Raw genomic sequence first — 57,671 nt, 5'->3', positions numbered from 1 at the left:
ACTCACAACAACTCCACTAGAATTTTCGACATTAACAGTAGCAACCCAAGTATTTAGATCTGTTCTTACAAAATCAATAAACATTCTATATCTATTCCCATACGAATCAAAGATATCCACACTAGTTTTGTGAGTGTACTTCTCTCTATCTAAAAGACTGGACTGTGGTGTTAGTACTGGTGTTCTACCATCCAAATTAGACCTATACTTGACCACAGTCGTAGCCGCTGCTGGACTTTTTGCTCCTCTAGGAATAACAAGATCTTCAATTTGACCTGAAGGATTTATTATTATCTCACCAGTTTCTAATTTTTGTGCCTTCCAACCTTGAACTTTAAAACCACTTGAGTTAACCAAAGTACCATTTTTATCTATATAAAAATTACCAGCCCTTGAGTAGAAAAGTTGATCACCCTTTTTAAGAACAAAAAATCCCTCACCCGCTATAGAAAGATCAGTATTTATACCAGTTGTCTGTATGCTACCTTGAGTCATGATCTTGTCTATGCTAGCAACTGTCATACCAAGTCCTATTTGCTTTGAATTTATACCACCCCTCTCATCAGTAGGTTTAGCTGATGCTTCTACCATTTGTGAGATTATATCTTGAAACGTAACTCTCTCTCTCTTAAAACCATAAGTATTAACATTTGAAATGTTATTACCCAAAACATCCATCCTAACCTGATGGTTAACCAACCCAGATACACCAGAATACAAAGACCTCATCATAATGCCTATCTCCTACATTACAATTATTATTTCGGAAAGTCCTATAATGACTTAAGGATAAAACAACAAAAATTAATCACTACACTAAACCCAAAAATCTCATTCCATAATCAAACAACTTGATTCTTTTATCAAAAGATAATTAATCCACTGTTGGAACATTTTTTAAATTTCACCAATTTCTAAAATTATTGAAAAATAGTACTATCTCAGTTTAGTATAACTAATATGAAAAGAATTCCTTTTTTTGTAGTAATACTAGTTTTGATGATACTTACGTTCTTTAGTAAACAAGCATATTCTGAAAATTACATAATAGTAATCGATACTTCGCTAAGTATGAACAGAAAGGTCATTGATGGAGTAAGAGTATATGATGTAGCTTTGAGATCTTTATCAAACTTCATATTTTCCCTAAAAAATGGTGATATTGTATATATTGTTGACTTTAATGAAATAGTAAATATACGTCCTCCTATTGAAATAAAAGATGAATACAACAAAGAAGTTATTTACAAAGTGATGAGCGGTACACAACCCTATGGTAAATGGACCTTCACATACAAGATGCTAGAAGAAGTAGCAAATCTCATAAAAGTCAGCAATATGTCATCCCAAAATACAAAAGTCATAATAATATCAGACGGTATCGATGATCCACCTATAAAAACAAAAAAATACATAGTTGACTTGGAAAAATTATCAACATTATTTGAACCACAACAACTAGTGTATTTCATATCCCTCGAGAAACTTATTTCCAAAACACCTCAAAAAAAAGAATCACAACTATCAAAAGCACTCAAAGAAGTAGAACAAGTAAAATTTATCGAAGTAGATCTAACAAACCACACCGAAACTTTGATAACAGAAACAGTTTTAGGAAAGAATGTTACATTATACCTTATAATACCAATATTACTTATATTACTACTACTACTCCTTCTCACTATGCCAAAAATATACATAGTAAACAAATCTAAAAAAGTATCAAACATCAGTGTACTAAAATGTTCATCAGATAAATTCAAGAAGGATATCACTATAAAAGGATACAAAATCGTCATATCTTCTTCTAAAGGTAAGGTAACGCTACCTAACTGGACATATAATGGATATATTACAATAAGAGCAACTAGAAAAGGTTATAGAATCTTCTTTTCTAAAAAAGATAATGTCACAATACCTAATGGAACCTTCCTTTTCAAAGGAATGAGATTTGCAGCAGGTAACTATATATTTGAAGTTGATTAAATTCGGAGGATAAAATGGGGTTGAAAGTAATAATACCTGTTGCAGGTAAGGGAACCAGATTAAGGCCACATACTCTACTAATACCAAAAACTCTCATAAACGTAGCAGATAGAAAGATTATAGACTACATAATGTATATGACTAGTAATGTTGAAGTTGAAGAGTACATATTCGTAATAGGGTATCTAGGCGAACAAATAGAAGAATATGTCAAAAAAGCATATCCGAAAATAAGAAAGACATTTGTAATCCAAGAAAATCCAAAAGGTTTAGCTCATGCTATAAGCATAACAAAAGATTTCATATCACCAAAAGACAAATTGCTCATAATACTAGGAGATCTAATATTTTTCACAGATGTTAAAAAAGTACTTCAACAAACTCCCCAAGGAGAACATAGCATAGGAGTCGTTAATGTTGAAGATCCACACAAATATGGTGTTGTAGTATTAGGAAGAGATGGTAAATATATAAAAGAAATGGTAGAAAAACCTTCAAAACCTATTTCAAATCTAGCAATATCAGGCATATACTACTTTACCGAAGCAGAACCTTTACTAAATGCAATAGATTATATTATCGAAAACGATATAAGAACAAAAAATGAATACCAACTAACAGATGCAATGATGGATATGATAAAAAGGGGACACAAAATAAGTATATTTGAGACTTCAGAAGTATATGACTGTGGTAGCAAAGAAAAACTCATCGAAGCAAACAATAAACTTCTAACAAAGTTTCACAATGAAAGCACAATAGGTATAAATGTAAAAAACTCCATAGTAATACCACCTGTTTATATAAGTCCAAACGCCTTAGTTGAAGATTCTGTAATAGGACCTTTTGTATCAATCCACGAAGGTGCTACCGTAAAAAATTCAATAATAAGAGAAAGTATAGTAGAAGAAAGAGCAAAAGTCGAAGGTATGATAATAGAAAGAAGCTTAATAGGACAGGATAGCATAGTCGAAGAAAGTTTCAGAGAGCTTAATATAGGTCCCCATTCAGAGTATAAGAAAAAAGGTTTCTAACTCACTATGGGGAAAATAAGAATACTCGACGAAGATACTATATCTAAAATATCAGCTGGCGAAGTAATTGACAGCCCTTATTCAGTAGTAAGAGAACTAGTTGACAACTCAATTGATGCAGGAAGTACTAGAATAATAGTAAACGTGTTAGAAGGAGGTAAAAAGCTCATAGAAGTATTAGATGATGGTGAAGGAATGGATAAAGAAGACCTAGAAAAATGTTACCTAAGACACTCAACAAGTAAAATAGAAAAGTTTGACAACATATATAGCATTACAACAATGGGATTTAGGGGAGAAGCACTAGCAAGCATAGCAGAAGTTTCAGAACTAGAAATAATATCAAAAAGAAGAGAAACAAACGAAGGGTACAAACTTTCAGTCAAAGGAGGCAAATTTGAATCACTCATACCACACCCATCAAAAGACGGTACTACTGTAAAAGTAAAAAACCTATTTTTCAACATGCCGCCAAGAAGAGAATTCTTGAAAAGCACTACCACAGAATTTAAAAACATTTTGGATATTTTCATAAAGAAAGCAATTCCGTTACCACAAATAAACTTTGAACTATATCATAACCTAAAAAAAGAACTCATCTTACCCAAAACAAATTCATACTTAGAAAGAATAATGTCCATCTTCCCAGAAATAAAACAACTTACTTACATCAAAAAAACTTTCGAAGACATGGAAATTGAAATACTATTCTCAAAACCTTCAGTTACAAGACAAACTAGAAACTTACAACACATATATGTTAATAGCAGATTCGTTGAATCAAAAACATTTTTAACAGCCGTCTCAAATGCCTACTCAAATTTAGTTCCAAAAGGTAATTTTCCAATAGTATTCTGTTTTGTAAAAGTAGATCCGTCGCTTATCGATGTTAACATACATCCTGCCAAAAAAGAAATAAAATTCAAAAACGAAGGTAAACTATTTCACTACATAATATCTACAATAAAAGAAGGATTATCTGAATCCAATCAAACACTAGATATTGAAGAATCTCTTAAATTCAACCCTATAGAACAAAGTATCAAATCCTCACTGGAAAGTTTTCTAAAATCAAAGGAAAAAGAATATGAAATCCAAAAAATCAAAGAATCAAAAAACCAAGGTAATACGCTTTTAACAACACTTACTCCGATTACAACCCCAGAAAATACGTACCCACCTACTTCTATCAACAAATCAGAAATCAATCAACTCCAAACCAGAATTTCACAAAAATATAGATTCATCGGAATTGCTTTTAAAACCTACCTAATATTCGAAGAATTAGGCACAGACAGATTATTAATCCTAGATCAGCACGCCTCAGATGAAAGACTTACATTTTCAAAACTATACAAACAGATAATCGAAAATAAATCTCTATCAAAACAAATCTTAATATCACCAATAACGATAGAAGTATCATCTATATGTACAAACATAGTAAAAGAGAAAATCAAAACTTTTGAAAAACTAGGGTTTGAAATAAAAATTCAAGATAAACTTTACATATATACTGTACCTTCATTCTTTAGTAAAAACATAGATCCAACTAGTAGCATAATCGAAATTTGCGAAAAACTACAAGAAGGAATAGAACCTAGCCTAGAAAATATCTTAGAGATACTATCAATTATTTCTTGCAGAAGTTCAATAAAAGCAGGTGATATAATATCCCCAATTGAGGCATACAAGCTACTAGAAGATGTTATGTCAATAGAAGATAAATATTCTTGCCCACACGGAAGACCAACTATGGTTTACATATCTAAAAAGACACTAGAAAAGATATTCTCAAGAAAATAAACTAACATCAACAAAACAACCTTACGGAAACAATCAGAACAACTCCGTTCTAACTTCAACATTTTGCATTCAAACTCAAACATAGCTCAACAAACAGAGTAATTGACATAAACATTAAAATATCTCATCAGTTTTTATCTTGAAAACAATTAGAAAACTAAATATTCTATTCTAAAATGAAATTATATTATTCACTCTATAGGGAAATACAATTCTTCGAAGAAGAAAACAATAAATCAATCTATAACCTAGGCGAAACATATAGATTATGAAAACTAATATTGATTTCAAAAAAAATTTAATTATATTCTAAGAAAATGGAGGTCTTTTATGATAAATCTTACAGAGAAAGCAGCAAGTGTACTGAAGAAAATATTTGAAGATAATAACATAACTAATGGTTTTCTAAGATTCATAGTAATGGCAAACGGTTGTGGATGCTCAGGACAAAAATATGGACTTTACATTGATGACAAAAAACAGAATGATGACTTAGTTTTTGAAAGCAATGGATTGACAATAGTAGTAGATCCTATAAGCTACGAAGAAGCAAAGGGATCCACAATCGATTATGTAAAAGACGAAATATTTGGAGAAGGGTTTAAAGTTATAAATCCTAATGATAGTTGTGGATGTGATACCGGTAGCTGCAAACAAAACTAGTTAGCTAACACTACTATAACTGGGTTTCTACCACCCAAAATCTTTGTATAAGAAGATACAATTTTATTATTACTATTTCTAAATTGAGCTTTAACAACTATTGAATATTTTCCATTAGGCAATAATTTGTTATCAAGGTTTTTACCTCTCCAATATACAGTAAGCTGACTTCTACCGTCTACTACGCTTATCTTTCTACCAATTCCTATTAAATTCTTTTTTACTAAAAACACTTTATAATTACTAACATTCTTGTAAGGTATAACATAAACGCTATAATCAACATACCAAATATTTTTATTACCCACGTAAACTACAGATGTTATTTTACCAGGATTGTTAAAGTCAACAAATTTTCTGTTCTTTGAAAAGTAAGAGAAAAATAACTTAAGATCCATTCTAGGTTTTTTAGAATCATTCCCTGGTTTACGACTTAATTTTTGAGTTTTTACATTTACAGGTTTCGGTATAAATTCCTGTTTAACTTCCTCAGTAACCACTTCTCGAGGCATAACCTTTTCTTCTACAATGATGTTTTTATCAACATTCGTCTTCTTTGTTTTTGTTCCAAAAAATTCATCAGTATCAGGAGGTAGAGACATTTGATTTGTATTAGTTTCCAACATCTTCTGCTCCTCTTGCAAAAACTTAGGAACACCAATATCTTTAAGCTCTGTTTCTTTCTGCTCTACTTCTGATATTATCTGAGAAGTATTATTTTCCTCCTGTCTGCAGGATAAAACAATAAGAAAAAGCGGTATCAGTAATAATAAAAGAAACCTCATAAAAGAAATATCGTTTAGTATTAAATACTTCTAAAGTGAAAGGGCCTCAAGCCCTTCACCGACAATTTATTGATTAAAAGAACTAACAGCGTTATCGACGGAATCGTATATATCAAAAAACCCCGTTAACTTCGTAAGTTCAAAAACTTTCCTTACAGAAGCATAAACATTAGCGAGCTTAAGCCCCCCACCTACTTTCTTAAGATTTGAAAGACTTGATATTAAGACACCTATACCAGAGGAATCAATATAACTAACCTTATCAAGGTTAACAACAATATTAACCTTCCCTTTTTCAATTTCCTGTCTTACAAGCTCCTTTATCTGGGGAGCATTATAAAGATCAATTTCACCATTAACATCAAAAACAACAACATCTCCTATTTCTCTCCTCGAAATTTCCATAACAAACCTCCAAATCAAGACAAATATATATTACACTCAAAGTATAAAAAACCAAATCATAACTTTCAATAAACTACTACTTATTTTCTAACGACTAACCTAAAAGCAATAAACTTTCACCTAAAACTTAAACACATTTTCCTCGACTTCGTTACACATACAATTTATCGGTTTTATGGATGAACTTACTTTATTGTCATGAAGATGCATTTCTAAAATACACTATTACTTTATCGCCGTAACCATAAGATCGAAAAGTCTCAAAGTGAAATCTGTAAAAATTCTTATGAGTATTGGCCCCAATATCAGTATAAGTATCCCAACCGCTATGAATTTAGGTACAAATGTAAGAGTTTGCTCTTGTATAGAAGTAGTTGCTTGGAATATACTTATTACAAGCCCAACTAATAGCGATACAATAAGAAACGGCAGCGAAAGAACTGCCGTTTGAACTAAAGTTTCATTAAGAAGCCTTATAATCAAACCCATTTCATCCATAAACTATCTTCCACCAAATCCTGACAACATTATACTTTCTGTAAAGAATCTCTGGTTAAAGATGTATATTATAATTACGGGTACGAGTGCTATAAGAGATGCAGCCATTACAAGCTCCCACTGAGACCCATAAGCTGTCTGGAATGCTGTTAATCCGACAGGTATGGTTTTTATCTCCTCAGAGTTCAAAACTACAAGAGGCCATAAGAAATCATTCCATTGGAACAGAAATGTGAAAGTACCTAATGTAGCTAAAGCACCTTTTGACAACGGTAAGATAACATGCCAAAGTATCTGCAATCTACTAGCACCATCAATAAAAGCAGCTTCTTCTAAATCATAAGGTATAGATACAAAAAATTGTCTAAGCAAAAATGTACCAAACGCTGAGAACAAAGCAGGTAATATAACCGCAGTTAGAGTATTCACAAGTCCCAATGCCTTAAACAGTATATAAACAGGTATCATTGTAACTGTAAAAGGTATCATAAGGGTACCTAGGTAGAGTAAGAATATAGCATCCCTACCAAACCATCTAAGTCTAGCAAACGCATAAGCAGCTAAAGTACAAGTAACAAGCTGTCCAAAAGTAGTCACCGTAGCAACCAGTAAACTATTTCTATAATACTTATCAAAAGGAACTGATATCCATGCTTTAACAAAATTAGCCCACCAAGCTCTAACTTCAGTATATCCTTCTTTATACCCACCTACCACAAAATTGTTGTTTTTGTCAACATAAATATACCCAAACCTTTGGGGAATAAACCTCTTATCATATATATCCTCAGGATCCTTTAATGATGTCGATATAGTCCATAGAAAAGGAAGAACCATTGTCAAAGCACCTATTGACAAAATTATGTACGCAAAAAAGTTTCTTATTCTTTCTTTCCTTTTTCTTTCTTCAACTAAACTTTGACCATAAAAAGCCTCTCTAGTGGCCATACAAAACCTCCTTTAAATTCTTACCAAGAAGAAGAGGTAGATTCTCTACCCATTCTCCACTGAATGATAGTAAATATCATCATGACAAAGAAAAGAAATACAGAAAGCGCAGCAGCATACCCCATTTGGAACCACTGGAATGCATTATTATAGATGTAGTAGACTATTGTTTTAGTAGCACCGGCAGGACCACCACCTGTTAGAACATATTGAGAACCAAAAGCTTGAAAACCATTTATAACACCTATTATTACTATGAAGAAGTTAGTAGGTGCAAGCATAGGCCAGGTTATGTAGGCAAACTTCTGCAACTCATTAGCACCATCTATATCAGCAGCTTCATATAGGAACGATGGTATCTGCTGTAAAGAAGCAAGATATACTAACATAGTATAACCAACATTCTTCCAAACATCCATTACTATTATAGCAACTTTAGCCCAATTACCATCTCCTAGCCAGCTAGGTGGATTTATAACACCTATACTTTTTAACAACTCATTAAGTAACCCTTGATCATTATATATCCATCTCCACAACATAGCAACCGCAACTAGATTCGATATGTAGGGTAAGAAATAAAGCGTTCTAAAGAATGTTATACCCTTGAGTTTCTGATTTAGAGCAAGTGCCAAAATTATGGCAAATGCCATACCAAGAGGTATCTGTAACATAAATATAAGAGTATTTATAAAATACCTCCAGAAATCCTTATCTCTAGTAAATAACCTCTCAAAATTATCAAGTCCTATAAACTGTATACCAGTCTTACCTCCTACTAAAGAAGTATCAATATAACCTCTAACATCCTTTACAGGTAAATCATTCTTGGGAATAAGTATAGTCCCTTCTTGAAGATTATATTCATCCCCTGTCTTCAAAGAAGATATTTTAACAGGGTACTCAGAGTTTGTTGCTCCCTTAAGGATAGTAACAGATTCTTCAGTTATTCCAACAAAAGTAATACTCTTTGAATAATTCGCCTTGATAGATATACTGGACGCCTCAACTTCTAGACCTTCTTTGTAGACACCACTCACAACTTTACTAAACTTACCGTAAACCTCAAATGAAGCTCCAACAGATACTTCAAATTCACTTTCATTAACAAAACTTACAATAACATTGGTTGTTATAGGTTCTCCATTCTCATCTGTATATTTAACAATAAACTCAACTAAAAATTCACTATTAGCAGGAAAATTAAAAGTAAACTCCTCTTTACCTCTAACAGACATAGGTAATACGGTTGTCTCACCTAATTTAGGTAGTTTATAAACAGATGATTGCAGTATAGATTGATCAATTCTAGCAGAAAACTTCTTAGTAACTTCAACGTCTGACTCTATAATGGTACCTTTAGGTATATATATATCCTCTCGAGCAGGCGAAGTTGTAATAAAATAGATTTCTCCTTTTGCCTTAGAGGGGTAACTTATACCATCCCACTTTGCTAAAGCAAGAAAAAATACCGCAACTACAGGAAACGCAGTTATAAGCAAAAAACCAAAAAAGTTAGGTGTTAGAAAAGCAAAAGCAGTAAGAAATTCTTTTATGGCTTTCTCCCTTTTTATCCTTCTAGCAAGCTTATCCATATTACTCCTCCAGATTGTTTATTATAAATTAAAAATGTTTGGGTATAGATTTTCAAGATTTTTAGAAACTAATATATCAAAACACTAACCAAACTCAGTTTGATAGAACTGATATCCTAGCGTCTACTAATCTACCTTCTACAAAAATATTGGTAAAAAGGCCTAAAGTAATTTTATCAAAACTAAACCTATCAATAACATTAAATCCTGATATTTTCTTAAACTTTACAAAGTTTCTTTTAGAAATTGAAGCACTATCAAACTGCATGTGTTTCTTTAAAGAAATATTTGTAAACGAGAGGTTATATAATACCAAAAAATCAGACAATTTTGACAAATCCTTATCACTGATAAAAAACATAAAAAGCGGAATATCAAAAAAATTCATATAATTTGTTGAAATTGAAATCACATAAGTCGTATCGTCAGCATTCATAAACATATCTAAACGAAATCCTTCACGATTATTATTTGTTAAAAAGCCAAATATTTCTCTATCGCCAAACTCTAACGAGAACTCCTGCTCTAAGACATTTGTAGTGTTTCCCAAAGAGTACTTTGAAGTAACAGTTGATGTAATTTGATACCTTGCAGGAACTCCCTTGAGAGTTTTCGTCAAAACTTCAGAAGTTAAATATCTAGGATATTCATCGTAATTGTACCTAACAGAAGTAAGATATCTGTATTTACCATCAACCAACACACTATAATCCAACGACAAAATGATATAGTTAGTACCAAAAGTACTATTCAAAACTAAAAGACAGATTATCAGAGATAGAATTGATCTACCCATGTATATACTTTCGTCTAATAAGCCAAATACTTGAGTTTAAAAAACTGCAATTTGATTCTCGGAAAGTTATACATAGACAATTAATCCATGAGAAACTTATTAGTTATTTTTGTATTTTTTGTCTTAACATCCACTCAACTGTCTTGGGCACAGAACATAGAGAAAACACTAAACGATATACGAAACATAAATGATAAATTACAGGCCAACACCCTAGTAAGCAACACAATACTATCTTTAGAATTACCAATAGTAAAGGATAATCAAATAACATTTCTATATTTTCAGGCAAGAGGTAAATCACCAGAAGAAGTTGAAATTATATTATACCTTGACAACAAACTTGTAACCAATACCATGGAAAGAGTTGGTGTAAGTGATTTGTTTGTATTCAAAACAAATTTTGGCAATTCTGATTTCGTAGACTATACGTTTAGGGTAAAATTTTCAGATATTTCCAAAAGATTTTTTAACGATCCCCAGAATAGAAAAGTATCATTTAGAGGTAATTTGATCATGAGCAAAGTCACAAGTAATAGCTACTCGGGTAGCTACATTTTAACTTACGACATTGAGCCACAAACAAAGATCTCAAGAATAGAGAAGAGAAAGTTATGGATATACTTACCACCAGGGTATGACACCTCAAAATCCTTCTATCCAGTACTTTATATGCATGATGGGCAAAACTTATGGGATGGAGAAGTATTACCTTTCGGAGGTTGGAAAGTAAACACGATACTAGATACCCTCATCAGAAGTAACAAAGTAGAACCTGTAATAGTTGTAGGAATAGCAAATTCAGGAGAAAGGCCAAAAGAATATGTAGGTTTTTCAACACTTTATGGATTACAAACTAATGAAGATGGTATAAAGCTAATTGAAGAAAACAGTAAAAAATCTCTTGCATATATGGATTTTGTTGTAAACGAAGTTATGCCTTTCGTCGAAAAAAACTTCAGGGTTAAAAAAGGACGGGAAAACACAGGAATAGCAGGAGCAAGTTTTGGAGCAGGGGTATCCTTACATATAGCTTTTAACAATCCATCAAAGTTTGGCCTTATTGGATCATTATCTGGAGGACACTATTCTACAAACTCTCAGCAGTTTAGAGAAAAACCATATAAAGTGTTTGATTACATAATTGACAAAGAACTTCCTGAAAAACCAAACTTTAAAATATTTCTATCTTGTGGAACAACAGACATAGATGCAATTTTTTTAGTCGAAACTAGAAAAATGTACGAAAAACTGAAAGAGAAAGAATGGGTTGATGGTAAAAACCTGTACTACCTAATATCTACAAATAAAGGACATAATGAACGAACCTGGGCAGAACAATTACCAGAGATGCTCATATTCTTCTTTGGTAAATAACACTATGATATTCTTTGGTATCAACTCTACTATCGAAGCACTTAATTCAAAACATTCAAGAAACATCAAAGAAATAATAGTAGAAGACGTTAAAAGGAGTCCTAGAATCCAAAGAATTATTGAAATTTCTTCAAGATTAGGTATAAAAATACGATCCGTTAACAAAAACGTCCTAAAAAACATAGCAAAAACTTCATCCCATCAAGGAATCGCTTTCGATCTCAGGAACTTTCAATATACCGATATTGAAGAAGCTATAAAAAAAAGAAATAATATAGTATTATGCGACTCTATAACAGATCCTAACAATCTAGGTAGCATAATGAGGAACGCTATTCTCTTTGGTTTTAACACAATTGTAATAACAAAAGATAGAAGTATTGACATAACACCTACTGTTGCGAAAGTTTCATCAGGTGCATTATTTCATTTAGATATTGTCAAAATTGTAAACCTCGGAAGAACAATTGAACTACTGAAAGAAGAAGGATACTACATAATAGGACTTGACGTAAACGGACAAAAAGAAATCTCAGAACTAGTTACAAAAGGATTAGTCGGCTTGGTTTTAGGAGCAGAAGGAAAAGGATTAAGAGAACTCATAAAGAAAAAGTGTAATGCTCTATGCAGAATAGAAACAACCAATAAAATTGACTCGCTAAACGTCGCTGTAGCATCTGGAATTGCTATGTATGAATTATTCAAAAGAACAACTATCTAGAACATGTCAGGAAGAATGTTTTAGTAAGAAATATCTAAAAGCATCGGTTATTGCTTGGAAACTAGCATCTATTATATTTTCAGAAACACCTATAGTAGTGAAAGTAGTGTTATCATATTTAAACTCCGTCAAAACCCTTATTTTAGCAGCAGATCCTTCTTTTGGATTTATTATCCTAACCTTATAGTCTATAAGCATAAGATTGTTGATATTTGGATAGAATTTTACAAGACCCTTTCTTAATGCTCTATCAAGAGCATTGACAGGTCCATCCCCTTCATCTGCTGTTATTTCAAGATTATCTTTAACCCTTATTTTGACAAGTGCATCATTTATAAAGTTATCGCCATTCTTCAAAACGTTAACAGTAAAACTAACACATTCAAAAAATTCAACTCTGCTACCTATTGTATCTCTAACGAGCAATTCAAAAGATGCCTCTGAACTTTCAAAACTATACCCCTGACTTTCAAGGTTTTTAACCTTCTCCAAAACTAATTTTAACATTCCATCATCGTCCGCTATGTGTTTTAGATCTTCTATATTTTTTATTTTTGTTAATACATTACTTCTACCTGCCTGCTCTGATATAAGTATTCTTCTTACATTACCAACTAACTCTGGATCAATATGCTCATAGGTCCTAGGATCCTTTTGAACAGCATTTACATGAACCCCACCCTTATGGGCAAAAGCACTAGCTCCCACAAAAGGTTGTCTTTCGTTTGGCGGTAGATTAACTAGATCATAAACAAACATTGATATATCTCTTAACTTCTTCAATTTCTCTTTATCGACTTTATTCAATTTCTTACCCATCTTGAGTATCAAAGATGGTATTATTGAGATAAGATTAGCATTACCACATCTCTCTCCAAATCCATTTATAGTACCTTGCACCAATACTACTCCACTTTCAACGGCCTGCAGAGAATTCGCAACTCCTAACTCACTATCATTATGCGCGTGTATGCCTAAAGGTGTCTTTATAACCTCTCTAACAGATTTAATAATCTCTCTAATCTCTGAAGGCAAAGTACCTCCATTGGTATCAGCCAGAGATATATTATCAGCTCCTGCTTTTTCAGCCATCATCAAAGTCTTAAGGGCATAATCAGGGTTATCCTTAAAACCATCAAAGAAATGTTCCGCATCGTATATAACTTCTTTACCACTATCTTTTAAATACGCTATAGTGTCGTATATCATTTCTAAGTTTTGCTCAAGACTTATGTTAAAAACTTTATAAACATGTAAATCCCAAGATTTTCCAAATATAGTTACAACTGGAGTCTGCGAATTTATGAGCTCTCTTACATTAGTATCTTCTTTAACAGAATTCTTAGCATGTCTTGTACTCCCAAAAGCACATATTTTAGCATTTTTCAGTTCAAGCTTTCTAACCTCTTCAAAAAATGTTCTATCTTTCGGATTAGACGCAGGCCATCCTCCCTCTATATAATCAACACCAAAATCATCCAATACCTTCGTAAGAGTAAGCATATCCATAACAGAAAAATCAACACTCTCTCCTTGCCTACCATCTCTCATTGTCGTATCGTAGATGTATATTACCTTATCTTCCATAAGTCCTCCTAGGATATATTATTTTAAATAAAGAAAAACAAAAAGTAAAACTGAGATCTATACCCAAAATCCAAAAAATAAATTCACATCATCCTAAACGTTTGGAATAAAATTAAACCCTAAATCTGAGCAAATATTCAAATTGACATTTCAGATTTAATTAATTCTAAAACTTAACAGACAATATATTTTGGTTAGAAAAAAGTTTAATTCCACAAATAATTCAACTTAACTAGAAAAACTACCTTTGTACCTTATCAACACACTTATAAGCATCATAAAGGAATCTTTCAAAAGCAACCTAAACCTTTGGAAGGTTAATATTAAGCAAATAAGACATTATTCTTACTCCAACAATAACCCCTATACTAATCCAAACAATAAATATGAAAGGTATAGTAGAAAATTTTACAAGTAATACAAACAATACAAGTCCTAGTATACTTGCTGTTGCATATATCTCTTTTTCCAACACAAACGGTATTTCCTTCACTAAAACATCTCTAAGTATTCCACCACCTATACCTGTTATCAAACCAACTATAATAACGCCTACCTCTGGAAGATTAGAAGTCATACCTTTTTCTGCACCTATTACACTAAATACCCCCAAACCAATAGCATCAAGATAAACCAATATACTTCTATACCTCTCAACAACATTTCTAAAAACTATTACGGAAACCATTCCAAGCAGTATAAACACAGTATAGTTAAGGTCATAGAAATAGAAGGGGATTTTGTTTATAATTATATCCCTTATTGTACCACCCCCAACTGCTGTAAGAAAACTAACAACAAAAATGCCAAACAAATCCAGTTTTTTTTCAATACCCCTTATAGCACCCGTTGCAGAAAAAACAAAAGTTCCAAAAAGATCAAAAAAATACAAAGTGTTCATATTTATTTTACCTTATTTAAGTAAGACCACTTTATGTAGGAGCTTATAAACTCATCTATTTCTCCATCCAAAACTGCTGATGTATTTGATGTTTCAACTCCAGTCCTATGATCCTTTACAGAATTATACGGATGAAGTATATAACTTCTTATTTGATTACCCCATGATATATTCTTTTTTTCACCAGATACTTCTTCTTGCCTTTCCTTTATCTCTTTTTCTCTCAACTCATAAAGCTTTGACTTTAGTATCTTAAGAGCAATTTCTTTGTTTTGTAACTGAGATCTTTCACTTTGTATTGAAACAACTATACCTGTAGGAATATGGGTTATTCTTACTGCAGATTCTGTTTTGTTAACATGTTGACCACCTTTACCACTTGCTCTAAATGTTTCTATTTTCAACTCTGAAGGATCTATTACAATTTTAGTATCATCCTTTAACTCTGGTATCACATGAACAGAAGCAAAAGAAGTATGTCTCCTTTTCGAAGCATCAAACGGTGATATTCTAACAAGTCTGTGTATCCCTGTTTCTGATTTAAGATAACCAAAAGCATATTCTCCCTTGACGTATATAGTAACATCTTTTATTCCCGCCACATCATCTGGCAAAAAATCAACAACCTCAAAACTAAATCCCTTTCTTGTTAAAAACCTCACATACATCCTATAAAGCATTGAAGCCCAATCACAAGACTCAACTCCTCCGGCACCAGGATGTATGTTTAAAAAGCAATTACTATTATCAATGTCTTTATCAAAAAACTTCTCAACTTCATATTCATCAAGTTTTCTCTCAATCAACAGAATACTTTTCTCTATTTCCTTCAAAAGTGACTCATCATTCATATTATCAGCTTCCTTAGAGATATTAAGTATATCCTCAGCTTCCTTCCTTAAGTTAATCCACTTATCAACCTCTCGTTTTAAATTTGTCTGCTCTATCAAAAGATTCGAAGCTGTCTGAATATCATTTTTAGAATAAGCATCAGAGAGTAATGATGATATCTCTTCTATCCTCTCAATCTTTCTATCTATCTTCAATATCTCGATGTTCTTGTTAACTCTATCCACTACCTCCTTAGATCTTTCAATCAAACCCATATTCGGAAATTATAAATAACATCCTGAATATCATTCTACCTGAATCTTCAGTAAGAGATCAATAATAGAGTTTGGTCATAGTAATGATTGAAAGAACTACTTCTTTTACCTCTCTTATAACCTTATGTGAAAGATCAAGTAAAAGTTTCTTTGACAGAGTAATTTATATCTTTCCTGCTTGTAATCTTCTGTCTCTACTTTACAAAGCAATAAAAACTTATCCTCATCAATTCCTACTAAACTTTACTAAAAACTTCAGATCTTTTGTTGAAATTTTAAGCAAAAACTTATACAATCAAAACGTATTACAATGGATGGTTTCAAGACTCTAAAATATTTCTCATTAGGGCTATCAATAATAGTAACGTTCTTAATTTTCTACATAATACTAAACTACACTACACAACTAAATACTCTTCAATTTATTATTGTAAACGGTTTATCAATTACAACCTTGTACTTTATCTCCAACTACATATCATCTTTAATTTTCAATACTCTTCTAAATACAATAGTAAACAATAAGTGGAATGAACCTGTTTCAAGATTCCTTACATACCTAGAGCTAACAATATCGAATGATACACTAGTTGAAAATATAAAGACATATCTTGAAGCAGAAGCTGGGTTTTCCGTTATCTTAGAAGACAAAGGCAGAATAGTCTACAAAACTCATTCTAGGTTTCTAGAAGATGAAAAAATACTAAAATCAATAACTTCGATAGACAAAACAGAGGGTATAAAAATTATAACATATAACGAGATAAAAGAAAACGCACCTCGATACGAAATAGCAGTTTCCATAACAAACAATCAAACTACTATCTACATTATTTCAAAATACATTTCACTCATAAACAAAACCCTAATAACAGAAATATACAATAGATTAAGAGACTTCACAAAAAGAAGAGACATAGTCGAAAAAATGTTCGAAGTATCGGCTCTAACACATGAATGGGAATTATTATCTCAAATTCAAAAATTCTTCTTACCCGACAAACTACCACAAATAGATGGACTAGATGTAAGCGTTTTTTTCAAACCTCTTGTAAACGTAAGTGGTGACTATTATTACATACTACCTACCAAAGAAGGAAAAGAGTATTTATTTGTCATAGGTGATGTAGCAGGTAAAGGGCTTAATGCATCATTACTTATGGCAGTGATAATAAACACAATAAAAATAAATAAAGAAAACTCTTTAAAGGATATACTATACGAAGTAGATAAGGTCATAAAGGTACTGAACTTCGAAGGTAAATACACAACAATATTTCTTGGAAAGTATGATATTCACAATAATACATTTGAATTTATAAACTGTGCCATGCCAAAAGCAATACTTGTAAGAGAAAATCAAATTACAACCTTCCCATCAAATGCACCTATAGTAGGTATAATAGAGCTACCAGAGTTTGAAACTACTAAAATTGAGCTAAAGAAAGGAGATTTATTACTAATAACATCTGATGGTCTGACAGAAGCTAGAGACAAGAAAGATGTCGAATACCAAGATACAGATAGATTAAAAGAAATCTTACTAAACTCAAAAGAACTAAAATCAGGTGAAATAGTAAACAGAATTGCTAAAGATGTTGAAGAATTTATCTCCGGTACAAAACAATCTGACGATATAACATACGTTATATTAAAAAAGGAGTAGAGGTATGAGCGAATCATTAGTAGGTTACACAACTTTCATAATTCTCCAAATAATGATATGGTACCTTATTATCAAAACACCAGCTATATTAAAATTCATCAACACAAGGCTAATTTTGTTAATTGTACTCTTTTCTTCATTCATAACTCTATTTGTATCAGTATCCTGGGATACGGCCAAACTCGAGTTATTTGATATAACTAACATATCACTTCGAGTGACGTTTACCTTTATGGTCTTAGACAATCTAGCAATCTTTAGATTAATTTTAACTTTTCCAAAAGAACGCAATCTCCCAATAATTGATATACTACTGGTAATAGTAGCTATAATAGCAATATACTTTACATTCTTCACAAACTTGATATTCATAGGAGCAACACTAAAAGAAGGAGTTCTATTTAGAATTGAAGGAAAGTACTATTCTCTTTCTTCGGTATTAGCTTCTTCATTATTGATGGCATCATCAATAATAGGTATTATCAGAGCTTTCAAAATGAAAGAAAGAATACACAAACTACAAATGATCATGATAGTTATCGGCACTTCCTTATCACTACTAATAGCAGTACTAATTGCCATGATAATACCATTGGTATTTAAGACATTCAAATTCTACTATCTATCCCCATTAACGAGTTTTGTTTTAGCCGGTACTCTCATTTACGCTATAACAAGAACTAAACTCTTCAACATATCTTCAGGAATCTATAATACCGCAGCTATAATCACGCTCACAGTAATAGTTGGAACAATAGGTGGTACACTTTTCAACACATTATCAAAGCAAAACATTATATCCTCAAACATGACTCCTATAATAGAACTAATTTTATTTTCTAGTATCCTACTTGTAAGTAGATATATTGATACACTTATCAGGAAGATCCTAAAGTTTAAATCACACTATTTAGAAACACTGAGAAAAGATCTTTCATCTTTGGAACTAAACAAGTCAGAACACGAAATAGTAAATCATTTAGTCAAATCACTCAAAGAGAATATATCATCATCTAAAATAAATATCTTTATCGAAAACGAAGTAGGAATACTAGAAAACATATTTTCTGAAAACAATATTCTAAAGAACCTCGAAAAAGGTGATAAAGCATTTGATATTTTATCATCTTATAAGAATAAGAATATCTTTTTCCTATCAGAGGTAATTTCTGATCCATTCCTAAAACAACACGAAGATTTAATTCTGAACTTTTTTAAAGATCTAAATGCAGAGGTAATAATACTAGCAAAAGATGGAGAACATATTATAATGGTAATATCACTCGGTGAAAAAGAAAACGGTACACCTTATGATAACTATGACTATCAAACCCTTAATGAAATCTATATAAATTTATTCACCATCGGATATATCCTAAAAAATCAAAGAAAACAAAAGACAACAACAACAGTAAAAAGAGAAATAGAAATGAGTAAATTCATAATAGAAAACCTTGTTTCAAACATAAACAAACCCAATAGAAATATCCTAGACTTGGAATTTCTAACAAAGTCGAGTAGTGGTTTAGGTGGAGATTTTGTTGATATAATAGCACTTTCAAAAGACAAATACTTAATAGTAGTAGGAGATATATCAGGTAAAGGACTAACAGCAAGTATGTCAATGGTTGTTATAAAATCATCCATCCAAACACTTATAAGGAGAAAAATAAATTTCAAAAGTCTTGTCTCGGAACTCAATAAGATAATAAAAGAAAACTTACCTAAAGGTACTTTCTTTAGTGGAGTTTTCATGATAGTCGATATTTCTCAAAAGAGTATGTTCTTTATAAACAATGGAATACCAGTGATCTGGTATTACTCTTCAAAAAACCGTACTGTAGCACAAATACAAGGAGAAGGCAAAGTGCTAGGTTTTGTTAAGGACATATCAAAACTAATTGAAGTAAAAAAAGTATCACTTGAAAAAGGTGACATCATAGCAGTAGCAACAGACGGCTTCACAGAAGCTACATCAATAGATGGCACTCAATTTGATCTATCTGCTGTTGAAAAAATAATAAAACAAAACAGTGAAAAATACTCTAGCGAAATACTTACGAAGATATTTGATACTTGGTATGAGTTCTCAAATAGACAAATAAAAGATGACATTAGTTTACTTATTTTTAGAATGCCATAAAAAAATATATAAGGAGGTATTTTATGGAAAAGAAACTAATTATGGACATATCTGATAAGGGTAACTATTACGTAATAAAGGTCAAAGGTAGTATTAACTCCTACACTTACGATGATTTTCAAAAACAGTTATACGAAAGTATCGAAAAGAAAAGTGTTTGTATAGATTTAAGCGAGGTTGACAATTTATCTTCAGCAGGGCTTGGAACTATAATGTATGCTATTGAAAAAGCTGAAGAGAAAAATTTCAAAGTATACATTCTATCTCCTTCACCAATAGTATTAGAAGCAATAAATTCCACAGGATTCAAAAGTATGTTTAACATAATCTCCTCATTATCAGAAATAAAATGAAATACTATGTTTCTATACCTAACAAGCCAGAATCAATCTATAGCATAAGCGATATAATAAATCACATAAAGCTAAAACCTAAAACTAGAAGAAGAGTAACAATAGTACTAACTGAAATTTTTGAGAACATAAATCACCACTCAAGCGCAAAAAATATAAAGCTAAGTATAAGAAAAAGATCCAATAGAGTATCAATTTTACTCATATTTAATACAAAAAATTTCGAAGTCCTAATACAAAAAATCAAAAATCCCAGAATTTACTTCAGTAACCACGATAAAAGATATAGAGGATTAGGTGTAAGAATGTGTCATAACATATCCTCATCTATTATGTACAAATACAGTAATAGATGCGTAAAGATACTGATATTCATTGATGATTAATATTCCATTCTTATTTCAGTAGAGAATGACTTTCTTAAAACATTATCAACAAATTCAAATTCTTCTTGAATTATGTATGTTCCTTTCTCTACTAATTCATCACTGTTATCTTTCAAGTTACATACTATATTCCTAAACTCAAGAGGCTTACCTCTGGCAATTTTACCATCTTTTGTTAACTTAACATTAGCAATTTCCTTAAACTCTCTTATTATTCGCCCAGTTTTATCAGAGATAATAACTATCCTGTAAGACAAAAGATTATCTATAATCTCCCTAAAAGATGAAATAGTAACCTTATCGGTAGGAGATGTAACAATTTGTTTATCGACAACCAACTATTATGTTTCTAGGATAAGGGCTTATTATTATGTTTTTTCAAGTCTCTCAGATCGATTTTCAGCATCATCAACAGCAACAACTTTTAACTTATATATGTCATCATACATAAGGTGATCCTACTAGAGATTTACCATCCCATTCTATAGTTTTCGACACTTTAGGTAGAGATTTTGCATTTGTTATACCATATCCATAAACAACATTATCACTGTTATCAACTATCCCATAACTCCAATGCTTTATTCCTACGTTGTCAGCTACATTTATCTTTATGTTAATAAACTTATAGTCCTTACTATCTTTTAGTATCATCTTTAGGTATTAGTATTAACGATATAGTCGGAAGTACTTTACCGTTGCACCATACCAAGTTACATCAAATCCTCCTCCAAGACCTGAAAGAATTCCTAAATCTTTTGATAGCAGAGTATCATATCCTAATCCAACTCTCACTATACCATCCCAAAACGTAAGCATCCAAATATACTCAGATCCTACCTTGAAAGAAAAACCACTATCGTAAATAGAATCAAGCTGTACTGTTATAGAAATAAGGATTAAATGACAAATAGTACCCTGAACCAACCCTATATGATGTTATGTCATTTGTAGCACTTGAGTAATATGTAATATCCCACTGATCCTTGTTACCATCACTCTTTATAACAAATGTACCACCAACATTTTGTAAAATACCTCACACTCCAGTTATCATCACCTCCTAGTTCCTCTTACCGTAATTACCTCACCTCCCACATGTTCTTCACAATAACATAGGATCTTTTCTCCACTCCTACATCCATAACGTTAGCATCTACAGCAGAAGAAATTTTCCAAATAACAAGAGTATAGCTCATTGATCACCAAATCTATTATCTATTCTTCTGGCCCATAAAAAGATAAAACTGTTTCCTGTATCTCACCACTTACTAGTACATGTCCCGCACGTATTACCTCTGATACAAAAACCAAACGATACATATATGTTATTCTCATTCCACTCAGAGATTGTTGGCCTCATAGCAAAATCTTGATAGTTACTACTTGTAAGAGCAATTAAAGACACTTCCATATCCGTCGAGTAAATAATATTGCCATAAGTATCAATTTTAGTCAGAAATACCTGCGGTACCCCTTCATATCTACTATCCACCTAAACTACATAAAAGTATACATTATAGTACTCAAAATCTCTCAACTCCAAATTCCATTGATATAAAGAAGCAACATCAGGATAACCAACCTCTAAAACTCCATTAGTTAAATTCGATGAAGTACCACTCATATAAGAACCACTACAAATTCCTCAGTAAATACCAACTTCAAAAACATATCTTACCCCTGAAACCTCCCTCAGACAACAAAATTCTAATACATATTCGGTTGAGCAAGTTTCGTACCAAAATTTCTGCAAGCTAAAAGAACACTAAAAATAGACTTACAAACTAAATTACATAAAATTAATTCCAAGGAAATGTTAAATATTTTACCACAAACTCTAAAAAAATTTTACACTACCCAAAGACTGTTAACAAACATGATAAAAGATCAAACAAAAATATAACCTCTCAAAAAGGCATAAGTATTAAATATACTACAGCAAGTGTAGAAGTTATGATAGTTATAGGAACACCAACCTTCGAATACGTCCAGAAATTTATATTCGCGAATCTTTTTGACTTTTCAAGCACTATTATATTAGCAACAGAACCTATTACTGTAAGGTTACCTGCAAAGGTACTTATAACTGCTAGTAAAACCCAAACCTTATCAGGATTCACGAAATTTGATACCCAAGATTTTGCCAAAACTACATAAGGTACATTTGAAACTATATTAGAACCTATAAGCGTTAGAAACGAAAAAGAAAGATACTGTTTAAGTTCAGTATTACCGAAATATGGTGACAAAAGTGAATACATTAACTCTATAACACCACCTTTTCTAACCCCCTCAACAACCATAAAAAGTCCCGAAAAGAACAGTATTAAGGTCCAATCAACCATCTTAAGAGTCTCATCAGGTCTAAACCTACCTAACATTATTGCCAAAGATCCTATCATCATAGCAACCAAAGGAAGTTTATCGCTTCTAGAAATACCTAAGTAACTTTCTATGGGTAGAAAAAGTAGCATAACGAATAACACAAACAAAACTCCAAGTCTGTATAGTATCCTGACATAGGGTTGAGGGACTCTGTAAATAGGCAGATTGAGATCAAGTTTACTGTTACTTATATCCTTTTTAAACAAAAGCAATATAAAGAAATAGATAACAAACAAACATACGATAACCAGCGGGAAAACATAGAAAAAATATCTTGAGAATTCAAGTCCTGAACTAACTGCTATTATCATATTCTGAGGATTACCTATAAGAGTCATAGCACTACCTACATTTGAAGACATAACCAACCCAAGTAAAAACGGAACAGGATTTAAATTTGACCTTCTAGTTATTGCAATAACAAGTGGTGTCATAAGAAGACACACAGTGTCATTAACAAAAAATGCTGATAAAAAAGCAGACAAAATCATTATAACTAATAGCATAATACTAGGTACTTTAGATTTTTTTATAAACCAAATAGACGTAAATTCAAAAAATCTAGTTCTCTCAAGATAAGCAGAAAATATCATAGTACCAATCAGTAGAAATATCGTATTAGGGTCAATTGAATGAAATGCCTCCTCGAGAGTCATAACACCAAATAAAATCATAAATAAAGAGCCTACTAATACAACAGAAGTACTATCAAGATTAAATATTGTCGTTTGCCTAGCAGATATAACGACGTAAACAAAAATAAATATTAAAAGAGAAATATGAAGTTCAGACATAAGAAGAGTAATTATAAACGAAATTCACAACTAAAATTGAACAAAATTACCATAACTTAAACTCTCTTGACTTAATAGATAAAAGTTAGTATTATAAAACAAATAAGGAGGATTATATGATAAAAGTTGATGTAGAAAAGATAGATACAGGTCTATCAGAAAAAGTCAGAGAGCAAATATCATCATTGCTATTTAAGCTTCTTTCAGACGAGTTTGTGCTATATGTCAAAGCAAGGAATTATCATTGGAATGTAGTAGGTCCCCACTTTAAAGAGTTACACGAATTCTTCCAAAAAATCTACGAAGAGATATTCGAAGAGATTGACGACATAGCAGAAAGAATTAGAGCACTAGGATTAAAAGTTCCAGCATCTCTGAAAAATTTTCTTTCAGAGACAAAATTAGAAGAAAACAACGAGTTTATAACCGACAAACAAATGTTAGAGAATTTACTTAAAGATCATGAAATAATAATCAAAGACATAAGAAAATACATAGAGATTTCATCCTCAAACAAAGACGAAGCAACAACAAACTTCTTAGCAGGTATCTTAGAAAAGAAAGAAAAAATTGCCTGGATGATAAGAGCAACTCTAGAAAAGTAAATTTCTTTTACTATCCTGACTTACCTTCCCTAAAAGATCAACCACCGAAGGTAAGTTGGGAATTCTTAATCTTAAAGTAATAATGCGATCTAGCTTTACATTCCTTAGTGTAAGGTATTCAACTTATATATTAGCAATTTACTAGATGCCAATGTAACAATTTAAAAGCACTCTAAAAATCGTTGTTTACTTTATACATTTAAATTGATTATAATCAATGATACTAGAAAATAGTACTCTAAACAACAATAAATTGGAGGGTAAAAATGATAAGGTTCACAAAAGCAGAAGCATTAGGGAATGATTACATACTAATAGACCTTTTCAATAATGACTACTATAACTTAGTTGACAAGGTGAAAGAATTAGCATCCAGTCTGTGTGATAGACATTTTGGTATAGGAGGAGATGGTATTATATTCATAATTCCTAATAAAGAATACGACTGTGAAATGAGAATATTCAATGCAGACGGTAGTGAAGCAGAAATGTGTGGAAATGGAATAAGACAAGTAGCAAAATACTTCTACGAATACGTAAACAAAAAAAATAAAATTAACGTAATGACTAAGGCAGGACTTAAAACGATAGAAGTAATAGAAAGTAAAGAAACTCTCTTTAGGGTAAACATGGGTAGACCTATTTTAGAAGCAGACAAAGTACCAATCGATAAATCAATAGTAAACAAAAACAAAGTTATAAATGAAGAATTTGATTTTGGATTTGATAAATTCAAGATAAACGTTATTTCCATGGGAAACCCACACTGCGTTATATTTAAAGAAGACATATCCAACTTAGATCTAAGTGAGATAGGACCCAAAATAGAAAATCATCCTTTGTTTCCTAATAGAGTAAATGTTGAATTTGTAAAGATAATAAATAACGAAGAAATTTCAATGAGAGTCTGGGAACGCGGTAGCGGAGAAACTATGGCTTGCGGTACTGGAGCATGTGCATCAGCTGTTGCAACAATCTTAAACAATTACGTAAATTCTAGAAAACTAAGAGTCCATCTCCTCGGTGGATATTTAGATGTTGAACTCGGAGAAGACGGTAATGTATATATGACTGGTGGTGCAAACCTAGTATATAATGGCACGTTTATCAAATTTAAACTTCAATAACCCTTATACTCTGTTTTAGCAAGTCCTGCAGCACCAAGCATACCTGCATTGTTACCAAATCTAGACAAAACAATCTCAATATTCTCTCTTAGAGGCGGTAACATATTTTCAAATGCTACTTTTTTGACAGGATCAAGTAGAAAATCCCCTGCTGTTGATACTCCTCCACCTATAACAACTATTTCTGGATTCAGTATGTTAACAATAGATGCTATTCCTATTCCTATGTAAAAAAAAGCACTCTGCAATATTCCATTACAGAATTCATCTCCTTCTCTTGCTAAATCAAAAACTACCTTAGCATCTATTCTTTCATCAGAAATTGTTGAAAGCTTTGTCTGAATATCTCTTTTCTTATATGAAAGCGCATTCCTTATGATAGCAGTTGCTGAACCATATGCCTCCCAACATCCAAATTTACCACAGTTACATTGCAAACCATTTGGTACAACTACCATATGTCCAACCTCACCAGCATAATTCCTAGCTCCCCTGTATATCTTACCATCAACAACTATTCCACCACCTATACCAGTACCAATAGTTATACCAACTACATATTTTCTACCTCTAGCAACACCAAAAACTATCTCTCCTAAAGCAAAGTTATTGGCATCATTATCAACAAAAGTTGGTTTACCAAATGTTTTCCTAATCTCTTCAACTATGTTAACATTCTTTGCACCACTTATAGCAGGCATATCTTTTATAACACCTCTTTCAAAATCAACAGGACCTGGCACTCCTATACCTATAGCTTTTATCTCTTTATCAGAGATAAGGTTAGTGATAACTTTTTTTATGTTATCCAAAACTCTATTCCACCCTTGATTCGCCTCGGTAGGAATACTCAAGCTTGATACAATCTTTCCATCATCGTCAATTATACCAGCTTTTATGTTAGTTCCGCCTAAATCAACTCCTAAATACATAACATATCCTCCATTATCACTAAGCGTCATAATTCTAAATAATACCACTATCCTTATCCACTTATTTACTATCAGAAAATTTCAAAAAAATTCGAATCTACAGAAAATCACAGGTCTTCAAAAATAGAATTCGTTAAAAATACTAAAATTGTTCACAAATTAAGAAATACCATCTCCTTTGATATTACAACATCAAATTAGCAGCAAGAGTATTAATCATTCTCTAAATTCTAACTCTTATGTCTGCAGCTTAAAATCAAATTCCAAAGATAGTTTTTTATAATGTTAACCCCAACAATCAACCTCCCCTTAGTAACAAAATTATTTTCTGATCATTTTCATTCAAACTAGTAATCACTCCCGTTATTTCTACCTCAAGTACTAAATACCGTAGAAAAAAAAATACAACACCACTAAATTTAGCATTAACCGGTAACGTGTACAACTTATATACTTCATCATCAATATTCGATTCCCTTATTGATGAACCTTCCCAACAAACTCTAATCATTACCGATTGCCTCTTATATCCTATGTAGATTACCAAAACATGTATCAACAACGGTAAATATTAAATATCCTATATAGGTGTATTTATATACACTCCCATAAACTACCTCTTACTTTTGTTTTATCTTTCCAGAAATACTGTAATCTCAGAAAATCATTTATATTCTCTTGAATCCAGATACACAGCTAAGTTATATTTTTAGCATGGAAAAAGCAAACATACTAATAGGGTATTTTCTAATATACGTAGTTTTAACAGCCTATACAATCTTTAATAGTATAAAGTTAAACATAAGGACAAGGTATGGAATTAAAAGCATTATACTATCGCTTATCTTCTTGACTTTGTTAGCAATAACAATACTTGAAGAGATGAAGATTAACAGTGAGGTACTCATAAAAGCACTTTTTACAAATGTGTTTATATTCACATTGATAATTAACATTCTATTAGCAAGATATATCAGAGAAAAAAGATTTTATAAACACAGGACCATAAAAATAATAAAGTTGATTCTCTATACTTCTAACATATTCTCATTAATAACCTTCCTAGCAATAATTTCTACAAATCTTCTAGGACTTATAGACAATAATCATTTCATATTATATACAAAATTGATCTCTCTAATTAACATTCTGATAAATACCATTTCAGTGGTTTACATGAAAGTTATAAACGAAACTTCACAAATAAAAATATTTGAAGAAATTGTATTAACCCTTCCTCTAGCTGTGTCGATTCTAATTTATAGCACTCCACAATATGTATATACGTCGTTCCTACCGTTGGGTATATCTTCGATACTAAGCAGTTTAGTTTATTCAATATCTCCATTTGTAACAAATCAAAGAGATATCTTAAAGGACGCTATAAAACTTATTATTACCATGTTTGCTATATTACCTCAATTCTATTTAGCATTAACACTAATCTACGATAAACAGATACTTAAAACAGCTAACAGTATGACACCATCAGACATAGTAACTATTTTTGTAGCTCTATCATCAATACCAATATCATTGCTATTGTACAAAGTAATAAAACAAAGATCTGATAAGATAATAAAACAACTTGTAAAAAGCTTTATAAGCAACATAACTGATGAGGATATATCATCTCTGAATATCGGAATAATAATAAGCAAATTACACAACTCGATAACACAATTTCTAGGTACAAACATAATAGAACTATATACTTTCAACAACTCAAAAAAAGTCATTGACATTTTTCTAGCAATAGATGGAGATAAGGGATTTATTGACAAATTAAAAGAATATAAACTATCTGATGGAGATATAAATAACATTTTATCAAAATCTTATAAGTTTTTGGAAAAACACAACAAATCTTCGCTTGAGCTATTTACAAAATTAGATGTTGATATTATTATACCTATAACTCACCAAAATGAAATAAAGTTTATAGTTACCATAAAGACCTCTGATAACTTTTCACTGAACGAGCCAATAGACATATTTATATCTGAAGTATTTTATATATTGCTACTCGAAACACAAACTATAATAACAAAGGAACTATCAAAATTTCCTCAAAACAATGTAGTTTTGTTAATAAAAAATCCTGACATAAGACAGGAGATAACAACTTCTCTTATAATGTCAAATTTTAACATATTCAGCGCCAACACGTATCAAGAAGTTATGACATTGATAAACAAAACAAATGTCGAAATGCTAATATGCGACAACGAAGCAGATAACATGTCAGGAATAAACTTGATAAGAAACATAAAATCTAACCCCCTTAACTCGCATATATTTTCAGTACTAGGATTTTATGAAACAGCAGAAGAAACTTCGAGAGAATTTCTAGAATCACTAGCGGATGTTCAAATCCTTCTTAAGGATGACTTTTTACACATAAATAACACAGTATCATATTTAACGCAGATACTAATGAGTAAGAAGAAACTTGAAACAACATTCAAAAACATAACAACTCTAGAATCATATTCAACCATTTTGTTAAATAAAATACTAGGGTACAAAACAACTTCATTTGATGAAATAGAAATGGATATAATATCGAAGATACTTCTACAATCCAGTGTAAATCTACCTTCATTCTTGCTATTAGGGAAATTAAATAGTACACTAATAAATTCAAAACTGTTTGCTATAATTCAAGAAAAACAAATACTATATATCGATACAATAAACATTCCTATCAACTTCTATTCGAGGAAGAAAATCAACAAAACCAAGGTAATATGGGCAGATCACACAGAAGAAGGTATATCACCTCAAGAATTTTCAAAGTTCTTTTCAAATGAAGTAACAAGTGTTATTAATCCTATTTACAACTTTCTAGCAATCCACTCTGAGAACTACCTAATTATAGGTTTCAACTATTCATCAAAGGTATCACACTGGGATATTAACATGCTTGAATCTATAATAGTTAATTATTTACTTATGAAAACAATATTCGAAGAAGTAAAAGAAGTAGATAATGCTTTTATTTACACTATGCAGTCACTAGCAAGAGCAGCAGAAGAAATGGATGAAGAAACAGGAGTACACATATACAGAGTAGGAGAATATTCAAAACTAATAGCAAGTTTTCTAGGATTCAGTAATGAATTTTGTAATTCAATATATTACGCATCACAAATGCATGATATAGGAAAACTTAAAATACCTAGGGAAATACTTAGAAAACCAGGTACACTAACATCAGAAGAGTTTGAAATAATGAAAGAACACACAATAGCAGGAGCAATAATATTAGGAGACCATCCAAAACTAAGTATGGCTAGAGAAATAGCACTATCACATCACGAGAAGTGGGATAGTAGTGGATATCCTTATGGATTAAAAGAGAATCAAATTCCAGTAAGTGCTAGAATAGTAGCAATAGCAGATATCTATGACGCTTTGAGGTCTCCAAGGATATACAAACCAGAATTACCTCACGACAAAGTTGTAAGGATAATAACCGAAGGAGATGGTAGAACCAAACCACAACATTTCGATCCAGATATACTACAAGCATTTAAAGAATTAAACACAAAATTCGAAGAAATATACGAAAAGTATAGAGAGCAGCAGCAATAAGTAAAATTTATTTCTGTTCCTTGAGTTTCCTTATTTCTTCCGAGGTAAAATCCGAAAGCTTATCATACGCCTCTATTATCCTGTCTCTATCAATCAACTCTCTCCTAGCCATTTCTTCAACTATTTCGTGAGCTCTCGTTATCTCTTTTAGTTGTATTATTTCCTGTCTAGCAAGCTCTTCTACTATCTCATGAGCCTGAATTATTCTATCCCTATCAATAAGCTCTTTTCTTGCCATATCTTCAACTATCTCATAAGCTTTGGTAATTTTATCTCTTTCTATAAGTTCTTGCCTAGCAAGTTCTTCAACAACTTCGTATGCTTTTATTGTTTTATCCATTTCTATCTTTTCTTTTCTATCAAGCTCTTGTACACTATCATAAGCTTTAAACAATTTATCGAAAAACTCCCTGTTCCTTGAGATATAACCTTGAAGACTTTCATAAGCAGATAGGATACTATATAACTCTACAAACTGTTTTCTTTTAACCTCATCGAGTATTTCATAAGCTCTCAAAATATTATCCATTTCTAACTTTTCTTTTCTCATGACTTCTTCAATTATTTCATGAGCTTCTATTATTTTCAGAGCAGTTGGTAAATCCATAGCACCTACCTTAGGTACAGCAAGATACCATTTCTCAGAAATTAATCTTTTAGCTACATCTCTTAAATCTTTCTCATTTGACTTATCAACTAATCCCATACCAACTATCATATCTACAAAGGTATTAAAAAGATATTCAGTTGTTTTCATCATAGATTCTCTCTCAATTCTAGCGAAATCTTCAAGACTTTCATATGCTTTTAATATATTATCAGTTTCTTTTCTTTCTTCCTCCGCTAGATGAATTACACCATCTTTAGCCTCAGATTCCTTTCTTAGAGACATCATCTCTTCTCTAGCTAAATTCTCTGCTATTTCAAAAGCTTGTATTATTTTATCTCTTTCTTTAATATCTTTAGCCATCATATCAGAAACTACTTCCATAGCCTTTATGACTTTTTCTTTATCAAGAAGTTCTTTTCTTGCAAGTTCTTCGACTATCTCTCTTGCTATAAGCTCTTTTCTAGCTTGTTTAAGTTCGTCAGCAGTCATTTCAAGTATTCTCTCTTCAGCCTCAATTATATCATCCTTCTCTCTGAGTTCAGACTGTGTCAATAGCTGAACTTTTTCCTGTGCATCAATAGTTTTGTAAGCATCTATAAGTTCATTTCTACTTATTTCAGAAACCGCTTCATAAGCTTTTATTATCTTTTCAAGCTCTTTAATCAACCTATCTTTTTCCTCTAACTTCTTTCTAAGAGTCTCTAAAGATTCTTCTCCCTTTTTCATGTACCCCCCCTACCCTAAAATAACTCTAACGGTTTATTAACATCCTTCTTGAGAAAGGTATGAAATCTATTACTCGCTGCCTCGAAGAGATATTTCCTTAGTTTGCTTATGTCTTTTATACCTCTACCAGCAACACAGAAGAAAATCGTATCACCATGCTTAACTTTACCCCATTTAAAAAGAGCATTAAGATCATTTATCTGTTCACCACCATGAAAAACCATAACTTTAAGATGAGGATACTTAACATTGTAAGACTCAATAACATTCTTCCAAGCTTCAACATTACCATTATGGAAAAGCTCGTTTGTCACTTCAACACCATATTTAGGAGTAATTTGAAATGAATCATCGCTTAATTCCTCTTCCTTTTTTTCAACTTTTTTAATCTCTAAATCCTTCGTTTTTAGCACCTTATCCTCATCTCCTATATCAACACCATTTAGTAATTTTATTAAAAGAGATATAGCTTTATCTTCAACCTCGCTAGTTTCATTTTTGTCTCTACCTATATATTTAGCATATATAACAACCAAAAAATTCTTCACCAAGAATCCCACCTTATTGAAATGTTTAATGGATTTAGGATTAATAGCCATACAACCTACAGCTGGATTATGATATATAATAACCATATCCACTTTATCCCATGAAGATACTCTTGCTACAATCTCATTAAAACTATCAAGAGATCTAGAAAGGTTATAAGACTTATATCTATATCCAAACTTCTGAACCAAAATAGCATAAGATATAGGTATTATTTGTATAGGCTCAATTTCACCAGAATCTAAATAGTAATTCATTTGATCAGCAGGATTTTGACCAGACTCTATAGCATTTTTAACACCACTAGTTTTGTAAAAATGTCTTATTGACGTATTAAAGCCCTCTATAGTACCTAAAGAAAACAAATACCTATTAGTCATATTCAAAACCCCTTCTCATTATTAATGATACATTAATTGTATTTCTTTGTCAAGAAAATTTGACAATATACTCGTAAAATCTACAACCTTCCGACAAAAGACAAATATTACACCTCACCTTTGACTTAGTACAAAAATTCTTACCAATTTCTACAAAACCTGCGTGTATAACCTTGTAAACACACGTTAAAATACAAACTAATTCACCTAAAAGTAACCCACCATAATCACAATAGAAAGTGAAAGTATTATTTTTATTATTAAAACACTTGCTAATCCTTCTAAACCAAACAAAGTCAGAAACAATAACTTTCTCAACTTCTAGCTTAAAAAAATCATAATCTTTGATCTTACAAAAGTTCTTACCAAGAAATCTGTTTGTAACTCTAATAGTATAGTTATCCACAACAAAAGAAGGTAAGTCAAAAGAATAAAGTATAATACTATCCGCTGTTTCCTTACCTATACCCTTTATACTAATAAGTTCTCTCCTAAATTGATCAACCACATTAAACACTTCTTTCATAGAAGCACTCTTAAAAACTCTAGAAAACAAACTCTTCTTGAGTTTAGAGTAACCTCCTGTTAATTCCATATATTCTAAAACCGAAAGTATAGTACTAGCTTTGCTTCTGTAAAAACCAGATGGCTTTATCAATTCTTCCAAAACTTCAATCTTGATTCCCTTCAACGCATCTAAACTTGTTAAACATAGGTATTCTTTTATGTTATTCAGAGACTTCAATACATTACTCCATTTAGTATTCTGAGCAAGAATTGAAGAGATTACTATCTCACTTTTGTCAGAATAATACGGCCACCAGTTTGTACAGTTCCTATAATATTTTGATATTCTAAAAATAAGGTTAAATAATGACACTTAATGAAGTTTAGAAAAAACTTAATTCAGTTTTCAATTCTTACTAGAAAAGATTATCAACTACCAGTTTAACTTTGCTCTTAGAACATCAAAAAAGTTTCTTGATTGATTCAAGACCAATTTAGCATAAAAATCACACTTACTAACGTCTATTTCAACATCTTCGTATATATCAATATATTCCTGTCCATCAATAACTATTACAGGCGATGGTTCCTGGTGTTTTATCTTTAGATTGACAACGCTATTACTATCAAGTACTATTGATCTTGCCGATAGTGTATGGGGACATATAGGAGTTATAACAATATTTTCTAGGCTTGGCATTACTATAGGTCCAAAAGCAGATAGCGAATAAGCAGTTGATCCTGTAGGTGTAGAAACAATAATTCCATCTGCTCTATATCTGTTCAAAAATTCTCCATTCACAAAAACATCTATATCAAGCAACCTATGGAATTTACCCCTTGAAACAACAATCTCGTTGAGAGCATTATTGACATATTTCCCCCCACTTATAAACTTAGCAAAAACTTTTAACATCATCCTATTCTCAACTTCAAACTCACCTTTTACTATCATCTCAACAACTTTAGGTATCTCAATTTCAGAAAATTGCATAAGGAATCCTAACTTACCTACATCTAGTCCTATTATTGGTACATCAAATTTAGCAAAAAGTCTAGCAGAGTAAAGTATAGTTCCATCTCCACCAACACTTATAACATAATCTGGCTTCTTAATATCCCAGTACTGCTTTAAGTTAGCGGAGTAATTAGAAAAATCCGATTTGATTAGGAAAAAATCTATGTTTTGTTTGTATAAAGAATCCTTAAGTGCATCTAAAACTTTCTTTACTTCCTCTTTTACTGGGTTATAAACTATTGCAACAAAATGGAACATTATCTCTTTGAGTACTGTTTCGACTTTCTAGCCTTGACTTTACCATACTTCTTTCTTTCAACTGCTCTTGGATCTCTCCTAACAAGATTTAACTCTCTCAAAGTTGGCCTAAGTGTCTGAGGATCATACTTCGACAAAGCAAGAGATATACCATGTCTAATAGCTTGCGCCTGAGATGAAATACCACCACCTGAAATATTTATATAAACATCAAATTTACCAAGCGTGTTAGTAACTTTGAAAGGTTCCAAAACAGTATCTATATGCTCACTTATACCTCTAAAGTAATCCTTAACATCTAAACCGTTTATAGATACATTTCCCTTACCTCCTGGTTTAAGAAATACCCTTGCTACAGAAGTTTTTCTAGCACCTCTCGCAACTACAACTTTACTCGCCATAATCCACCTCTCTACACTTTATACTCAATAGCCCCAGATGGGATCTTAGCATTTTCATCTTTAAAAACTATAAGCCTTCTTAGCCTATGTTTTCTAAGTCTATTCTTGGGTAACATTCCTCTAACTACTCTCTCAAAAACAAATCTAGGATTTTTTTCAATTGCTTCCTTGAAATGTATATGCTTTAACCCACCTGGATATCCAGAATGCCAGAAGAAAACTTTATAATCCATCTTTTTACCTGTCATTATAGCCTTTGAAGCATTTTTTACTATAACATAGTCTCCATTGTCAATATGTGGAGTATAATCAACCTTATGCTTACCCATAAGAAGTCTAGCAATTATAACTCCAAGCCTTCCTAAAGGTTTACCAGCTGCATCTATTACATAATACTTCCTATTAACTTGGCTACTTTTTATCATTATAGTTTCCATAATCAAACCCTCATTTCACATAATTATAAACTCAAAACAATAACTATTTCAAACTCAAAGAAATCCGAAGCTTGCTAAAGAGCTTAGTAAAAATTAACGATAAAAGAAGTAACTATCAAAAAACCATAAATCATTTTATCAAAAGCTCTCTATTTAGCCCTTGACTTAATATTAAAACATTAAGATTTTATCCTGATCACTATCTAGCAATTTGAGAATATCTGAGATCTTAATAAAAAACATGAGAATGAAGAGTATGAGTATGCTAAGGTGTAGTTTAAGGTTATGAAGTTTTTGTTTTTAAGTATAGCATTCAAATGTAATGAATAACATCTTGAAGAAAAAACCATAAGTTTGTAGATTTATACTATGAATACTAAATTGAAGTATGTATTTGGTCCAATACCCTCAAGGAGACTAGGAATGTCCCTAGGAGTAGATTTGGTACCACATAAGATATGTAACTACGATTGTGTATTCTGCGAAGTTGGAATAACTAAAAGAACAGTCACCGTTAGAAAAGAATACGTTAAAAAAGAAACAATAATAAATGAACTTAAGGTATTTTTTGATAACTTTGTAGGGAAGATAGATCACATAACTCTAACAGGGGCAGGAGAAACAACTCTCAATTCAAAACTCTCCGAGATAATAGCAGAGATAAAATCCACATTCAAATATCCAATAGCAGTATTAACCCACTCAGGTAATATATATGAAGAAGAAGTTAGAAAAGGGCTTAGTTTTGCTGATGTTGTATGTCCCTCCCTGGATGCCGCAAGTCAAGAAATATTCGAGAAAATCAACAGACCTGACAAAACAATAAAAATTCAAAATGTTATAGAAGGATTAATAAAGTTTAGAGAAGAATTTAAAGGCAAGATTCTACTTGAAATACTATTAGTCAAAGGTATAAACGACACAGAAGATGAATTGCAAAAAATAGGTAAAACCTGTAGCCTTATAAGACCAGATATGGTTCAAATAAACACTGTAGACAGACCTGGAGCATATTCTTCAGCAATACCACTATCTTCTGAAGAATTACAAAAAGCAAAACAAATAATATCATCTTTCTATCCTAAAGTTGAAGTATTAAGTAGACACTACTCCAATCCAGAACCCATAAAAAAGTCAGAAGAAGAGATATCAGAAGATATTCTGAGTATACTAAAAAGAAGACCACTAACAGTACTAGATATAGTAATTTCGGAAGGTATCGAATTTTTCAAAGCGAAAGAAATAGTAAACAAACTTCTCAACCAAAATAAAATAGAAGAAGTAATATTAAACGGAAACAGGTTTTACAAATTGCCTACTAGAACATTTACCAACTAAACTCACTACTATTTCATAATCACGAAAGTTTATATTTGTAAGATTTATTTGATGTAACTAACTTATATATTCATAATCTCCTTGCTTATTGACTTTAAAAAGTCAACTAGTTTATCATATCATATCATTGAAGGTTTGTAAACTTCATAGAAGTAACTCCACCTAACTATAATGAAATGTATAAAAGGAGATTTTTATGGAAAGAATAGTAAAAGACAAAATAATATCAACTTTTATAGAAGTTGATCCTGAAAGATGTAAAGGATGTATGTTGTGTGTATATGAATGCCCTGAAAATGTGATAGACACAAGTGGTAAGTTTAATTCAAAAGGTTGGATATACGTCGAACCAACATTCAACGAAAAATGCACCGGATGCAAAAAGTGCGCATCTGTTTGTCCTGATTTAGCAATAAAAGTTTATATGGGACAAGAACTCATAGCAGGTCCTTCATCATAACTAGGAGGTATATATGAAACAATTTTTGAAGGGAAATGATGCACTATCTGAAGCAGCAATAATAGCTGGGTGTAGACATTACTTTGGATATCCAATAACTCCCCAAAATGAAATAACAGCATATATGGCTAAAAGGATGCCTGAAGTCGGAGGTGTTTTTGTCCAAGCAGAGAGTGAAACTGCTGCTATAAACATGGTTTTTGGAGCAGCGGCAACAGGAGTTAGAGTTATGACTACTACATCATCGCCTGGTTTTAGCCTTATGCAAGAAGGCATGTCCTACTTAGCAGCAGGACATTTACCTTGCGTTGTCGCAAATATAATGAGAGGAGGCCCTGGCCTAGGTAACATAGCAGGTGCTCAAGGAGACTACTTTCAAGCAGTCAAAGGGGGAGGACATGGTGACTATAAACTAATAGTTTTGACCCCTGCATATGTTCAAGAAATGATAGACTTTACTATCCTTGGTTTTGATCTTGCAGATAAATACCTTATCCCTGTCCTAATACTAGTTGACGGAATAGTAGGACAAATGGTAGAACCAGCAGAGTTTCCACAAAACTACACACCAAAAACCTATGAAAAACCTTGGGCTCTAACAGGTGCAAAAGGAAGACCTAAAAATGTAATTAGGACACTATGGTTAGATGATAATGGAGTTGAACTAAACAACATAAAACTACAACAAAAATATTCCAAGATAAAATCAGAATTCGTAATGTACGAAGAATACATGATTGAAGATGCTGAGGTTATATTAGTAGCCTATGGAACCCCAGCAAGAATTTGTAAAGCGATAACCAAAAAGATGAGAAAAGAAGGCTATAAAATAGGAACATTCAGAATTCAAAGCGCATTTCCATTTCCAGAGTACAGACTTATGGAACTAGCATTACAAAAGCACTTAAAAGGATTCTTAGTAGTAGAGATGAGTGCAGGACAAATGGTAGAAGATGTGAGATTATCAGTCAAAGATTATAAACCTGTAAATTTTTACGGAAGAATGGGAGGTATGTTACCTGAAGAAAAAAGGATAGCAGAAAATATTTTTGAATTATTAACATCAAAAGTATAGGAGGTAATCTATGGAACTAAAACTTATTTTTGATAAACCAAAAACAATGACTGATGCTAAAACTCATTATTGTCCAGGATGTGGTCATGGTGTAATACATAGGATTTTAGCAGAAGTTATAGATGAACTAGGTATTAGAGAAAGAACTGTAGGTATAGCACCTGTCGGATGTGCTGTAAATGCTTATGAATACTGGGATATAGATATGTGCGAAGCAGCGCACGGTAGAGTCGGAGCAGTAGCAACAGGTATAAAAAGATCCAGACCCGAATTAATAGTATTCGGATACCAAGGAGACGGAGATCTAGCAGCAATAGGATTAGCCGAAACATTACATGCTGCAAATAGAGGTGAAAATATAACAATAATATTCGTAAACAACGCAACTTACGGAATGACAGGCGGACAAACCGCACCAACAACTCTACCAGGGCAGATTACAAGAACATCACCAAATGGTAGAGATCCTTCTAAAGAAGGATATCCTATGAGAATTTCAGAAATCATAGCAATGCTAGAAGCACCTGTTTACGTCGAAAGAACAGCGGTAGTTTCGACAGAAACCATAGCTAAAACTAAACAAGCTATAAAAAAAGCATTCAAACTACAAATAGAAAACAAAGGATATACTTTCGTAGAAGTCCTGAGTGGATGCCCTAATGAATGGCATGTAAACCCTGTTGAAGCAAATAAATGGATAGAAACAGAAATGACAAAGTACTTCCCTCTTGGAAACTTCAAAGACAAATATCCATCCATAAGATAATCTAATTATATATTCACATATAACAAAAAATCTCAAAATTACCTCATTTTTGTAAAGTATTTAAGAAGCATTGTTAACAAGATATAATTCCTAGATGTACAATATTCGCTTAATCTTAGATTTATAACTTGTAATCATCTCTCTAATTATTTATATTTAACTTAATGATAAGAGGTATAATTATGTTTGTCAAAAAATATTCCAAGGCAGTAGTAGTATCAATAGTTATACTAGTTTTGTTTACAATACTGTTTCTATCCTATTCTCAGATATTCGGTGATAGAGGATTATTTTCTTCTCCAACTTCTAGAGATGATGATTACTATTACTACCTTGAGATATTTAATTCAGTCTATAACCTTATAAAAGAAGGATATGTAGACGGTGACAAAGTTGACGCAAAAAAGCTATTTCACGGAGCTATAAAAGGAATGCTTGAGAGTTTGGGAGATCCTCACACAGCTTTTTTGAGTATAGATGATTTTAAAGAACTAACAGTAGAAACTAGTGGTAAGTTTGGTGGCCTTGGAATACATATATCATCGAAAGATGGCTACATATACATAATATCACCAATTGAAGATACTCCAGCATTTAGAGAAGGTATTAAACCTGGAGATTACATAATCTCTATAAATGGAGAAAGTACCAAAGGAATGAGCGTAGAAAGAGCAGTTAAATTGCTACGAGGAACTCCTGGTACAAAGGTCACTATAACGATAAAAAGAAATGATGAAATATTTGAGAAAACTTTAACAAGAGAAATCATAAATATACCAACTATAAGATGGGGATGGATATCAAAAGAAGATGGTATAGCGTTTATTAGAATACTTCAGTTTTCTGCCACTACTTATGACTCATTCATAAGTGCAATAGAGAAAATAAGAAAAGAAGGCATTAAACTTAATGGAATAATATTTGACCTAAGATACAACCCCGGTGGATTACTAGATGAAGTTATAAAGATGCTTGATGTACTTATACCTGAAGGGCTTATACTTGAAACAAAAGGTAGAATACCCAGCAGTGATTCAAAAAATTATGCTTCAGGGCGAAAACCTATAATACCCATAGATGTTCCAATGGTCGTCATAGTAAATGAAGGATCAGCTTCAGCTTCAGAAATATTTGCCGGAGTACTGCAAGACACTCATAGAGCAGTAGTAGTAGGAAATAAAACTTTCGGTAAAGGATCAGTACAAACTATAAGACAGTTACCCGATGGTACAGGACTTAGAATAACAATAGCAAGGTATTACTTACCATCAGGTAGAACACCAGATAAGGAGGGAATAAAACCAGACATTGAAATAGAAGCAATCAAATTATCGAAAGAGTTGGAAGATCTCATATCAAGAATCGAGAAAGAAGGATACATCAAGGAATACATGAAAAATAAAATCGAACTCAAAGAAGAAGATATAAATAACATAGACAAAATACTCAAGGGAAATGGAATAACTCTTGATAAGAAAATAATAAGAATTCTTGCGAAGAGAGAAATACCATCTATACAAACCTTTGACATAGAAGATGATTATGTAAAGAAATCAATAGAAGTACTGAAAAACTATAGTAAATACAGTAAACCCATAGTATTCTACGACAAATAAGAGCAAGATAAAAATCTATAAACCGTGTAGATTGTGCAAAAGCTATAGATTTGAACTACTCTTAACAAAAAGAGAACTAACAGAACTATTTGTATGTATTCTTGCAATTGCTTCGGCAAAAAGTTTATAAACACTTAGAACTTTTATTTTCGGCAACATTTTTTCTTCTGGTATAGGAATAGTATCAGTAACTACGATCTCATCTATAGCATCATCAGATAACTTTTCTTTAGCATTGCTCGAAAGTACAGGATGTGTAGCCATCACAATTACTTTCTTAGCTCCTTCTTCTTTAAGTTTTTTTGCTGCTTTTGATATGGTACCTCCCGTGTCAATAATATCATCAATCAAAACAGCATTTTTGCCATTTACATCACCAACTAAATTCATTACCTCAGCTACATTATATCCAGTTCTTCTTTTATCAATAATTGCTATATTCAAGTCAAGAAAAGATGCTAAATATCTAGCTCTTTTGACCCCACCAGTATCAGGAGATACAACAACAAAATCACTCAAACTTTCATAACTATCTTTCAAATAATCAATGAAAACTGGAAAAGCATAAAGATGATCAACAGGTATATCAAAAAAACCCTGGATCTGATCTGCGTGTAAATCCATAGTTAACACTCTGTTAGCTCCGGCAGTTGTTATAAGGTTAGCAACCAATTTAGCTGTAATCGGGACTCTAGGTTCAGCTTTTCTGTCTTGTCTAGCATACCCGAAATAAGGTATAACAGCAGTAATTCTTTCAGCAGATGCTCTCTTTATAGCATCTATCATTATAAGAAGTTCCATTAAGTTTTGATTAGAAGGATTACAAGTTGATTGAACAACAAAAATATCACTACCTCTTATACTTTCCTCTATCTTAACTATTATCTCTCCATCAGCAAATTCACTAATAGTGCATTTACCAAGTTCAAGTCCTAGATAATCTGCTATTCTCCTAGCTAATCGAACATTTGATCTACCACTTAACAATACAACATCACTCATATTCATACTACTACAACTATTATAAAAGTACCACAACTAGGTTATAAAGTTTTAAACTTAGAAGTGTTTTATAGTTTTATCTTTAGTCTTCTGATCAAAAAATCTAAACCATAATGATAAACAAACTAAGCAAATCTCTTTCTATTGAAGTATTCAAATATTGTAGGTATAACAAACAAAGTAAAAATAGTACCCATAGTCAAACCCACTGCTATAACTTGTCCAAGTGGTTGAAAAATCTCTGAACTAGCACCTATACCAAGTGCTAATGGCAAAACTCCAAAAACCGTAGTTAATGTAGTCATAAGTATAGGCCTAAATCTCCTTTTAGCCCCATCAATAACTGCATCTCTTAAGCGGTATCCTTTATCCAACAACTGATTCATATAGTCAACCATAACTATACCATTATTAACGATTATACCAAGAAGCAATACTACTCCTATGCCAGATATGACATTTATCTTAAGCCCAAGAATAAAGAAACCTATCAAAACAGCGAAAATACCATAAGGAATTGTAAAGAGTATTATAAAAGGATCTTTGAAAGACCTAAACAGTATAACCATTACAGAATACACCAAAGTAAACGCAAGTATAAACACAAGTATCAAGTCCCTAAAAGTATCTTGCAAATCTCTAAAACTTCCACCATATTCAATTACAACATCAGGTGGAATATATACTTCTTTCTTAATAACCTCAGCGAGATTTTCAACAAGTTTACTTTGAGCAACACCAAAACCAACTACTGATAGAGAAACTTGTCTACTGTTGTTTTCTCTCATTATCATTCTTGGAGATGTTATTTTCTTAACTTCAATAAGATCAACCAATGGTACTACTCCCGTTGGAGTAGGAATATACTTAAACAAAACATTTTCTAAAAATCTTCTCTCATCCTCTCTCAACTTAACAACTACTTGATACTGTTTACCTTCAACTCTATAGAAGGTAGGAATAGCTCCTGAAAAACTAGTCCTTATAATATTACCAAGTATTCCACTTGAAACTCCATAAAAACCTAACTTATTCCTATCAAAAAGTATAGAATATTCTTCTGATTCATCATCAAAAGAAGAGTTAATTTCCTGTATCCCTTCAACTTTTGTAGCAACTTCTTTTATTCTCTTTGATATTTCTTCAAGTTCTAGTAGATTCTCTCCAAAAAGTTTAACATCAACATTAGCACCTCCACCTTCAGCAAAACCAACTCCATTAACGACATTTACTCTATATCTACCAGGTATTGTTGAAATAAATTTCCTCAACTGAGATGCAAACTCTTCAGAAGATATGTTTCTCTGCTCTTTAGGCTTGAGTTTTATAAACATATTTATAGTATTTTCATTACCTCTACCGACCAAAAAACCCAGATTACCAGTACCAACACTAGCAATAACATAGTAAAAATAATCAACATTCTGGTTACTCAGAAGATACTCACTAATTTTCTCAGCATAAGATGAAGTTATATCTTTATATGTCCCTGTTGGTAAATCAATTCTAACATTTAAATTTCCTGTATCAACAATTGGTAAAAACTCCTTTCCTACAAATACAAAAGAAACAAATCCCAAAATAATAAACACAACTGTAAAAACAAGAGTGGTCTTTTTTAGATTCAAAAAAGCGTTTAAGCTTTTTTCATAAATACCATCTCTAACCCTATCTATAAAGTTAGAAAACCAAGATAGATAGTAATTTGACTGGATCTTTGCATCCAGTTCTTCAATTACATACCAATACCTTGAAGCAAGAGGTGGAACTATAAATATAGCAACAAAAAGAGAAGAAAAAACAGATATACTAACGGTTAATGCCAAATCTCTAAATAGCTGCCCTGCGATACCTTGAGCAAACACAACAGGAACAAACACTACAACAGTGGTTATTGTGGATGCTAGTATAGCAGTACCAACTTCTTTGGTACCCTCAAAGGTCGCATCCACCAACCTCTTACCTTGTCGTAGCTTTAGATATATGCTTTCAAGCACAACTATTGAATTATCAACCATTAATCCAACACCCAAAGCCAATCCTGTCAAAGAAACAACATTAAGCGATATGTCTAAAAAGTACATGAATACAAACGTTATTATAAGAGAGAATGGTATTGCGATACCTATAAGTATAGTTTCTTTTAATCTAACCAAAAATATAAAAACTATTATAATAGCTAGTAGTGCACCATTTATAGCATTATTTCTGACGTTATTTATTGAGAAAACAATAAATTCACCTTGATCATTTATGATATTAAACTTAAGATTAGGATATAGTCTTTTTATTTCCTCTAATTTCTTCTTGACTGCTTCTGAAACAACAACAGTACTACTACCTGATTTTTTATTAATCGACAAAACAATTCCATCCTGTCCATTAATCTTGACTATAGGGGCATCAACCCTATCCTCTTTAAATGAAACATTAGCAACATCTTTGATCTTAACTACATACCTACCTCTATTAGCAACTATTGTATTCTCTATATCTTGAATACTATTAAATTCACTACTAAACCTCAAATTAACTTTCTTGTATCCATCTATCACAAACCCTGCCGGGAAATTTTGATTCTCACCCGCTATGGCTCGAACAACATCAGAAGGAGACAGTAAAAAACCATTCAATCTTTTACTATCAAGTTCAACAAAAACTTTTTTATCATAACCTCCCTCTATAGAAACACTAGCAACACCATCAACCTGATATATTCTCTTCGAAATATTATTATCAACTAATTCCTTAAGAGCAGATAAATCATCAATACCAGTGATACCAATACTCAATATAGGGAGACTACTAGGATCAAACTTAAATATCTGGGGTTTACCTACACCATCGGGTAGCAACCTAAAAACAAGATCCATCCTCTCTCTAACATCATTTGCAACAAGATCTATATTAACACCATAATCGAATTGAACTACAAAAAAAGCAAATCCTTCAAAACATCTAGTTATAACATTCCTAACTCCACTTATCGTTAGAAATTGTCCTTCTATAATCCTAGCAATATTCTTCTCAACATCTTCAGGAGATGCACCACTGTAATCTATCCTAACGGCAACAACTGGAACTTCAATTTCTGGAAATAAATCAACAGGTAATCTAGTCAAAGCTACAAATCCCAAAACTAAAACTGCTACAAATATAACAATAACTGCAGGAATATTATCCAAAAGCCCTTTCAAAAGTCCCCACATAACTTTTCTCCTTACCATTCAGCTTAATGACTGAACGGTCAGTTTATAAATTTACAAAAATTACATAAACAGTCAAGACTTCTAAATAATTACACAAACTTTATCATCAAAACTTAATTCCACCTATTCACTTCAAAAACCCTCCTAAAAGTTAATACCAGCTCTAAATCAACCATAAAAATCACCAATCTTATTCAGCCTTATCTAATCTCTACAAAGTAATTTTTTTACCAAAAAGATACAAACTTAAGCTAAGAATTTCTTAAGCGCAAACTATTAAAATTTATCTCCAACTAAAATCCATTGATTAAATTTACTAAAACATATAATGTGCTAAATATCTTTAGCTTCATTTTATCTTCAAAAATTAAGCAACTTTTACTCTGATTTATATATAACATCCAGAATCTTCATGTCTTCATAATTAGTTATCTTTAAATTAGTAGTTTCACCTTTGATCAATTTGATTTTTGTCAATCCTGTATACAAGACTACTGAACTATCATCAGGAAAATCTATGATATCATCCTTAAACTTTTTATATGCTTCAAATATTATTTCGTATTTAAAACACTGAGGAGTCTGAACTCTGAGTATCTTATTTCTATCAAGCACAGATTTAACAAATCCATCTTCTGCTTCAACAAGCGTATCAGTAGAACTTATGACAGGTATTACCGCACCTGTTTCTTCAACATTTTCAAGAAGATTATTTATAAGATACTGACTAAAAAGTGGTCTTGCTGAATCGTGTATCAGAATATAAGAATCTTTATGCTTAACACTAAAAACACCACTCTTTGAAGATATACTCCTAGTAGATCCTCCAATAGCTATACCACTAAACTTTTTAAATCTAACACCTATTTCTTTAACAATGTGCGTATAATCGCTATGAGATACAACAATTATCTCATCAACAAAGTTATTATACTCAAATTGCTGTAGCGAGTACTCAATAATTTTTCTACCTCGGAATTCTACAAACTGTTTTGGTAGTGGATGTCCAAACCTTTCTCCCTTACCACTAGCAAGAACTATGGCCACAACTTTTCTTGAATTATACATTTAAACATATTCTGAAAGTTTTTTAATTCTCTTAAGCATATTTGGATGTGTTGTAAACAACTCCATAATTTTCTCTGTCGCCGAGATCCTTACTCTACTTACTCTGAGTTGCTCCAATTCTGACCTATCAATCTTAAAGTTACGATTCGTATCAAGCTGTGCCAATTCCATTATTTCATTTTCAGCAGAATTTGGATCGTTTAGAAAGAACGCCTTAATTCCTGAAACTTGTGCTCTTTCTTCCTCTGAAGTAGTTGCAGAAGAATAAACTAACTTATATAAAGCACTCGCTAAATGCTCTGGTGGATTACCTAATTTAACAGAACCATAGTCTGCCAAATACTCTCTTATTCTTGAGACTGCTAAAACTAAAAGATTTGAAATAAAATAAAGCAAAAGCAGAAATATACCTGCAAAAATTCCTAAATTACTCTCCCTATTGTTACCACCACCAAAATACATAAAAAACATTGCTAAGTTATACAAAACCATAGGTATAACAGAAACCAAAGTAGTTACTAGCATATCTCTATGTTTTATATGAGACACTTCATGCCCTATAACTGCTCTTAGTTCATCTTTAGTAAGCAACCTCATTATTTCTTCTGTAACTACAACTCTACCATCTCTTATACTCCTACCAAATGCAAAAGCATTTGCTATGGGCATACTTGAAATACCAACTTTTGGTTTTGGTATTCCTGCTCTTTCTGCCATTTCTTCAACAATTCTATGTAATTCCGGATACTCATTTTCCGAGACATATCTAACTCCCATAGTCCATTCCACAATTTTAGGTGCTATTAGATATTGTATAAGAAGTATTACGCTAGCTAAAATGATGTTGAAAATAACACCTTGCTGTCCTATAATCGCTATAACCAAGTATAGTATGCCAAATAAAGCACCTAGTACAAACAACATTCTCATAGTTAAAGAAAACATAAACACCTCCATTCAGTAATTCAACATTACGATCAATAGTATTATAATATATACTCTAAATGAACCTATGTCAAGTCAAAATTAAACAAACTCCAACTTTCTAGTTGTCAAATACCCATTGAATATCCTCTGTGTAGCAGGGAAACAATCTTACCAGAAAGCCAAGCCATAGGGAATGCAAAAACAAAGTTTATAACTCCTTCAATAAACATAACTAAGTACCAGTTACCTAACGATACAGCACTAAATACAATACTCACCAAAAACAAAATAATATATTTTATTAACGTGGACAAAAAAGAAACCACAGGTAGAGTAAAAACCATTTCAAATATGAATATAGTCCTAAAAAATTCAACCATCAAAGCAACCGTTGAAAAAACTATAGTATGCGTACCTATTGTAGAACCTGACAAAATATCAACAAAAACTCCTAATATTGCTCCGAATACTATACCCTGAGAAGTACCCACTTTAAAAGAGTAGTATATTACTAGTATTAGAAGAAGATCTGGGAAAAAACCAAAAACCTTAAGTTGTGGAATACTTTGAAGTATCGATATAAACAAAATAATCAAAATAGCCCAAAGTCTTCTCATAATCAATTAGGAGTAACGATCTTTTAATTTTTCAATTTCTGAAATTAAATTCTTCTCGATCTCATCTATTTTTTCTAACTGATCGTTTGGTATCTCTATTTTTATTCTTATTATCTCTGATACGGATTTAAGATTTTGTATTTCACTAACTGGAACACGATAGTTAACAACTAAATCATGGGCCAAATCATAGAATTTGAGTATGAGTTTAGCCATTTTAATTTGTTTTTGAGGAGAACAATACGAATCAACTTTATCATAAGCAACTTGCTGTAAGAAACCTACTCTTATAATTCTACTTACTTCAAGAACAAGTCTTTCGGATTGAGGCAATGCATCTAAACCAACTATTTTCACAATTTTTTGCAACCTATCTTCTCTTATCAACAAATCCATTATTTTCTGTCTAACTTCTTTATAATCAGGATCAATTTTATTCCACCATTCTGAGACCATATCAACATAAAAACTATAACTCAACATCCAGTTTATGGATGGAAAGTGCCTTTGACTTGCTAAAGATTTATCGAGAGCCCAAAAACACTTTGTAAACCTTTTAGTATTTTGTGTTACTGGCTCGGAGAAATCTCCACCAGCTGGAGATACAGCACCAATAATAGTCAAAGATCCTCTATCACCATTTAAGGTTTCAACAAAACCAGCTCTTTCATAAAATGCTGCTAATCTAGAACCAAGATAAGCAGGAAATCCTTCTTCTGCTGGCATCTCTTCAAGTCTTCCTGATAATTCTCTCAAAGCTTCAGCCCATCTACTAGTAGAATCAGCCATAAGAGCAACATTATACCCCATATCTCTAAAATACTCGCCTATAGTTATACCAGTGTATATTGATGCCTCTCTTGCCGTAACAGGCATATTTGAAGTGTTAGCAATAATAACTGTTCTCTCCATTAACGGTCTACCAGTTTTAGGATCAACAAGTTTTGGAAAATCCTCTAAAACCTCCGTTATTTCATTTCCTCTCTCACCACATCCTACATATATTATTATATCAGCATCAGACCATCTAGCAAGCTGATGCTGCGTAACAGTTTTACCAGTTCCAAAACCCCCGGGTATGGAAGCAGTACCACCTCTAGCTATAGGGAATAAGAAATCAATAACTCTCTGACCCGTAAACATAGCCTCATTAGGTATATATTTGTTGTTTATAGGTCTAGGTATCTTAACTGGCCATTTATGATACATTTTTAATTCTTGTCTTCCCCTAACAGGATCTTCCAATATACAAATAACATCATCAACTTTATATTCACCTTCATTTGCAATGTATATAACAGTTCCCGCTTTATCAGGCGGTACTAATATTTTATGACTTATTCTAGTAGTCTCAGCTACTTCCCCTATTACACTACCACCCCGAAGGCTCTCCCTCTCTCTTACTAAAGGTTTAAAATACCATCTTCTTTCTCTATTCAAAGAAGGTAAATCAACTCCTCTAGGAATAAAAATACCATACTCATATATTTCATCAAGTGGCCTTTGGATACCATCATATATTTTTGATATAAGTCCAGGTCCTAACTCAACTGATAAAGGTTCACCTGTACCATAAACATAATCTCCAGGTCTCACACCTGCTGTATTTTCATAAATTTGAATAGTCGCCTTTTCACCACTAACAGATATAACTTCACCTATGAGCAAATGTTTAGAAACCTTAACAACTTCCATCATCTTCAAGTTTCTAACATCTCTAACTACAGCAATAGGCCCATTAATTTCTTCAATAACTCCTACAATATTTTGAGTAATATCCGTAGATACTACTTGAGACATATTTCACCCCAGCTGTTCTAAATTTTTATCAAATATAACTTCGTGTTTCAAATTAGAAAAACTATGAATTACTTGATTACAGTAATACAAATTCTAAAAAATTACCATATCTTTATGGCTAGATTTCTTTTCGGTATAAGTAGTAGTGTAAGCATATACAAAGTACCAAATGTTATAAGACTTATGTTAAAGAGAGGACACGAAGTTAAAGTTATAATGACAGAGAATGCAACAAAACTAATATCACCTATACTGTTTGAAGCAATATCTCAAAATAAGGTATACGTTGATAACTTCAACTACGATGATCCTCTCATACATATAACAAACGCTAAATGGGCCGATACCCTTGTTATTATACCAGCAACAGCAAACGTAATAGGTAAAATAGCAAATGGAATATGTGACAATTTACTCACTACAACTACTTTAGCTTTTCCAAGCTCAAAAAGAAGAATATTAGTACCTGCAATGAATAAAGAAATGTGGGCAAATCCTTTAACACAAGACAATCTAAAGAAACTCCAAAACTACGGATGGGAAATACTCGAACCTGAAGAAGGTACATTCGCATCTCCCCTCGAAGGAATTGGTAAAGGTAGACTCCCTAATGAAAAAACAATTTTGTACCATCTTCTGAGAAACCCAAACGGAAAGCTAAAAGGTAAAAAAGTACTTGTAACTGCTGGTGCTACCAAAGAATACCTAGACAATGTAAGGTATATATCAAATGATTCATCAGGGCTTATGGGACTCTCATTAGCATTAGCATCATACTTAGAAGGTGCTGACGTATCACTCATATACGGTGAAATGAAATACAAACCTATTACATTTATAAAATCAACTAAAGTCATATCAACAGAAGATATGCTACAAGCCGTAAAAAAAGAATTCGAAAGAGTAGATATACTCTTTATGGCTTCAGCAGTAGCAGATTTTAAACCTATAAACAAAACAATAGGGAAATTACCAAAAGAAAATATATCTGAAATAAAGCTTGAAAAAACTCCAGATATTCTTAAAACAATATCTCAAAACAAAGGTAATAAAATAGTTGTAGGTTTTGCACTCAATAGTTATGGCAATATCGAAGAGTATATAAAAAATAAACTATCTCTAAAAGGAGTTGACTACATCGTAGCAAATCAAATAGAAATAGAAGATGGTAAAATCATATTCAATCCCATGGGAAGTAAAACAAATAAAATAACACTCATCTCAAAATCAGGTCAAAAGTACCACTTTGAAGGCAATAAAATCAAAGTTGCTAAATTCATAATAGAAAAAATATATCAATCTTTCAACATTTAGCACTACATACAAAAGAGCAAATTATATATATCAATTCATTCCTAACTAATAACCTTCAAAAACTAAAATAAGTTAATTAACTACCTAGATATACAAATTCTAAACCTTATCATCTTCTGGACTACTCAAACTAAGCTTAATATCCAAGATTCTAACTACTCATGTAAAGTTTTATAGAGATAGAAATAAAACATTTATGAATTGACAATTCAGAAATATTTTGCTATATTTAAATTGAAAAAACTTAGTAGGAGGTGGGGTATGAGAGGATTAAATGTTTGGAGGCCATTAAATCATATTGAAAAAGTAAGAAGAGAATTTGATAGGATATTTGATGAATTCTTTGGAAGAATCGATAATGTTGAAGAATATATACTATCACCTGCAGTTGATGTTTATGAAACAGATAAAGATATCGTGATAAAAGCAGAAATCCCCGGTGCTAAGAAAGATGAAATAGAAGTAACAGTAAAAGATAACTTTGTACACATAAAGGCTGAAAAGAAAGAAGAGAAAGAAGAGAAAAAAGAAAACATCCACAAGATTGAAAGATTCTACGGTAGAGTCGAAAGAACCATACCTCTACCAGTAGATGTAAAAAGTGAAGAAGCAAAAGCAGAGTACAAAGATGGTGTTCTTGAAATAAGAATACCAAAGGAGAAAACTTCTAAGGAAACAAAGATAAAGATATCATAATTTTTAAGCAAACCCTTTTAAAAGGGACCCATTGAGGTCCCTATTTTTATATTCAACTTAATTCTAAACTCGCAAATTATCTAAAGTTAGAACAATAAATAAAACACGTATCTTTATCGACTCAACCTTTAAACAATATGAACTAAAATCAAAAAAAAATCTATCTACTTTAGATACTCAGTTCAAGTCCCAAGTTACACATAAACTCTAGGAACTCTTTTCGAGATACCACAGGTAATTTCATAAGGTATTAATCCAACTCTACTAGCAACTTCTTCAATTCTCAGCAAAGGATCAATATCTCCTCCAAACAAAACAACTTCATCTCCCACCTTAACAGAATTATCGATTCTAACCATCAAATAATCCATAGTAACCCTACCTACTAACCTATACTTCTTCGAGTTTATGATTACTTCCATATTATTTGAAAACAGAGTAGATACACCATCTGCATATCCACATGGTACGACACCTATGTAACCATCTTCCTCAAGGAAATATGTTCTATTGTAGCTTATACTTTCACCTTTCTTAAAAAACTTTCTCAACGCAATATAAGACTTCAAAGTTAATGAATTCCTTATCCTTCCAATTCTCATAAGGTTCTTATTAGGATAATAACCATACACTGAAAGACCACATCTTGAGAAATCATACCTACTAGCCTCAGGAATGTTCAAAACCCCACCACTGTTTGACACATGTGTTTTGAAATTTGAAAACATACTTTTAACTTTTAGTACAACTTCATCAAATAAATTGATTTGATACAAGGAAAAATCCCTGTCAAAATCAGAAGATGGGAAATGTGTCATAAGATCTGTAAGCTCAAGATTTTTAATACTACTCAAAACATCAAGTAAGTTATCCAAATCTCTGTAATGTATTCCTAACCTTCCCATTCCTGTGTCTATTTCTATTCCAAACTTTAACTTTGTATTGTAATATTTAGAAATACTCTCCAATTCCTCTATAAACTTGATTTCACTAACTATAGGTATAATATTCTGATATTCCTTCAGCACCATAATATCTTTTGATGTAATAGGACAAAAAACTAAAATTTCAGAATTGATAAAGTAGCTACTTAAAGAAAGTTCCAAAGCTTCCTCAAGAGTTGCCACAGCAAACCGTCTAATACCCTTTGAAAACAAAAACTCAAATATTCTAAAAGCACCATGACCGTAAGCATCAGCCTTTATCACGGGGATTATAGGATGGTTATTGTTAAGCCTTTTCAACTCAAGGTAATTAGAATACAAGATATCTAGATTTATCTCAGCAAAAGTACCTCTAAACATACGAAGAATAATAACTAAGACAATCTTTGTTTTTAAAGTTAACTCAAGCTACTCTAGCGTTAAATAACTTTCTTAAATCCAACAACCCAATAAGTTTCTTTCACTAATCCTTGATAGTAAAAAAATATTTCATCTAGTATTCAACTATGTTTTTCAAATATGAATGTTTATCTCAAGATGGCAGTAGAGTTACCGGAGTAATTGAAGCAAAAGACAAAGCATCAGCTATAGAAGAACTCAAAAGAGTATTTCCTATAATTCTATTTCTCGGAGAGAAAAAAACAAAGCTAAAAACTACTAAAGTTCCTAGAAGAGAATTAATAGCATTTACCGACATTATGAGTATATGCATAAACGCAGGATTACCTATAATAAAATCCCTTGAACTAGCAAGTGAAAATATAAAAAATAAAAACTTTAAAGAAGTACTAAACCTTGTTATATCCTCAATAAGAAGTGGTAGCCTACTCTCAGAAGCTATAATGGTACATCCAAGTATATTTGACGAACTTTATATAGGAATCATTAAGTCTGGAGAAGCATCAGGAAAACTCGGCAAATCTCTAGAGAATCTAGCAAAATATTTAGAGAAATCTTTTAACATATCATCAAAAATAAAATCAGCACTAATTTACCCTTTAATAATATTATCTGTTGCCATTGGTGTTGTACTTCTATTTCTTACTTTAATAGTACCAAAGTTTTCTGAAATATACTCATCTTACTCAACTGAATTACCCCAAATAACTCAAATCACTATAACATTAGGGAATTTTGTCAAAGACAACATACTTTGGATATTATTATCAACAATATCACTGGTCTTCATTTTAAACTACTTATACCTTAGGCTTAATGCCTTTAAGAAACTTATACAAGACATGATTATAACGTTAATACCTCCTCTAGGTAATTTCCTTATAAAAAGGGATCTTGAGAAATTTTCAAGAGTCATTGGAATGATGATAAGTAATGGTGTTATGATACTTGAAGCATTAAACACTTCTTCAAAAGTTGTAAACTTAGTATCCATACGCGAAGCAATAGAGTTTGCAATATCCGAAGTAGAAAAAGGGAAATTAATCTCCGAAGTGTTTTCAGAGTACTCGTTTCTACCACCAATCTTTGTCCAAATGATAAAAGTAGGCGAAGAAACAGGAGAACTAGACAAAACACTAAGCAAAATGGCAGAATTTTATTCTTTCGAACTTGAAAGACAGTCAGAAGCACTAGTATCTTCTCTATCACCTATAATGATAGTAATAGTAGGCCTAATAGTCGCTTTCCTTGTTTTGTCTCTATTTATGCCTATGTTCTCACTACAACAAATACTTATAAGGTAAAACTACTTTGAAATTCTAAAACTTAAACGATTATATTGTTACAAACTCAGTATAAAACTTAGGAGTTATAAAAATGAACACCCTAAATGATATCAAATATCTCAGAATAATATTTTTAAGAACTATTCCTTTACAGCTTTTTAATATCATCATACTATTCTTCTTCGCTTACCAAATAGCAATAGGTAATAGATTCCTTGAGGAAATTGATCCATCAGTTGTTCTAGGAATATTTCTATTATTTTCATTAACAATAACATATTTTCTAACAACCTTCAGAGTAAAGTACGAAAACGGTAAATTCCACATAAGAATGGGATTCACAGAAACTACTTTTAGCGAAACTGAAATCAAAGAGATAAACAAAATCAAAAACGGAGAATACACATATGGGGTTTCAAATAAACAAAATAAAATTGTATTTAAAGTCGATAGATGCGAAGGAATTGAAATAAAACTTCCCGATAGAATTATAGTTATCTTTGAGAAAAATTTCACCAAATACCTATCTTCAGAAAATATTTTAGAGCAAAAAATCAAGAAAACAAGTTTTGCTCAAGAGACACCAATACATACAACACAAACTACATATTAGTAACAGAGTTATGAGTTAAAGAAGCATCTATAATGCTAGGATTATTTATCCTATGCCAGTCAGTACTAGTATTTGTTATCAACCTTTGAACTCCTAAATAACTATACTCACGATATAAGTAACGAAGATTATTTGTAATAAATACATTATCTCTCAACACATGACCTACCGTATCAACACTACCTCCTTCATATATACCAATGGAATCCATATCATTATTACCACCTATAAAACAATTAGATATTACAAGGTTAACAATATTTCCTGTGTTGTTTAGATATACAACAGTATTAGTAGTTGAAATAGAACCGTTACCTACAATAAATGAATCAGATAAGATGACATCTTTTGAATCAGATATGTATAAAGCACCACCTACTCCATTGGCAAAATTATTTTTTATATTAGCCTTTATAATGTTTGAATCAGAATTATTTAAATAAATACCTCCTCCACCATTAGTAGCCCAATTGCCTCCAACATAAGATTGTATAATGTTATATCTTGAAGCAATCATGTAAACACCACCTCCATTATTACCAGAAATATTACCCAATATAACCCCACCAATCCTATTGCTGTAGGATCTTTCAAAATAAATTCCCCCTCCATAATTCAACGCTAAATTACTCATGATCGTACTGTAAATAATATTATTATGTGAATCATACAAACATAATCCACTACCAAAACGACCATTGTTATTGGAAATAACAATATTACTCAAAACGCTAAACGACACGTTTGTAAAGTATATCCCCCCACCACTACCATACGGGCTAACACCAACAGCTCTACCATTTTTAGTAACAAAGTTGCCTAAAACTAAATTAGTTACATCCTTAGCAAAAATGATATTGTAAAGAATATAATATCCATCTAACTCACTATAACTAGAGATACTACTAAAGTCAGTATCCCAACCTCCTATAATAATTAGATTGTGATTTGTTATAACAACACCAGAACCATATCCATTAAGCCCGTATCCTGGAGAATATATCCCTTCAGACACATAGACTTTTCTCAAACCGAGTTGTACTGCTTTATTTATTCCTGCTTGGATAGATCTAAGTGGTCTATTCTTTGAACCAGTATTATAATCACTACCACTATACGATACATACACAACATCATCATTGTAGATGATAGTGTTGGTCCTAACAGCAATGTTCCCAGCAAAATCTTGAGCACCAACTACTATATAGTTTACCCCCCTAGAAAGTGGCACTGATACAATACCAAAATTAGATACAATGTTACCCCAGTAAACACCGTTTACATAAACATATCCTCCCCAAATACCTAATGAGAAATTGGTATCTATAATTTCTACTACCAAATTTACCACATCAACATCAAAAGTACTACCGTTAGTAGGATAAATAAGATTAAAAATTGGGCTCACATAATCTACCACCATATTTACATAATTAGTTCGACTAATCTTACCACTGTCAGAAAAAGCATAGTATCTAACTTGATTAGTTCCCATGTATAAAATGTTTGTAAAAGACCATTCAACACTACTATTATTATACGATCTACTAACTGAATAAACGAAGACATTGTTTGTGTAAACCTCAATAACTACATTAGTAATTCTGTAAGGTAACTCAACAGAAGCTCTACCGTTGAAAACAACTTTATTCTTGTTAGTTATACGTGAACTATAATCAACTGTAGGTAACAGTAGAGATATTGAAGGAATAACCGGATTATATATCACAGTAATAGGACTACCATAATATTCATTTCCTGCTTCATCTCTCTCATATGGAATAAGAATGTTAGTATTACTCGAAAAAATTAAATTGTAACCCCTTGTCCCACTCCTATAAATCCAAGACACATCATTAAAAATATTAGTAGAAACACCAGAAATAACATAGATTCTACCTTCGATCATTCGGCTATTATCGTAATTTGATACTATAACTAAGAGATTCTTAGGAACCGATTGGTAGTCATCCAAATTGATTATATTAACAAATGGTAGATTCGTGTCATAACAAATCCAAGATTCACGACTAATAGAATAATAACTCAAAGTTGTTTTCAAAACCACATATACCCTATTCGAATTACCGGAAAAACTATCCTCCTCTAAGCTTAGAGATTTCGGATGAAACTTCCAATAACTGTCATTAAAATAATCAACATCATTACTAAAAACACCGTAAGAGTTACTAACTACTAGCTTGACCCATTCAACATTACCATAAACATTAGTACTTATCCTTATTACACCTGAGAATCCTAAACGATTAGTATTCGTAGAAATATTAGGTGGTGAATAAATATCTACAAAAAGCAAAGGAGTTTGTGATAACCAAAATTCAACATATTTATATGACCTATTACCTTCATTATCTTCAGAAAATACCTTAAAACGATAAGTATCAATATTCGTCGAAACATGTAAAGAAAAGTTACTCTTGAAGATAAACTCATTACTATTAACTTCAAATTTCTTCCTAAAAACTTCTTCATTATAGTATCGTTCGAGCACTATTTCAACACTCTTTATCCCACTAACTTTACCATATTCGTTTAGTTCGTTAACTTGAACATGAATATAAATAGTAGAATAATGAAGATAAAAGTTCATAGGTGAAAAAATGATTATATTTGGAGGAACAGTATCTTTATATGTTGGTACTTGCTGACAAGAAGATAAAAAAACAGTATATGAAAAAAGAGTTAATAAGAAAAATCTAACAAAATTTTTCATATTAATATTATAGAAAAATTTTCCAAATCTATAAAGTCCTGTAACAACACTTAAGAAAAGTACAGGATCTCTAACTAAAAGTTAGATAAAAAACTTACAGAAATTCTAAATTTTAACATATATTATTTATATACTATTAAAAATTGTCACTTTTAGTTTGTATAATCCGTTATACTTTTATTATACATGCCAGTACACCCAGAAATAACATACTTTGTTTTCATCAAACAGTTAAGAGGTATAGTATGAAGTTCAAAGAGATTTTTGTAAGTTTTCTAATACTCTTAATTTTCTTAATTTTTTCTTGTGCCCAAAACCCTTCCATCGAGACAACTACAATTAGCTTAGCTCAAACTAATCAATTTTTGCAAACCAACTACATTAACAATACCAACACTATCTATGAAACAAACATCAACTACACAACAAACACAAACATATACACAGTACTACTAACTAATTACTATACTAATACTTATCAACAAACAAACTATGTATATGGACTACAGTCTAATGTTTATTTCTCACTTGTAGGTATAACAGAATCAGTAACAATCCAGCCTTATTACTTAGTTGAAGGGATATTAGAAGGTGGCTTTTCGTATAATGATGTTGATAAATTCTATCTCATCGTTACTAACAATAGTTTTTCAAACAATTTTCAGTTCTATTCTCTTTCAAATTTCACAGGTGTAATCTCCGCACCAAGTCATAATAATATC

Annotated in this window: 54 protein-coding genes (1 of these 54 running past the window's edge); 23 read left to right on the top strand and 31 right to left on the bottom strand. The window is 31.8% G+C overall.

The window, feature by feature from the left end; all coding sequences use genetic code 11:
* On the bottom strand, positions 1-732 hold the 5' portion of the coding sequence (gene flgE / locus N2712_04695) for a flagellar hook protein FlgE (GenBank protein MCX8029278.1). 624 nt of this gene lie to the left of the window's left edge; the window shows 732 of its 1,356 coding nt (coding positions 1-732); the start codon lies at positions 730-732; its stop codon lies beyond the left edge, outside the window.
* A 228-nt stretch (positions 733-960) separates the two neighbouring features.
* On the opposite strand from flgE, the gene N2712_04690 reads away from it, so the two are divergent.
* The 4 genes from N2712_04690 (at position 961) to N2712_04675 (ending at position 5,489) form a co-directional block, all read left to right on the top strand.
* Positions 961-1,986 carry a VWA domain-containing protein gene (locus N2712_04690; protein ID MCX8029277.1) on the top strand — a complete coding sequence of 342 codons (1,026 nt, stop codon included), beginning with the start codon at positions 961-963 and terminating at the stop codon, positions 1,984-1,986.
* 14 nt (positions 1,987-2,000) lie between these two features.
* Positions 2,001-3,020: a sugar phosphate nucleotidyltransferase gene (locus N2712_04685; GenBank protein MCX8029276.1), complete on the top strand. Its 1,020-nt coding sequence runs from the start codon at positions 2,001-2,003 to the stop codon at positions 3,018-3,020.
* 6 nt (positions 3,021-3,026) lie between these two features.
* Positions 3,027-4,826, top strand: coding sequence for a DNA mismatch repair endonuclease MutL (mutL, locus tag N2712_04680; GenBank protein ID MCX8029275.1), 1,800 nt, complete (start codon positions 3,027-3,029; stop codon positions 4,824-4,826).
* A gap of 330 nt (positions 4,827-5,156) precedes the next feature.
* On the top strand, positions 5,157-5,489 hold the full coding sequence (locus tag N2712_04675; protein MCX8029274.1) for an iron-sulfur cluster assembly accessory protein: 333 nt from the start codon (positions 5,157-5,159) through the stop codon (positions 5,487-5,489).
* On the opposite strand, the gene N2712_04670 is transcribed toward N2712_04675, so the two are convergent.
* From N2712_04670 to N2712_04645, 6 genes are all read right to left on the bottom strand, one after another.
* Positions 5,486-6,274, bottom strand: coding sequence for a hypothetical protein (locus N2712_04670; protein MCX8029273.1), 789 nt, complete (start codon positions 6,272-6,274; stop codon positions 5,486-5,488). The genes N2712_04675 and N2712_04670 overlap by 4 nt on opposite strands.
* Positions 6,275-6,340: 66 nt before the next feature.
* Positions 6,341-6,679, bottom strand: coding sequence for an STAS domain-containing protein (locus tag N2712_04665; protein MCX8029272.1), 339 nt, complete (start codon positions 6,677-6,679; stop codon positions 6,341-6,343).
* Between the two features lie 225 nt (positions 6,680-6,904).
* The gene (locus N2712_04660; GenBank protein ID MCX8029271.1) at positions 6,905-7,168 is read right to left on the bottom strand and encodes a flagellar biosynthetic protein FliQ; all 264 of its coding nucleotides are present in this window, start codon (positions 7,166-7,168) and stop codon (positions 6,905-6,907) included.
* A 12-nt stretch (positions 7,169-7,180) separates the two neighbouring features.
* Positions 7,181-8,125: a carbohydrate ABC transporter permease gene (locus tag N2712_04655; protein ID MCX8029270.1), complete on the bottom strand. Its 945-nt coding sequence runs from the start codon at positions 8,123-8,125 to the stop codon at positions 7,181-7,183.
* Between the two features lie 20 nt (positions 8,126-8,145).
* The gene (locus tag N2712_04650; protein MCX8029269.1) at positions 8,146-9,720 is read right to left on the bottom strand and encodes a sugar ABC transporter permease; all 1,575 of its coding nucleotides are present in this window, start codon (positions 9,718-9,720) and stop codon (positions 8,146-8,148) included.
* Positions 9,721-9,814: 94 nt separating this feature from the next.
* The gene (locus N2712_04645; protein ID MCX8029268.1) at positions 9,815-10,516 is read right to left on the bottom strand and encodes a hypothetical protein; all 702 of its coding nucleotides are present in this window, start codon (positions 10,514-10,516) and stop codon (positions 9,815-9,817) included.
* Positions 10,517-10,603: 87 nt separating this feature from the next.
* Between N2712_04645 and N2712_04640 the strand changes: the two genes are divergently transcribed.
* Together N2712_04640 and rlmB are read left to right on the top strand one after the other, a co-directional pair.
* Complete coding sequence (locus tag N2712_04640) at positions 10,604-11,893, top strand: esterase family protein (GenBank protein ID MCX8029267.1); 1,290 nt, start codon at positions 10,604-10,606, stop codon at positions 11,891-11,893.
* A complete protein-coding gene (gene rlmB / locus N2712_04635; GenBank protein ID MCX8029266.1) occupies positions 11,835-12,614 on the top strand; it encodes a 23S rRNA (guanosine(2251)-2'-O)-methyltransferase RlmB in 780 nt (259 codons plus the stop codon). Before N2712_04640 ends, rlmB begins: the two co-directional genes overlap by 59 nt.
* A 6-nt stretch (positions 12,615-12,620) precedes the next feature.
* Here the strand turns inward: rlmB and cimA are convergent, their stop codons facing one another.
* From cimA to prfB, 3 genes are all read right to left on the bottom strand, one after another.
* Positions 12,621-14,201 (bottom strand): citramalate synthase, encoded by a 1,581-nt coding sequence (gene cimA, locus N2712_04630; GenBank protein ID MCX8029265.1) that lies wholly within the window; start codon positions 14,199-14,201, stop codon positions 12,621-12,623.
* 301 nt (positions 14,202-14,502) lie between these two features.
* The gene (locus tag N2712_04625) at positions 14,503-15,102 is read right to left on the bottom strand and encodes a TRIC cation channel family protein (protein MCX8029264.1); all 600 of its coding nucleotides are present in this window, start codon (positions 15,100-15,102) and stop codon (positions 14,503-14,505) included.
* A gap of 2 nt (positions 15,103-15,104) precedes the next feature.
* Positions 15,105-16,208: a peptide chain release factor 2 gene (gene prfB / locus N2712_04620; protein MCX8029263.1), complete on the bottom strand. Its 1,104-nt coding sequence runs from the start codon at positions 16,206-16,208 to the stop codon at positions 15,105-15,107.
* Between the two features lie 310 nt (positions 16,209-16,518).
* Between prfB and N2712_04615 the strand changes: the two genes are divergently transcribed.
* The 4 genes from N2712_04615 to N2712_04600 are packed head-to-tail and all read left to right on the top strand — an operon-like array spanning position 16,519 to position 20,756.
* Positions 16,519-17,874 (top strand): PP2C family protein-serine/threonine phosphatase, encoded by a 1,356-nt coding sequence (locus N2712_04615; protein MCX8029262.1) that lies wholly within the window; start codon positions 16,519-16,521, stop codon positions 17,872-17,874.
* Between the two features lie 4 nt (positions 17,875-17,878).
* Positions 17,879-20,017, top strand: a complete 2,139-nt coding sequence (locus N2712_04610) for a SpoIIE family protein phosphatase (GenBank protein ID MCX8029261.1) — start codon at positions 17,879-17,881, stop codon at positions 20,015-20,017.
* A gap of 23 nt (positions 20,018-20,040) precedes the next feature.
* On the top strand, positions 20,041-20,370 hold the full coding sequence (locus tag N2712_04605; protein MCX8029260.1) for an STAS domain-containing protein: 330 nt from the start codon (positions 20,041-20,043) through the stop codon (positions 20,368-20,370).
* Positions 20,367-20,756, top strand: a complete 390-nt coding sequence (locus N2712_04600) for a hypothetical protein (GenBank protein MCX8029259.1) — start codon at positions 20,367-20,369, stop codon at positions 20,754-20,756. Before N2712_04605 ends, N2712_04600 begins: the two co-directional genes overlap by 4 nt.
* Here the strand turns inward: N2712_04600 and N2712_04595 are convergent.
* The 5 genes from N2712_04595 to N2712_04575 all read right to left on the bottom strand — a co-directional run bounded on the left by N2712_04595 (position 20,753) and on the right by N2712_04575 (position 23,938).
* Positions 20,753-21,094, bottom strand: a complete 342-nt coding sequence (locus N2712_04595; GenBank protein ID MCX8029258.1) for a hypothetical protein — start codon at positions 21,092-21,094, stop codon at positions 20,753-20,755. The genes N2712_04600 and N2712_04595 overlap by 4 nt on opposite strands.
* A gap of 103 nt (positions 21,095-21,197) precedes the next feature.
* Positions 21,198-21,410: a hypothetical protein gene (locus N2712_04590; protein MCX8029257.1), complete on the bottom strand. Its 213-nt coding sequence runs from the start codon at positions 21,408-21,410 to the stop codon at positions 21,198-21,200.
* Between the two features lie 15 nt (positions 21,411-21,425).
* A complete protein-coding gene (locus N2712_04585; protein MCX8029256.1) occupies positions 21,426-21,575 on the bottom strand; it encodes a hypothetical protein in 150 nt (49 codons plus the stop codon).
* 676 nt (positions 21,576-22,251) lie between these two features.
* Positions 22,252-22,383 carry a hypothetical protein gene (locus N2712_04580; GenBank protein MCX8029255.1) on the bottom strand — a complete coding sequence of 44 codons (132 nt, stop codon included), beginning with the start codon at positions 22,381-22,383 and terminating at the stop codon, positions 22,252-22,254.
* Between the two features lie 283 nt (positions 22,384-22,666).
* A complete protein-coding gene (locus N2712_04575) occupies positions 22,667-23,938 on the bottom strand; it encodes an SLC13 family permease (protein MCX8029254.1) in 1,272 nt (423 codons plus the stop codon).
* 116 nt (positions 23,939-24,054) lie between these two features.
* On the opposite strand from N2712_04575, the gene N2712_04570 reads away from it, so the two are divergent.
* On the top strand, positions 24,055-24,543 hold the full coding sequence (locus N2712_04570) for a DNA starvation/stationary phase protection protein (protein MCX8029253.1): 489 nt from the start codon (positions 24,055-24,057) through the stop codon (positions 24,541-24,543).
* 266 nt (positions 24,544-24,809) lie between these two features.
* Positions 24,810-25,670 carry a diaminopimelate epimerase gene (gene dapF, locus N2712_04565; GenBank protein ID MCX8029252.1) on the top strand — a complete coding sequence of 287 codons (861 nt, stop codon included), beginning with the start codon at positions 24,810-24,812 and terminating at the stop codon, positions 25,668-25,670.
* On the opposite strand, the gene N2712_04560 is transcribed toward dapF, so the two are convergent.
* Positions 25,664-26,650, bottom strand: a complete 987-nt coding sequence (locus tag N2712_04560; protein MCX8029251.1) for an ROK family protein — start codon at positions 26,648-26,650, stop codon at positions 25,664-25,666. The genes dapF and N2712_04560 overlap by 7 nt on opposite strands.
* 250 nt (positions 26,651-26,900) lie before the next feature.
* A complete protein-coding gene (locus tag N2712_04555) occupies positions 26,901-27,113 on the bottom strand; it encodes a hypothetical protein (protein MCX8029250.1) in 213 nt (70 codons plus the stop codon).
* A gap of 203 nt (positions 27,114-27,316) precedes the next feature.
* Here N2712_04555 and N2712_04550 point away from each other — a divergent pair, with 203 nt between their 5' ends.
* Positions 27,317-30,199 carry an HD domain-containing protein gene (locus tag N2712_04550; protein ID MCX8029249.1) on the top strand — a complete coding sequence of 961 codons (2,883 nt, stop codon included), beginning with the start codon at positions 27,317-27,319 and terminating at the stop codon, positions 30,197-30,199.
* 7 nt (positions 30,200-30,206) lie between these two features.
* Here the strand turns inward: N2712_04550 and N2712_04545 are convergent, their stop codons facing one another.
* The 6 genes from N2712_04545 to rplM are packed head-to-tail and all read right to left on the bottom strand — an operon-like array spanning position 30,207 to position 35,085.
* Positions 30,207-31,535 carry a hypothetical protein gene (locus N2712_04545; GenBank protein MCX8029248.1) on the bottom strand — a complete coding sequence of 443 codons (1,329 nt, stop codon included), beginning with the start codon at positions 31,533-31,535 and terminating at the stop codon, positions 30,207-30,209.
* Between the two features lie 14 nt (positions 31,536-31,549).
* Entirely contained in the window at positions 31,550-32,464 is a 915-nt protein-coding gene (locus N2712_04540; GenBank protein ID MCX8029247.1) for a hypothetical protein, read from the bottom strand.
* 49 nt (positions 32,465-32,513) lie between these two features.
* Positions 32,514-33,344, bottom strand: coding sequence for a hypothetical protein (locus tag N2712_04535; GenBank protein MCX8029246.1), 831 nt, complete (start codon positions 33,342-33,344; stop codon positions 32,514-32,516).
* A gap of 60 nt (positions 33,345-33,404) precedes the next feature.
* Positions 33,405-34,247, bottom strand: a complete 843-nt coding sequence (locus tag N2712_04530; GenBank protein MCX8029245.1) for an NAD(+)/NADH kinase — start codon at positions 34,245-34,247, stop codon at positions 33,405-33,407.
* Positions 34,247-34,648 (bottom strand): 30S ribosomal protein S9, encoded by a 402-nt coding sequence (gene rpsI / locus N2712_04525; GenBank protein ID MCX8029244.1) that lies wholly within the window; start codon positions 34,646-34,648, stop codon positions 34,247-34,249. The genes N2712_04530 and rpsI overlap by 1 nt, the downstream gene beginning before the upstream one ends.
* 11 nt (positions 34,649-34,659) lie before the next feature.
* Positions 34,660-35,085 carry a 50S ribosomal protein L13 gene (rplM, locus tag N2712_04520; protein MCX8029243.1) on the bottom strand — a complete coding sequence of 142 codons (426 nt, stop codon included), beginning with the start codon at positions 35,083-35,085 and terminating at the stop codon, positions 34,660-34,662.
* A 369-nt stretch (positions 35,086-35,454) separates the two neighbouring features.
* Between rplM and N2712_04515 the strand changes: the two genes are divergently transcribed.
* The 5 genes from N2712_04515 to N2712_04495 all read left to right on the top strand — a co-directional run bounded on the left by N2712_04515 (position 35,455) and on the right by N2712_04495 (position 40,340).
* Positions 35,455-36,423, top strand: coding sequence for a radical SAM protein (locus N2712_04515; GenBank protein MCX8029242.1), 969 nt, complete (start codon positions 35,455-35,457; stop codon positions 36,421-36,423).
* Between the two features lie 196 nt (positions 36,424-36,619).
* Positions 36,620-36,883, top strand: a complete 264-nt coding sequence (locus tag N2712_04510) for a 4Fe-4S binding protein (protein ID MCX8029241.1) — start codon at positions 36,620-36,622, stop codon at positions 36,881-36,883.
* 13 nt (positions 36,884-36,896) lie between these two features.
* The gene (locus tag N2712_04505) at positions 36,897-37,958 is read left to right on the top strand and encodes a 3-methyl-2-oxobutanoate dehydrogenase subunit VorB (GenBank protein MCX8029240.1); all 1,062 of its coding nucleotides are present in this window, start codon (positions 36,897-36,899) and stop codon (positions 37,956-37,958) included.
* Between the two features lie 10 nt (positions 37,959-37,968).
* Positions 37,969-38,724, top strand: a complete 756-nt coding sequence (locus N2712_04500; protein MCX8029239.1) for a thiamine pyrophosphate-dependent enzyme — start codon at positions 37,969-37,971, stop codon at positions 38,722-38,724.
* Between the two features lie 164 nt (positions 38,725-38,888).
* The gene (locus tag N2712_04495; protein MCX8029238.1) at positions 38,889-40,340 is read left to right on the top strand and encodes a S41 family peptidase; all 1,452 of its coding nucleotides are present in this window, start codon (positions 38,889-38,891) and stop codon (positions 40,338-40,340) included.
* Positions 40,341-40,382: 42 nt separating this feature from the next.
* Here N2712_04495 and N2712_04490 read toward each other — a convergent pair whose 3' ends face one another.
* The 6 genes from N2712_04490 to N2712_04465 form a co-directional block, all read right to left on the bottom strand.
* The gene (locus tag N2712_04490; GenBank protein MCX8029237.1) at positions 40,383-41,342 is read right to left on the bottom strand and encodes a ribose-phosphate pyrophosphokinase; all 960 of its coding nucleotides are present in this window, start codon (positions 41,340-41,342) and stop codon (positions 40,383-40,385) included.
* 125 nt (positions 41,343-41,467) lie between these two features.
* Complete coding sequence (locus tag N2712_04485; GenBank protein ID MCX8029236.1) at positions 41,468-44,551, bottom strand: efflux RND transporter permease subunit; 3,084 nt, start codon at positions 44,549-44,551, stop codon at positions 41,468-41,470.
* A 378-nt stretch (positions 44,552-44,929) separates the two neighbouring features.
* Positions 44,930-45,598 (bottom strand): 2-C-methyl-D-erythritol 4-phosphate cytidylyltransferase, encoded by a 669-nt coding sequence (ispD, locus tag N2712_04480; GenBank protein MCX8029235.1) that lies wholly within the window; start codon positions 45,596-45,598, stop codon positions 44,930-44,932.
* Between the two features lie 21 nt (positions 45,599-45,619).
* Entirely contained in the window at positions 45,620-46,564 is a 945-nt protein-coding gene (locus tag N2712_04475) for a zinc metalloprotease HtpX (GenBank protein ID MCX8029234.1), read from the bottom strand.
* A 107-nt stretch (positions 46,565-46,671) separates the two neighbouring features.
* Positions 46,672-47,163, bottom strand: coding sequence for a rod shape-determining protein MreD (mreD, locus tag N2712_04470; protein ID MCX8029233.1), 492 nt, complete (start codon positions 47,161-47,163; stop codon positions 46,672-46,674).
* A 6-nt stretch (positions 47,164-47,169) separates the two neighbouring features.
* Positions 47,170-48,963 carry a V-type ATP synthase subunit A gene (locus N2712_04465; GenBank protein ID MCX8029232.1) on the bottom strand — a complete coding sequence of 598 codons (1,794 nt, stop codon included), beginning with the start codon at positions 48,961-48,963 and terminating at the stop codon, positions 47,170-47,172.
* A 114-nt stretch (positions 48,964-49,077) separates the two neighbouring features.
* Here N2712_04465 and coaBC point away from each other — a divergent pair, with 114 nt between their 5' ends.
* Positions 49,078-50,277, top strand: a complete 1,200-nt coding sequence (gene coaBC, locus N2712_04460; GenBank protein ID MCX8029231.1) for a bifunctional phosphopantothenoylcysteine decarboxylase/phosphopantothenate--cysteine ligase CoaBC — start codon at positions 49,078-49,080, stop codon at positions 50,275-50,277.
* 261 nt (positions 50,278-50,538) lie between these two features.
* The gene (locus N2712_04455) at positions 50,539-50,973 is read left to right on the top strand and encodes an Hsp20/alpha crystallin family protein (protein MCX8029230.1); all 435 of its coding nucleotides are present in this window, start codon (positions 50,539-50,541) and stop codon (positions 50,971-50,973) included.
* Between the two features lie 194 nt (positions 50,974-51,167).
* Here the strand turns inward: N2712_04455 and alr are convergent, their stop codons facing one another.
* A complete protein-coding gene (gene alr, locus N2712_04450; protein ID MCX8029229.1) occupies positions 51,168-52,277 on the bottom strand; it encodes an alanine racemase in 1,110 nt (369 codons plus the stop codon).
* A 146-nt stretch (positions 52,278-52,423) separates the two neighbouring features.
* Here alr and N2712_04445 point away from each other — a divergent pair, with 146 nt between their 5' ends.
* The gene (locus N2712_04445) at positions 52,424-53,620 is read left to right on the top strand and encodes a type II secretion system F family protein (GenBank protein MCX8029228.1); all 1,197 of its coding nucleotides are present in this window, start codon (positions 52,424-52,426) and stop codon (positions 53,618-53,620) included.
* A gap of 73 nt (positions 53,621-53,693) precedes the next feature.
* A complete protein-coding gene (locus tag N2712_04440; GenBank protein ID MCX8029227.1) occupies positions 53,694-54,215 on the top strand; it encodes a hypothetical protein in 522 nt (173 codons plus the stop codon).
* Here N2712_04440 and N2712_04435 read toward each other — a convergent pair.
* Positions 54,205-56,949 carry a hypothetical protein gene (locus N2712_04435; GenBank protein ID MCX8029226.1) on the bottom strand — a complete coding sequence of 915 codons (2,745 nt, stop codon included), beginning with the start codon at positions 56,947-56,949 and terminating at the stop codon, positions 54,205-54,207. The genes N2712_04440 and N2712_04435 overlap by 11 nt on opposite strands.
* A 245-nt stretch (positions 56,950-57,194) precedes the next feature.
* Here N2712_04435 and N2712_04430 point away from each other — a divergent pair.
* On the top strand, positions 57,195-57,671 hold a 477-nt coding region (locus N2712_04430), incomplete at its 3' end, for a hypothetical protein (protein MCX8029225.1).

Source organism: Brevinematales bacterium, assembly GCA_026415355.1.
Classification (GTDB): domain Bacteria; phylum Spirochaetota; class Brevinematia; order DTOW01; family DTOW01; genus SKYB106.
Note: the sequence above shows the minus strand (reverse complement) of the source record. Positions and strands in the feature narration are given on the sequence as shown.

Bases quoted from the DNA above. Each gene is read 5' to 3' on its own strand.
- N2712_04690 (MCX8029277.1), top strand. From the start codon at position 961: ATGAAAAGAATTCCTTTTTTTGTAGTAATACTAGTTTTGATGATACTT.
- N2712_04685 (MCX8029276.1), top strand. From the start codon at position 2,001: ATGGGGTTGAAAGTAATAATACCTGTTGCAGGTAAGGGAACCAGATTA.
- mutL (MCX8029275.1), top strand. From the start codon at position 3,027: ATGGGGAAAATAAGAATACTCGACGAAGATACTATATCTAAAATATCA.
- N2712_04675 (MCX8029274.1), top strand. From the start codon at position 5,157: ATGATAAATCTTACAGAGAAAGCAGCAAGTGTACTGAAGAAAATATTT.
- N2712_04670 (MCX8029273.1), bottom strand. From the start codon at position 6,274: ATGAGGTTTCTTTTATTATTACTGATACCGCTTTTTCTTATTGTTTTA.
- N2712_04665 (MCX8029272.1), bottom strand. From the start codon at position 6,679: ATGGAAATTTCGAGGAGAGAAATAGGAGATGTTGTTGTTTTTGATGTT.
- N2712_04660 (MCX8029271.1), bottom strand. From the start codon at position 7,168: ATGGGTTTGATTATAAGGCTTCTTAATGAAACTTTAGTTCAAACGGCA.
- N2712_04655 (MCX8029270.1), bottom strand. From the start codon at position 8,125: ATGGCCACTAGAGAGGCTTTTTATGGTCAAAGTTTAGTTGAAGAAAGA.
- N2712_04650 (MCX8029269.1), bottom strand. From the start codon at position 9,720: ATGGATAAGCTTGCTAGAAGGATAAAAAGGGAGAAAGCCATAAAAGAA.
- N2712_04645 (MCX8029268.1), bottom strand. From the start codon at position 10,516: ATGGGTAGATCAATTCTATCTCTGATAATCTGTCTTTTAGTTTTGAAT.
- N2712_04640 (MCX8029267.1), top strand. From the start codon at position 10,604: ATGAGAAACTTATTAGTTATTTTTGTATTTTTTGTCTTAACATCCACT.
- rlmB (MCX8029266.1), top strand. From the start codon at position 11,835: ATGAACGAACCTGGGCAGAACAATTACCAGAGATGCTCATATTCTTCT.
- cimA (MCX8029265.1), bottom strand. From the start codon at position 14,201: ATGGAAGATAAGGTAATATACATCTACGATACGACAATGAGAGATGGT.
- N2712_04625 (MCX8029264.1), bottom strand. From the start codon at position 15,102: ATGAACACTTTGTATTTTTTTGATCTTTTTGGAACTTTTGTTTTTTCT.
- prfB (MCX8029263.1), bottom strand. From the start codon at position 16,208: ATGGGTTTGATTGAAAGATCTAAGGAGGTAGTGGATAGAGTTAACAAG.
- N2712_04615 (MCX8029262.1), top strand. From the start codon at position 16,519: ATGGATGGTTTCAAGACTCTAAAATATTTCTCATTAGGGCTATCAATA.
- N2712_04610 (MCX8029261.1), top strand. From the start codon at position 17,879: ATGAGCGAATCATTAGTAGGTTACACAACTTTCATAATTCTCCAAATA.
- N2712_04605 (MCX8029260.1), top strand. From the start codon at position 20,041: ATGGAAAAGAAACTAATTATGGACATATCTGATAAGGGTAACTATTAC.
- N2712_04600 (MCX8029259.1), top strand. From the start codon at position 20,367: ATGAAATACTATGTTTCTATACCTAACAAGCCAGAATCAATCTATAGC.
- N2712_04590 (MCX8029257.1), bottom strand. From the start codon at position 21,410: ATGATACTAAAAGATAGTAAGGACTATAAGTTTATTAACATAAAGATA.
- N2712_04585 (MCX8029256.1), bottom strand. From the start codon at position 21,575: ATGCTTACGTTTTGGGATGGTATAGTGAGAGTTGGATTAGGATATGAT.
- N2712_04580 (MCX8029255.1), bottom strand. From the start codon at position 22,383: ATGAGTGGTACTTCATCGAATTTAACTAATGGAGTTTTAGAGGTTGGT.
- N2712_04575 (MCX8029254.1), bottom strand. From the start codon at position 23,938: ATGTCTGAACTTCATATTTCTCTTTTAATATTTATTTTTGTTTACGTC.
- N2712_04570 (MCX8029253.1), top strand. From the start codon at position 24,055: ATGATAAAAGTTGATGTAGAAAAGATAGATACAGGTCTATCAGAAAAA.
- dapF (MCX8029252.1), top strand. From the start codon at position 24,810: ATGATAAGGTTCACAAAAGCAGAAGCATTAGGGAATGATTACATACTA.
- N2712_04555 (MCX8029250.1), bottom strand. From the start codon at position 27,113: ATGATTAGAGTTTGTTGGGAAGGTTCATCAATAAGGGAATCGAATATT.
- N2712_04550 (MCX8029249.1), top strand. From the start codon at position 27,317: ATGGAAAAAGCAAACATACTAATAGGGTATTTTCTAATATACGTAGTT.
- N2712_04545 (MCX8029248.1), bottom strand. From the start codon at position 31,535: ATGAAAAAGGGAGAAGAATCTTTAGAGACTCTTAGAAAGAAGTTAGAG.
- N2712_04540 (MCX8029247.1), bottom strand. From the start codon at position 32,464: ATGACTAATAGGTATTTGTTTTCTTTAGGTACTATAGAGGGCTTTAAT.
- N2712_04530 (MCX8029245.1), bottom strand. From the start codon at position 34,247: ATGTTCCATTTTGTTGCAATAGTTTATAACCCAGTAAAAGAGGAAGTA.
- rpsI (MCX8029244.1), bottom strand. From the start codon at position 34,648: ATGGCGAGTAAAGTTGTAGTTGCGAGAGGTGCTAGAAAAACTTCTGTA.
- rplM (MCX8029243.1), bottom strand. From the start codon at position 35,085: ATGGAAACTATAATGATAAAAAGTAGCCAAGTTAATAGGAAGTATTAT.
- N2712_04515 (MCX8029242.1), top strand. From the start codon at position 35,455: ATGAATACTAAATTGAAGTATGTATTTGGTCCAATACCCTCAAGGAGA.
- N2712_04510 (MCX8029241.1), top strand. From the start codon at position 36,620: ATGGAAAGAATAGTAAAAGACAAAATAATATCAACTTTTATAGAAGTT.
- N2712_04505 (MCX8029240.1), top strand. From the start codon at position 36,897: ATGAAACAATTTTTGAAGGGAAATGATGCACTATCTGAAGCAGCAATA.
- N2712_04500 (MCX8029239.1), top strand. From the start codon at position 37,969: ATGGAACTAAAACTTATTTTTGATAAACCAAAAACAATGACTGATGCT.
- N2712_04495 (MCX8029238.1), top strand. From the start codon at position 38,889: ATGATAAGAGGTATAATTATGTTTGTCAAAAAATATTCCAAGGCAGTA.
- N2712_04490 (MCX8029237.1), bottom strand. From the start codon at position 41,342: ATGAGTGATGTTGTATTGTTAAGTGGTAGATCAAATGTTCGATTAGCT.
- N2712_04485 (MCX8029236.1), bottom strand. From the start codon at position 44,551: ATGTGGGGACTTTTGAAAGGGCTTTTGGATAATATTCCTGCAGTTATT.
- N2712_04475 (MCX8029234.1), bottom strand. From the start codon at position 46,564: ATGTTTTCTTTAACTATGAGAATGTTGTTTGTACTAGGTGCTTTATTT.
- mreD (MCX8029233.1), bottom strand. From the start codon at position 47,163: ATGAGAAGACTTTGGGCTATTTTGATTATTTTGTTTATATCGATACTT.
- N2712_04465 (MCX8029232.1), bottom strand. From the start codon at position 48,963: ATGTCTCAAGTAGTATCTACGGATATTACTCAAAATATTGTAGGAGTT.
- coaBC (MCX8029231.1), top strand. From the start codon at position 49,078: ATGGCTAGATTTCTTTTCGGTATAAGTAGTAGTGTAAGCATATACAAA.
- N2712_04455 (MCX8029230.1), top strand. From the start codon at position 50,539: ATGAGAGGATTAAATGTTTGGAGGCCATTAAATCATATTGAAAAAGTA.
- alr (MCX8029229.1), bottom strand. From the start codon at position 52,277: ATGTTTAGAGGTACTTTTGCTGAGATAAATCTAGATATCTTGTATTCT.
- N2712_04445 (MCX8029228.1), top strand. From the start codon at position 52,424: ATGTTTTTCAAATATGAATGTTTATCTCAAGATGGCAGTAGAGTTACC.
- N2712_04440 (MCX8029227.1), top strand. From the start codon at position 53,694: ATGAACACCCTAAATGATATCAAATATCTCAGAATAATATTTTTAAGA.
- N2712_04435 (MCX8029226.1), bottom strand. From the start codon at position 56,949: ATGAAAAATTTTGTTAGATTTTTCTTATTAACTCTTTTTTCATATACT.